Source organism: Nocardiopsis prasina DSM 43845 (assembly GCF_000341265.1).
Classification (GTDB): Bacteria; Actinomycetota; Actinomycetes; order Streptosporangiales; family Streptosporangiaceae; genus Nocardiopsis; species Nocardiopsis prasina.
In genome coordinates this window covers 1-50,192 of the sequence record NZ_ANAE01000163.1, presented here as the reverse complement: position 1 = coordinate 50,192, position 50,192 = coordinate 1, and the positions used below count along the sequence as shown (strand labels likewise).

The following is a 50,192-nucleotide window of genomic DNA, read 5'->3' as shown; positions in this document are numbered from 1 at the left end:
CGCTGCGCCCCCGCTGAGGAGGAAGCCCCCGCCGCTTCTCGCAGGCGGCACCCCTCCCCCCTGCGGACGGCCGGGTCGGGGTGCCGGAACGGGACCGGCACCTTCACGGCGGTGTCGGAGACGGGAGAGCCCCCGGTTCGCAGCGGCCCCCGGTCCGCGCCGACTCGGAGCCGCTCAGGTCTTGTCCAGGTACTCCGCGCGTTCCTCGGGGAGCAACGCCGCCAAGGCGTCGGCCAGCGGTTTGTGGGCGGTCAGCCCGGGGTCCTCGGCCACGAGGCGGCTGGCCTCCTCGCGGGCCTCCCCGATCAGCTCCTCGTCCTTGACCAGAGTGAGCATGCGAAGACTCGAACGCGCCCCGGACTGGGCGTCGCCGAGCACGTCGCCCTCACGGCGCATCTCCAGGTCGGCGCGGGACAGCTCGAACCCGTCCGTGGTGGCGGCGACGGCGGCCAGCCGTTCGCGGGCTGGGCTGCCCTCCTCCGCCTCGGTGACCAGCAGGCACAGCCCGGGCAGCTGGCCCCGGCCGACCCGGCCGCGCAGCTGGTGCAGTTGCGAGATCCCGAACCGGTCGGCGTCCATGATCGCCATGACCGTGGCGTTGGGCACGTCCACGCCGACCTCGATGACGGTGGTTGATACGACGACATCGGTCTGGCCCGAGGTCAGGCGGCGCATCACCGCGTCCTTGTCGTCCGGGGCCATCCGTCCGTGCAGGGCCTCCACCCGTACGTCCGCCAGCGGACCCTCCTTGAGGCGGGCGAGCACGTCCAGCACCGCGAGCGGGGGCCGGGCGCCCGGGGGTGCGTCCTCGGGCGGGGGCTCGACCTCGTCCCCGGATCCGTCCGTGCCGTCCCCGATCCGGGGGCAGACCACGAAGGCCTGGCGGCCCTGGCCGACCTCCTCGCGGACGCGTTCCCAGGCGCGGGTGAGGAAGTGCGGCTTCTCGTGGGCGGGGACGACGTGAGTGGAGATCGGCGCGCGCCCCTGGGGAAGCTGGGTGAGGGCCACCACGTCCAGGTCGCCGTAGACCGTCATCGCGACGGTCCTGGGGATCGGTGTGGCGGTCATCACCAGCACGTGCGGGCGGCCGTCCCTGGCCTTCTCCCGCAGGGCGTCGCGCTGCTCCACCCCGAACCGGTGCTGCTCGTCCACGACCACCAGGCCGAGGTCGGCGAAGGAGACGTGCTCCTGGAGGAGGGCGTGGGTGCCGATGACGATCCCCGCCTGCCCCGAGGCTGCCTCCAGCAGGGCCTCGCGGCGTGCGGCGGTATTCATGGAACCGGTGAGCAGGGCGACACGGGTGGCGGTGTCGGCGCCGTCGATCTGCCCGGCCCTGCCGAGCGCCCCGAGCATGGCGCCGATGGAGCGGTGGTGCTGTTGGGCCAGGACCTCGGTGGGGGCGAGCATGACGGCCTGGCCGCCGGAGTCCACCACCCGCAGCATCGCGCGCAGGGCCACCAGGGTCTTGCCCGCTCCGACGTCGCCCTGGAGGAGGCAGTGCATGGGGTGGGTGGCGTCGAGCCGTTCGGCCAGGCGTTCACCGACCTCCTTCTGGCCGTCGGTGAGAGTGAACGGGAGCTGGGCGTCGAAGGCGTCGAGGAGGCCGCCGTCCGCTCCGGGGCGGGGTGTGGCGGGCAGTTCCTCGGCCTGCCGGCGGCGCTGGGCCAGGGCCAGCTGGAGCACGAAGGCCTCGTCCCACTTCAGGCGGCGCCTGGCGGCCCCGACCTCGGACCACTCGGCGGGCCGGTGGATCCGCTCCAGCGCCTTGTGGACGCCCAGGAGCCCTTTGCCGGACCGCAGTTCGGGCGGGAGGGGGTCGGGGATGTCGGTGGCGTAGTCCAGGGCGACCCCGACGGACCGGGCGATGGTGGCGGAGTCCAACCCCTTGACCGCCGGGTAGACGGGGATCAGCTCGTTCGCGTAGGCGCGGGCGGCCTCGCCTTCGAGGCCTTCGTCGTCCAGGAGCACGTACTCGGGGTGGTCGAGCTGGCGGCGGCCCTTGAAGGTGGAGACCCGGCCGGAGAACATGGCCAACCGTCCGGGGACGAGGGTGTTCTGGTGGTGTGACCCGCGGTTGAAGAAGGTCAGGTGGAGGCGCCCGGTGCCGTCCGTGACGGTGGCCTCCATCATGTCCATGCGGCGGCGGCCCTGGCGGGCGGGGATGGTGCGCCGCCGGGCGTCCAGGACCTTGGCCTGCACGGTGACGTCCTCGCCCTCCCTCAGGAGCGCGAGGTCGGTGAGTTCGCCCCGCCGGTCATAGCGGCGCGGGTAGTAGCGCAGCAGGTCGCCGAGGGTGTGGAGGTCGAGTTTGTCGGCGAGTGCCTTCGCCGTCCTGCCGCCGAGCGGTCCTTTGCGCAGCGGCTCGTCCCAGGTGCTCACTGTGGTTCCCGTCCTGCCTCGTGGGGTCGCCCGTCAGTGTCACCGTAGACCTCCGGTGCGACGACCGTGGGCGACCGGTACGCTGACGGCCCGTGTCGGTGGCGATCGCGGCGCGGCGGCACTGGTAGTACCGGCGGCAGTGGTGCAGCCGCCCCCTCCAACCGGGGTATACTCGTCAGAGTTCATCGCGTTTTCGCCATGCCCGCGTGGCTGATCTCGATGCTCCGGTGGGTGTGTGAGGCCTCGGTCGCGCCGTTGCCCGCCGTAGCGCGTACGGACGCCCGCCAGTGGTCTGATTTCACCTTCGGGCATGTCCTTCGTGTACTCTTCCCCGGTTGGCGTCCTCGCCAGCCTGCCCACCCGGCCTCCTCTGGCCGGATGACCTCTCGCGTGCGGCGACGTGCGCGATCCCGAGCACTTGAATGGAGTTACCGTGGCTTCCGTCTGCGACGTCTGCGGCAAGGGACCAGGGTTCGGTAACAGTGTTTCCCACTCGCACCGTCGCACCCGCCGCCGCTGGAACCCCAACATCCAGACCGTTCGTACCCGCGTGGGCGGCACGCCCAAGCGCGTGAACGCGTGCACCTCGTGCATCAAGGCTGGCAAGGTGACCCGCTAGGGTCCCCTCCCACCCGTGGTTCTCGAAAGGCCCTCCGACTTCGGTCGGGGGGCCTTCGTGCTGTCCGCATCCTGTGCTGGAGTGACTCGTGTGACGACCGGACGACCCGGGTCCCGGCTCTAGAGGTCGCACACGTGGCCGTTGAGGGAGCACCGGACGGGGCTCTGGGAGACGCCGATCGCGTCGAAGGTCAGGGTCACCGACTCACCCGGCTCCAGGTGGCCGTCGGTCCCGGACTGGCGGGCGAGGATGCCGTCCTCCAGCGGTTCCCAGTCCGCGTCGTGCACCTCGGTGACGTCGGCGGTCTCGAAGGCCAGGGCCAGTTCCCACGCGTCGAGCCGGGTCCGCGAGGTGTTCGTGACGGTCACCCTGCCGGTGAAGCCGACCGATGTCGCCTCCAGCACCTGGTACGAGACGGCCGTGGGCTCCGACCCCGCCTGGGTCTGCGGCCCGGTGTTCCCCTCCCCGGAGGAGGCGCCGCCGCGGTCCGGACGCGGGGAGGCGTCGTGGGTGGGTTCGGTGCCGTCCTGGGGTCCGGGTGCCTCCGTGGCGCCGGGAGGGCCGCCGAACTGGAGGTAGATCTGTGTGGTGCTGTAGCCGAACAGGAGCAGTCCGAGTATCACCCCGGAGACCACGAGGACGTTGAGCAGCCTCGGCGGTTCGACCCGTTTGGGCACCGTGCTCTCGAGGAGTCCTCCGAACCGCCGCAGCGCCCCGGCGTTCTCCGGTTCGCTGCGGTGGGCTCCACGACGGTGGCCGTGCCGCCTAGCCATTCCGCCCCATGTGCCGCCCTCCGACGTTGTTCCGCTGGCCTTGCTCACCCTGGGCCGCCGGCCGTGCCGACCAGGGGTCTCACCTCGGGTGGATCGCCGCGGGTTCGGGCCCGGCGAGGCCGGAGCACTGTCCGTAGGCCAACGCTGACCGCGATGGCAAAGCCTAGCGCGATCACCAAACAGGACAAATCCAAACGGGCTCAGTCCCGCCGGAAATGATCCCACCCACCGCGTTCGACCACGTTCCCGTCCACCGTGACGGCGGCCCGGCCGCCCCCCTCAGGCGCCTCGCCCACGGTGCCCACGCGGTGCCAGTGCTCCGGGAGCACGACCTCGGGTGGGAAGACCGCGGCGAGAGCGTGGTCCTCACCGCCGGCCACCATCAGGCGACGGGCGGCGTCCACAGCCTTCCCCGTGGGAGCCCCGAGTACACGGACGGCTTCGAGGAGTGCGGGTTCGGGCCGCAACGCCTCCGAGTCAAGGAGGATTCCCACCCCGCTGCGACGGCACACGTGCCCAAGGTCCTGGACGAGCCCGTCGCTGACGTCGAGCATGGCGGTCGCGCCGAGCCGGGCCGCCTCCGGACCCGCGGCGTAGGGCGGGCTGGGTCTGCGGTGCTCGGACAGGCACTCCGCCGGTCCGTCGACGCCCCGTTCCAGGAGGGCGAGACCGGCGGCGGACAGGCCGAGGTGGCCGGTGTAGGCGACCACGTCCCCCGCCCGGGCGCCGTCGCGGCGGACCGGGGCCCGGCCCTCCAGGTCCCCGAGAGCGGTGACGGCGATGGTCAGGGTCGGCGAGCCCACCGTGTCACCGCCGACCACCGCTCCCCCGGCCCGGGCACACTCGTCCCGTACCCCGGCGGTGAACTCCTCGGCCCAGGCCAACGGGAGTTCGGCCGGTGCGGCGAAGCCGATGAGCAGCCCGGTGGGGCGCGCGCCCATGGCCGCGACGTCGGCGTAGTTCTGCGCCACGGCGCGGTGCCCGACGTCGCGGGCGGTGGACCAGTCCCTCCGGAAGTGGCGGCCCTCGACGAGGAGGTCCGTGGTCGCGACCGTGCGCCCGTCGGGCGCGGCCACGACCGCGGCGTCGTCGCCGGGTCCGAGGATTACGTCGTCCGTACTGGGGAATTGGCCCGTCACGCGCTCGATCAGAGCGAACTCGCCAAGACCCCCAATGGTGCTCAACACACAGATCAGGGTACGGTGACGCTCCGGCGCAGTGGTCTAGACCCCGTGGTCAGGCCCCACTTTCGTCACCCGTTCGTCATCGGCTGTGCCCCCTCCGGCCGGGGTCGCGTCCGCTCGGCACCCCACCCGGCCCGGCACGAAGGAGTAGTCAACATGGTGCAGGCATACATCCTGGTCCAAACCGAGGTCGGCCAGGCCGCCGAGGTCGCGGAGCGTGTGCGCGGGATCGCGGGGGTCGACCAGGCCAACGACGTCACCGGTCCCTACGATGTGATCGTGCAGGCGCGGGCGGAGGACATGGACGCCCTCGGTTCCCTCGTGGTCGCCCGGATTCAGCGTCTGGACGGCATCGCCCGTACCCTTACCTGTCCCATCGTCAACATCTGAGGTCGACTGAGTCGACGGAGCGAGGTTGCCCGTGCCCAAGCGCTACTTCGGAGCGGCCCTTGCCGTCGTCCTGGTGACGGCCGGTTGCGGAGGCCAGACCGTGCAGATGCAACCCCCCGAGACGGACGGTCAGACCGCGGAGGCCTGCGCGGCGCTGGTCGCGGACCTCCCGGACACCCTGCTCGGCGCCGACCGCGCGACGGTCCAGCCCGAGTCGGAGATCATGGCGGCCTGGGGCGACCCGCCCATCGGCCTGCGATGCGGAGTTCCCCAGCCCTCCTCCCTGGAACTGGACTCGATCCTGGAGGAGGTCAACGGTGTCGCGTGGCTCCCCCAGCCCGAGGACGCTCCCACCGTGTACACGGCGGTCGAGCGCGAGGCCTACGTCGAACTCTCCGTGCCGCCCTCCTACGGCCCGCCCGCCCCGGCCCTGAGCGAACTGAGTGACCTGATCGCCGAGCACCTGGAAGAGCGGGCCGACACCCGGCAGTGACCGCGCCCGAGCGGCGCCCGTCCCCCGAGACACGTGTGGGGCCGGAGGCGGGAGGATCGCCTTCGGCCCCGTTTTCGCGTCCTGGGGTGGTGTCGGGGTGGGCGGAGGGGCGCCTCGGCCCTACTCTCCGCCCTCGTCGGGTGCCTCGCTGGGCTCGTCGGTGCCCTCGGAGTCGGTGTCCTCGTTCTCCGCGTCCGAGCCGGACTCGTCGCTGTCCGCGCCCTCCAGGGACTCGGCGTCCGCGCCGTCCTCGGCGATCTCGGCCTCGATCTCGGCCGCGGTGAACGAGATGGAGCCGGAGCACGCGGCGCCGGGCTCGGGGACGTCCTGGCCGCGCTCGTAGAACTGGACGTAGCGGGCGAGGTCCTCGTCGTCCGCGCTCTCGGCGGTGATCTGGCGGCCCCAGCTGGAGGCGACGATCGGCGCGGGCATGTCACCCTCGTAGGGGCTGATGACGAGGTAGTCGCCGGGGTTGTAGAAGCCCTGGAGCGCCTCGATCTCCTCTTCGGCGATGTCCGGTTCGTAGGTGATCCAGACCGCGCCGTGCTCCAGGGAGTGGACCGCGAACTCCGGCATCAGCGGTTCGGTGTACACACCACAGTTCTGCCATCTGTTCCAGTGCTGGCCCCCGACCGGCGGGGACTGTTCGTAGTCGACGCGCTGGCCGTCCGGGACGTGGTTGTACTCGTCGACGGCGTACTCCTGCACACCGGCGATGTTGCGGGAGCGGAACTCCATGAAGACCGCGGTTCCCAGCAGACCCAGGACCGCCGCGGAGGCTACGCTGATCCCGGCGATCTTGAGGATCTTGGCGCGGCGTTCCTTCTTGCGCTGCTCTTCCCGCAGGGCGGCGGCGCGAGCTCGACGCTCCTCCGCCTTCGTCTTCTTGGCCACTGGGTCTCCTGGGCTGGATGTGGTCGAATGGGACTTTCCTATCCTCTACTTTGTCATCAGAGTGGTGCGATTTGACCAGGGTGGTTCCGATGGGGCATGTGACCGGGGCGGCGGCGAGCGACGCCGACCGTTCCGACGAGGAGTCGTACGAGGACGGGTCGGCCGAGCCCGACGAGTACTCGGAGGAGGGCGGCGACTCCGCGCCGCCGACCTCACCCGGACGCTCCGTCCCGCTCTGGATGGCAGTGACGTTGGTCGCCCTCGCGCTGATCGGGGGGTTCCTCATGGGCCGTCCGTCGTACCCGCTGGACACGAGCGCCGACGCCGGCTTCCTGCGTGACATGAGCACGCACCACGCCCAGGCCGTGGACATGTCGCTGGTCGTCATGGAACGCACCGACGACGTCGAGCTGCACACGATCGCCACGGACATGGCACGGACCCAGCAGGCGCAGATCGGGATCATGCAGGGCTGGCTGAGTTCGTGGGGGCTGAACGCCCGTGCTTCGGAGCCGCCGATGACCTGGATGGCAGACCACGACCACGGCGGTGGTGAGGGCGAGGTCCCCGAGACCATGCCGGGGTGGGCCACGGAGGAGCAGCTGGTGCGGCTCGCCGACGCCGAGGGCGAGGAGGCCGAGATCCTCTTCCTGGAGCTGATGATCGCCCACCACCTCGGCGGGATCGAGATGGCCGAGGCCGAGGTGGAGCTCGGCACCGAGGAGCTGGTCACCACCTTCGCGCAGGGGATGGTCGACGCCCAGCAGTCCGAGGTGGACAACATGGAGCGGCTGCTGGAGCTGCGGGGGTAGCCCCTCCTGCACACGACGGCCCTGACCCGGTTCCGCACCAGGGCCACGAAGACGCGATCACGACGGCGCGCCCCCGAACCGGGGGCGCGCCGTCGTGTTGCCCGGGGGCTGTCCCGGTGGGTCACCCCGCTCGCTGACCGGACGTGTCCTGTCTCTCAGGGGGGTCCACCCACGTACGACAGGCAGTAGCACTACAGTTTGTAGTACTACCGGCGGTCGGTACATGAGAGGCGGGCATGGAAGCTCTAGACCTTGCGAGGTGGCAGTTCGGCGTCACCACGATCTACCACTTCCTCTTCGTCCCCCTGACGATCGGGCTCTCGTTCATCGTGGCCGTGCTCCAGACCTTCTGGTACCGCACCGGAAGACACGAGTACCTCCAGGCCACCCAGTTCTTCGGGAAGCTGTTCCTGATCAACTTCGCCATGGGCGTGGTCACCGGGATCGTGCAGGAGTTCCAGTTCGGAATGAACTGGAGCGAGTACTCGCGCTTCGTCGGGGACGTCTTCGGTGCGCCCCTGGCGATGGAGGCCCTGCTGGCCTTCTTCCTGGAGTCCACCTTCATCGGACTGTGGATCTTCGGCTGGCACCGGCTCCCGCGCGGCATCCACCTGGCCTGCATCTGGGTGGTCGCCGTCGGGACCAACCTCTCCGCGTACTTCATCCTCGCCGCCAACGCCTGGATGCGCCGCCCCGTCGGTTACGAGGTCAACCCGGAGAACGGCCGCGCCGAACTGAACGACATCTGGGCCGTGCTCAGCAACGACCAGGCCTGGTCCACGTACCTGCACACCGTCTCGGCCGCCTTCGTCACCGCCGGGCTCTTCGTGGTGGCCGTCAGCGCCTTCAAGCTGTGGCGCCACACCCGGCACGACGACACCGGAGAGGTCGGCGTCACCCCGCCCAAGCGCGACCTCGCGCTCTTCCGCTCCACCCTGAAGGTCGGCCTGGTCTTCACCCTCATGGCCGGTGCGCTCACGTTCGTCTCCGGCGACCACCAGGCCAAGCTCGCCGCCGAGTACGAACCCATGAAGCTCGCCGCCGCCGAGGCCCTGTGGGAGACCGAGGAGGGTGCGCCCTTCTCCACGTTCGCGGTCGGCGACACCGAGGCGCGGTACAACCCGATCGACGTCGGCGTCCCCAACATCCTGAGCTTCCTGGCCACCGGGCACTTCGACGGCGAGGTGCACGGGATGAACAACCTCCAGGAGGCCTACGAGGAGTTCTACGGACCGGGGGACTACATCCCCAACGTGTTCGTCGTGTACTGGGCCTTCCGGCTGATGATGGGCTTCGGGATCTTCGGCGTGGCCGTGGCCGCCCTGGGGCTGTGGCTCACCCGGGGACGGGAGCGGCTGCCGAGGACCCGGTGGTTCTACTACGCAGCGATCGCGGCCCTGCCCGCCGCCCTGTTCGCCAACATCTTCGGGTGGGTGCTCACCGAGATGGGCCGCCAGCCGTGGACCGTCCACGGGGAACTCCTCACCGCGAACAGCGTCTCCCCCGGGGTCAGCCTCGGGACGGTGGCCATGAGCCTCGGGATCTTCACCGCCGTGTACGGGCTGCTGTTCGTCATCGAGGTCGGCCTGCTGTGGAAGTACGTCAAGAAGGGCCCCGCACACCTCGTCCCGGATCTGGAGAACGACGAGGACGAGTCCCAGATCCCCCACTTCAGCTACTAGGAGCCAACGACCATGGAACTGGCCGTCATCTGGTTCGTCGCCATCGCCGTCCTGTGGATCGGGTACTTCGTCCTGGAGGGATTCGACTTCGGGGTGGGCACCCTGCTGCCCTTCATGGGCAGGCGCAACTCCGTGGACCGCCGGGTCGCCATCAACTCGATCGGCCCGGTCTGGGACGCCAACGAGGTGTGGCTGCTCACGGCGGGCGGCGCCATGTTCGCCGCCTTCCCCGCCTGGTACGCGTCCCTGTTCAGCGGGTTCTACGTGCCGCTGTTCCTGATCCTCATCGCGCTCATCCTGCGCGGCGTGGCCTTCGAGTACCGGGGCAAGCGCGACGACCCGCGCTGGCAGGACTGGTGGGACCGGGCCATCTTCTTCGGCAGCTCCGTCCCCGCCTTCCTTTGGGGCGTGGCCTTCGCCAACATCGTCAGGGGCGTGGCGATGGACTCCGACCACATCGTCACCGCGTCCCTGCTGGACCTGCTCAACCCGTACGCCCTGCTCGGCGGGCTGACGACGCTCTCGCTGTTCACCCTGCACGGCGCCGTGTTCCTGACCCTCAAGACCGACGGGCCGGTCCGGGTCCGCGCCCGCCGCGCCACCCTGGTCACCGCCTGCGTGGCCGTGCCCGCGGGAGCCGCGTTCCTGCTGTGGACCCAGTTCGCCTACGGCAAGCCGTGGACGCTGCCGCTCGTGCTGATCGCCGCCCTGGCCCTGGTGGCCGGAGTGGTCGCGGCCTGGTACCGCCGTGAGGGCTGGTCGTTCCTGGCCACCGCGGTGACCATCCTGACCGCAGTGACCGCGCTGTTCGGGTCGCTGTTCCCGGACGTGCTCCCGTCCACCACCGACGCGGCCTTCAGCCTCACCGTCGAGAACGCCTCGTCCGCCGACTACACGCTCACCGTGATGTCGTGGGTGGCCCTGGTGTTCCTGCCGCTGGTGATCGGTTACCAGTCCTGGAGCTACTGGGTCTTCCGCAAGCGGGTCACCGGCGAGCAGATCGGCGGCCCCACCACCACACCGACCGGGAACGAGCCGGAACGGGCCGCCTGACCGGCAGCGTTCCCCCGCGCCGTACCCTCCGCCCTCCGCATCGCCCCGGAGGGCGGGGTACGGCGCGATCGGCGACCTCCCTGGATACTGGTCCGGACCACACAGTGATCCCGCGTCCCCGACTCATCCGCCCAGTCGGCCTCACCGCTCCGGCCGGGCCCCGACGCCACGAGGTTCCACGCACATGAAACCGCTCGACCCACGTCTGGTGCGCACCGCGGGCGCGGTCCGGACGCACCTGGCCGTCACCGTGGTCAGCGGCGTGCTGATCACCGGCCTCATCCTCGCCCAGGCCTGGCTGTTGGCCCGGGTCATCACCGGGGTGTGGGCCGGTGAGGGCATGGACGCGCTGGGCTGGATGATCGCCGCCGTGGCCGCAGTCGCGATCGTTCGCGCCCTGCTCTCCTACCTCGCCGAGGCGTCCGCCCTGCACAGCGCCGCCCGTACGAAGTCGCAGCTGCGGCGCCAACTGGTCTCCCACGTGACCGGTTCGGGCAGGGTGTGGCTGGCCGAGGGTGGTGACCGGGAGAACGACTCGCCCCGGGCGGGGGAACTCGTCACCCTCGCCACACGGGGCCTGGACGCCCTCGACGAGTACTTCTCCCGGTACCTGCCCCAACTCGTCCTGGCCTGCATCGTGCCGTTCGCGGTGCTGGCGGTCGTGTTCTGGGCGGACTGGATCTCCGGGATCGTCATCCTGGTGACCCTGCCGCTCATCCCGATCTTCATGGCGCTGATCGGTATGCACACCCAACAGCGCACCGAGCGCCAGTGGCGGCTGCTGAGCCGGTTGGGCGGGCACTTCCTCGACGTGGTGGAGGGACTGCCGACCCTGGCGGTCTTCCGCCGCGCAAAGGCCCAGGCCGCCATCATCCGGAGGGTCGGCGACGACCACCGGGCCGCGACCATGGGGACGCTGCGGATCGCGTTCCTGTCGGCCTTCGCCCTGGAGTTGCTGGCCACCCTGGCGGTCGCGCTGGTCGCGGTCGAGGTGGGACTGCGCCTGCTCGGCGGGCACATGGACTACCAGACCGCCCTCCTGGTCCTGATCCTCGCGCCCGAGGCCTACCTGCCGCTGCGCGAGGTGGGCGCCCGGTTCCACGCGAGCATGGAGGGCGTGGCCGCCGCCGACCAGGTCTTCACCGAACTCGACCGCGAGCGCGGGACGGGTGGTCGGGTCGGCGACGGCGAGGAGCGGCGGGCCCCGGCACCGACCGGGGTCCCCGCACCCGCCGCCTCGGGTGACATCCGCTTCGAGGGGGTGGGTCTGCTCTATCCGGGCCGCGAGGTGCCCGCCCTGGCCGGACTGGACCTGACCGTCCGCTCCGGTGAGCACCTGCTGCTCACCGGGCCCAGCGGCTCGGGCAAGACCACCCTGCTGTCCCTCCTGCTGCGGCTCCGAGAGCCCACGGAGGGGCGGATCAGCGTGCGGGCTCCCGGCGGGCGGTGGACCCCGATGGACGAAGTGCCCGCCGACGACTGGCGTCTGGGCGTCGCCTGGGTGCCCCAGCACCCCTACCTGTTCGACGTGTCCGTCGCCGACAACATCCGGCTGGGCGCGCCCGACGCCGACATGGACCGGGTGCGGGAGGCGGCGCGGATGGCCGAGGCCGACGCGTTCGTGTCCGCCCTCCCCGAGGGGTACGGGACCCGGCTGGGCGAACGGGGCGCGCGCCTGTCCGCCGGACAGCGGCAGCGGATCGCCCTGGCCCGGGCGATGTGCCGGGACGCGCCGCTGGTGCTGCTGGACGAGCCCACCGCGCACCTGGACCCCGAGAACGCCGGGGCCGTGCGCACCGCGGTGGCCCGCCTGTTGGAGGGGCGTACCGCCGTGATCGTCGCCCACGACACCGGGTGGGCCGAGTCCGCGCTCGGCGCGAACCTCAGGACCACCGCGCTTCCGCTGCTGACCCGGGAGGCCCGCCGATGAGCGCCGAGACGACCGCCGCCACCGACCCGTGGGAGGTCGGAGAACGGGAACGGCGCCGGGACCCCCTGCGCCGGATGATCGGACTGGCCCGGCCCCGGAGCGCGCGGTTCGCTCTGGGCGTGCTGCTCGGCGCCGCCGCCACCGGTTCGGGCGTGGCCCTGCTGGGCGTGGCCGCCTGGATGCTGGCCACCGCGGCCAACCACCCCTCCATCACCGCGCTGAGCGTCGCCGTGGTCGCCACCCGGGCGCTGGGCGTGAGCAAGGGCGTGACCCGCTACCTGGAGCGCCTGGTCACCCACGACGCGGCTTTCCGAACCCTGGCCGAGGTGCGGGTCCGGGTGTTCGAGCGACTGGCCCGGACCGAGCCGTTCGGGCGCTTCCGCTCCGGCGACCTGGTGTCACGCCTGGTCAACGACACCGAGGCCACCCTCGACCTGCTGGTGCGCGGACTGACGCCGCCCTTGGTGTCGGTGGTCACCGGTGGTGCCACGGTGCTGGTCCTGACCGTGGTGTACGTCCCCGGGGGCCTGCTGCTGGCGGCGGGGCTGCTGCTCGCCGGGCTCGCGGTTCCGCTGGCCGCCGCCGCGCTGGGCCGCGGGCCGGGACGGCGGGAGGCCCGGGCGCGCGGAGGCCTCTCCACGACCCTGGTGGACACCCTCCAGGGCGCCCCGGACCTGGTCGCCTACGGGGCGATGGAGCGTCAGGTGGCCCGGGTGAACGAGGCCGACGCCGAGCTCACACGGGTGGCCCGGCGCGACGCCGCGACCCTCGGCCTGAGCGCCGGGGCCAACGCCCTGATCACCGGGCTGACCGTGTGGGGCGCCCTGTTCCTGGGCGTGCTGGCCGTGGACGACGGGATGATCGGCCCGACGGCGCTGGCGGTGCTGGTGCTGACCACGCTGGCCGCCTTCGAGATCGTGGCCCCGCTACCCGCCGTCGCGGCGCGGCTGGGCTCGATCCGGGCCAGCGGCGAGCGGCTGTTCGGTGTCCTCGACACGCCGCCCGGAGTCGCGCCACCCACGCGGGAGGGGTGGGAGATCGACCCGGCGGCCGACGCCACCGTGCGGGTGCGCGGCCTGCGCGTGCGGTACGGCCCCGGGGAACCGTGGGCGCTGGACGGGGTGGATCTGGAGATCCCCGCCGGGGCGACGGTGGCGGTGGTGGGCCCGAGCGGCGCGGGCAAGAGCACGCTCGCCTCCGTGCTGCTGCGCTTCATGGACCCGGACGGCGGCCGCGTGGAGATCGGCGGCGTGGACATCACCGACTACCCGGCCGACGAGGTCCGCCGTGTGGTCTCCGGGGTTCCGCAGGACCCGCACGTGTTCGCCTCCACGCTCCGGGAGAACCTGCGGCTGGCCAGGCCGGAGGCCGGGGACGACGAGCTGTGGGCGGCGCTGCGCGGGGCGCGCCTGGCCGGTGAGGTCGAGGCGATGCCCAAGGGGCTGGACACCCAGGTGGGTTCGCACGGCACGGGGCTGAGCGGCGGGATGCGGCAGCGGCTGGCGCTGGCGCGGGCCGTGCTCGCCGCACCGCGCGTGCTCGTGCTGGACGAGCCGACCGCGCACCTGGACCCGGACACCCGCGACGCGGTGGTGGCCGACCTGCTCGACGCCGCCGAGGGGTTCTCCACCCTGCTCATCACCCATGACCTCACCGGCCTGGACCGGGTGGACCGCGTCTATGTGGTCCGCGACGGCCGGGTGCTCCAGTCGGGGACCCACGAGGAGCTGCTCGCACGGGCTGGGTGGTACCGGTCGGTCTGGGAGCGCTAGTGTTCGCCCGTGAATCCCGTACGTGAGGTCTTCGGTGGTTTCGGCGTTCTGCTGCGCGGTCTGGCGATCGTGCTCCGCAGACCACGCCTGTTCCTGTTGGGCGCGCTGCCCGCCCTGATCACGTCGCTGCTGTTCCTGGCGGCGCTGGTCACGTTGGCGGTGAACCTGACGGACCTGGTGGCGTGGGCGACGCCCTTCGCCCGGGAGTGGGACACCGTCTGGCAGGGCCTGCTGCGCGGCGCCCTGTCCGTGGGTCTGCTCGCCGGGGCGGTCCTGGTCATGGTGGTGGCGTTCACGACGGTCACCCTGGGCCTGGGCGCGCCGATCTACGACAAGATCGCCGAGCTGGTCGAACAGGAGCTGGGCGGGGCGCCGGAGGCCCCGGAGGAGTCCCTGGCCGCCGGGCTGGTCCGCTCGATCCGCCAGTCCGTGGGGATCGTGCTGGTCTCCCTCCTGGTGACCGCGGGCGCGTTCCTGCTGGGACTCATCCCGCTGGTGGGCTGGATGATCGGACCGGTGCTGACCGCCGTGATGGGCGGGTGGCTGCTGGGCGTGGAGCTCACCGCGAGCGCCTTCGACCGCCGCGGCCTGCTCCTGGTCCGCGACCGCCGCCGCTTCATGGGCACCCGGCGCTGGCGCGTGCTGGGCTTCGCGGTCCCCACGTACTTCCTGCTGGCGATCCCCTTCGTCGCCGTGGCGGTGTTCCCCGCGGCGACGGCTGGCGGCACCATCCTCGCGCGTGAGCTGCTGCCCGCCACACCCCAGGGCTCCCAGCCTCCCCAGGACCCGCGCACTCCTCCGCACCCCCACTCGCCCCCGCCCGAGCAGCCGCAGGGACCCCAGGGGGCGCCTCAGCCCCCGGGACACCCCTGACGGCCCCCGTGAACGCCGGAGGGGGCGGGCGACCCACCGGTCGCCCGCCCCCTCCTCCGTGTCTCCGTGCGGTCAGCGCAGACCGGGGCTGCGGCGCAGCGCCGTGGTGATCATGCGTTCCACGAGCGCGGCGTAGTCCAGGCCGGTGGCGCCCCACATCTGCGGGAAGGCCGACGACGGCGTGAAGCCGGGCATCGTGTTGAGCTCGTTGACGAGGATCCGCCCGTCCTCGGTGTAGAAGAAGTCCACCCGGGCCAGGCCCTCGCAGCCCATGGCCTCGAAGACGTCGGCGGCCATCGCGCGCAGACGGGCGGTGGCCTCCTCCGGGATCTCGGCGGGGATGGTCAGGCCGCTGGTGGACAGGTACTTGGCCTCGAAGTCGTAGAAGTCGAAGCCCTCCGCCACGTGCACCTCGGCGGGGAAGGAGACGTCGGGGGTGCCGCCGTCCTCGGACTCCAGCACGCCGCACTCGATCTCGCGGCCGATGACCTGCGCCTCCACCAGCACCTTCGGGTCGTGCTCACGGGCGGCCTCGACGGCGGCGATCACGGCGTCGGTGTCCGAGGCGTCGCTCACCTTGCTGATGCCGACGCTGCTCCCGGCACGGGCGGGCTTGACGAACACCGTCCGACCCAGCTCCGCGACGTCGTCCAGGACCTTCTTGCGCTCGGTCCGCCAGCTGCGCTCGGTGATGGCGACGTAGTCGCTGGTGGGGATGGAGTTGCCGACCAGCAGGGCCTTCATGAAGACCTTGTCCATGGCGGCGGCGCTGGAGAACACCCCGGCGCCCGCGTAGCGCACACCCATCATCTCGAAGAGGCCCTGGATGGTGCCGTCCTCGCCGAAGGGCCCGTGCAGCAGCGGCAGGACCACGTCGACCTCGGCCAGCCGCTGCGTGCCCTCGTTGGGGCTGACGGTCATGAGCTGACCCGCCGCGTCGAAGGGCAGCGCGATCTCGACGCCCTCCTCCGAGACGGTCGGCAGGGCCTTGGTCGCCGCGTCGATGCGCAGGCTCTCGGGGTCGCCGGAGGTCAGGACCCAGTTGCCGGTGGGCGTGATCCCTACCGGGACGACCTCGTAACGGTCCTGGTCGATGACGGACAGGACGCTGCCCGCCGTGACGCAGGAGATCTCGTGCTCGGAACTACGACCGCCGAAGACGACGGCGACCCGAATCTTGCGCTGCTCGGACGACATGCTGCCTGACCCTATCTCGCCTGCTGATGAATCCGGTACGGGCGAAAACCGCCCGTGTGTCACTTTCCCCCGTCGAGCGCCGCGAGGGCGTCCTCGATGAGGTCCTGGGGGTCCTCCAGGCCGATGGAGAACCGCACCGCGCCCGGCGAGACACCGGCTGCCGCCAGCTCGGCCCCGCTCATGTTCCGGTGCGAGGTCGAGGCCACGTGCCCGGCCAGCGTGTGCGTGCCGCCGAGGGAGGCGGCGATGGTGGCCACCCTCAGCCGATCGGCGAAGGCCATGCCCTCGTCCCGGCCGCCACGCGGGTGGACGGTGACCACGGCGCCGTGGCGGCCCTGGTCGAAGAGCTTCCCCGCGAGCGCGTGGCCGGGGTGCGAGGGCAGCGACGGGTGGTCGACCCGCTCCACGAGGGGGTGCCCCTCCAGGGCGGCGGCGAAGGCGGCCGCGGTCGCGCACTGGCGCTCGACCCGCAGCGGCAGGGTCTCCAGGCCACGGTGCAGCAGGTAGGCCTCGTCCGGGGCCAGGCACGGCCCGAGGTCGATCCGGGCCGAGCGGACGCGGTCGATGAGGTCGGGCGCGGCCACCGCCACGCCGCCGGTGGTGTCGCTGTGGCCGCCCAGGTACTTGGTGGCCGAGTGCACGACGACGTCCGCGCCGAACTCCAGCGGGCGGCAGACCGCCGGGGAGGCGAACGTGGAGTCCACCACCAGGGCGGCGCCCGCCTCGCGCGCGATCCGTGCCAGCCCGGGGAGGTCGGAGACGGTCATGGACGGGTTGGACAGGGTCTCGGTGAAGACCACCCGGGTCTCGGGGGTGACCGCCGCCTCGACGGCGTCCAGGTCGGTGATGTCCACGAAGTCCGTGCGGACGCCGAAGCGGCGCATCAGCCGGTCCAGCAGCGAGTACGTGTTGCCGTAGATCGAGCGGGAGGCCACCACGTGCGCGCCCGACTCGGTCAGGGCGAGCAGCACGGTGCTGATGGCCGCCATCCCGGAGGCGAAGGCCTGGCCGCGCACCCGGTCCGGGAGCCCCGCGCCCTCCAGCGCCGCGACCGCGTCCGCGAAGGCGTCCACGGTGGGGCTGTCGATGCGGGCGTAGGAGTAGCCGTCGCGCGTACCGGCCAGCACGTCGGCGAACCCCTGCGAGGTGTCGAACGCGTAGGTGGTGGCTCGGTGGACGGGCATCCGCATGGGGCGCTCGGTGGGGACCGGGGCCGCCGGGGCCCGGACCGCCCGCGTGTGCTCCCCCGCGCTCCCGGGACCGGGTGTGTGTGTCATCGTGCTCGCTCTCAGACCCCGTAGCGTTCCGGCTTGGTGCTGCGTGACATGAACGCCAGCAGCGCCTGGGCCGGACTCATGTCGTGGTGCATCATCTTGACGACGGACTCGGTGATCGGCATGTCGACCCCGTGGGTCCACCCGAGTTCGAGGATCGACTCGGAGGACTTGACCCCCTCGGCCGTCTGCCTGGTCTCGGCGATGACCTGTTCGAGGGTCTTGCCCGCGCCCAGTTTCTCACCGAAGGTCCGGTTCCGCGACAGCGGGGACGAGCATGTCGCCACGAGGTCACCCATCCCGGCCAGTCCGGACAGGGTGTGCTCGTCGGCGCCGAGGGTGACCGCCAGCCGGGTGGTCTCGGCCAGGCCCCGGGTGATCAGCGACGCCTTGGTGTTGTCACCGAACCCCATGCCCTCGGCCACGCCGACGGCCAGGCCGATCACGTTCTTCATCGCGCCGCCGATCTCCACGCCCACCAGGTCGGTGCTGGTGTACGGCCGGAAGTACGCGGACTTGCACAGCCCCTGGAGCAGGACGGCCGTCTCCTCGTGCGGGCACGCCACCACGGCGGTGGCGGGCTGGCGCTCGATGATCTCGCGGGCCAGGTTGGGCCCGGACACCACGGCGATCCGCTCCCGGGGCAGATCCAGGACCTCACCGACCACCTGGCTCATCCGCATGAGGGTGCCGAGCTCGACGCCCTTCATGAGGCTGACCACCACGGCGTCCTCGGCGATGTGCTCGCGCCAGGCGGCCAGGTTCTGCCGCAGGGTCTGCGAGGGGACGGCCAGCACCACGACCCGGGCGCCGGTCAGCGCCTCGGCCGGGTCCGTGGTGGCGCGCAGCCCCGCGTTGAGCGTGATCCCGGGGAAGTACTCCGGGTTCTCCGAGGACTCGTTGATCGCGTCGACGACCTCGGCCCGGCGCCCCCACAGGACCACCTCGGCCACGGGACCCTCGCCGTTCTTGCGCGCGAGGTCCGCGGCGTCGGCGACGATGTTGGCGAACGTGGTCCCCCAGGACCCGCTGCCCAGAACCGCGACCTTCACGTTGTCAGCGCTCATCTGGTCGGTCATGCCCCCGTGCTGTTCTTCCCGTTGTCAGTGTCGGCGTCGGCGCTCCGGGCGTCCTCCGGCTCCTCGGTCCCGCGCTCCGCGCGCCGGGCCTCGGCCTCCTGCTGGCGGGCCTTCCGGAAGTCGAAGGGCTCGGCGGGCGGCTGTTCGCCGCGGATCTCGGCCTGGAGCGCGGTGATGTCGGCCATGATCGCCCGGGTGGCGCCGTCCAGGACGGTCGCGGTGAGCGGCTTGTCCTGGAAGGCGGACAGGTCCACCGCCGGACCGGCGTGGAACTGGATGCGCTTGCGCGGGGGCAGCAGGCGCGGCTTCTTCTCACCGTAGGGAAGGATGTTCTGCTCGCCCCAGTGCGCGACGGGGATGACCGGGACCCCGGTGGTCAGGGCCAGCCGGGCCACGCCGTTCCTGGCGGTCATCGGCCAGAGTTCGGGGTCGCGGGTGCAGGTGCCCTCCGGGTAGAAGATCACCGACGAGCCGTCCTGGACCAGCGCCTTCTCGGCCTCGCCCAGCGCCTTGACCGCGTCGGCGCTGCCGCGCTTGATCGGGATCTGGCCGGTGCTCCTGGCCACCGAGCGGACCACGGGGATCTTCATGACCCCGTCCTTCATCGTGAAGGTCGGCCAGCGGCGGGCACCGATGTAGAGGAAGTGCGCGACCGTCAGGGGATCGGTCACCGACAGGTGGTTGGCGGCGATGATCACGCCGCCCTGCGCGGGCACGTGCTCGGTGCCCTTCCACTCGGGCTTGGTCACGAACCACAGGACGAACCGGACGATGCGGGACACGACCCACTTGACCCATCGCGATTCTCGTTGCTTGGCCACGGGGGACTCCTCACTTCTCGCTCCCGGCCCGGTCCGGACCACGGAAGCTCAACCGACTCAGTCTAGGACGTGTCCCGAAGTTCCGGGTTACGCCGTTTCCGGCCCGGACGGACACGCCCAGGGCGCCCGCGCCGCGCCGTACCCCGAAGGCCTACCCTCGTCACTGTCGTGGCCGTATCAACGTCCCGGGGGAACCGTGACCGGCTTTGGAGAGCGCGACGGGGCCCCGCGCGCCGGGGTGCGCTGGTCCCTGATCGTCCCAGTCAAGCACCTCGGCATGGCCAAGACACGACTGGCCCGGGCCGCCGGGGAGCGGCGGGAGGAGCTGGCGCTCGCGATCGCCTGCGACACGGTGGCCGCCGCGCGGACGTGCGCGGCGACGGCGGCGGTCTTCGCGGTGACCGAGGACCCCCGTGCGCGCGCCGAACTGTCGGAGCTGGGCGCGGTGGTGGTCGGCGGTGAGCCGGGCGGGGGGCTGAACCCCGCCTTGGAGCACGGAGCGCGGATCGCGGCCGGGAGACTGCCGGGATTCGGTGTGTGCGCGCTCTCCGCCGACCTGCCCGCGCTGCGGGCGGAGGAGCTGGAGCGGGTCCTGGCGGCCGCCTCCGGCCACGAACGGTCGTTCCTGGCTGACACACCCGGTGTGGGGACCACCCTGCTCGCCGCGGCGCCCGGCAGACTGCTGGCCCCGGCCTTCGAAGGGGCCTCACGCGCGCGCCACCTGGCCGGTGGGGCCCGGGAACTGTCCGTCCCGGGCGTGGAGTCGGTCCGGCGGGACGTGGACACCCCCGAGGACCTGGCGGCCGCCTCCGCGATGGGCGTGGGCCCCCGCACCCGCGCCCTGCTGGACCTCGCGCCGGTGGTCTCCCCCGACGCGGCCCGGCGTCGCCCCGGTCCCGAGGACGGTGGTCCGCACCCCGGACAGCACTCCGCCCGGGTCCCCTGACGGGAACCCGGGCGGGTACGCCTCTCCGCCTGACGGCGGCGAGACTACTTCTTGTCGCCGTTGACGAGCGCCTTGAAGTCAGCGCCAGCGCGGAACTTCGGAACGAAGCTCGCGGGGACGTTGATCGTGGCGCCAGTGGCGGGGTTGCGGGCGGTACGAGCCGCACGCTCGGACTTCTCGAAAACGCCGAAGCCCGTGATGGCGACCTTGTCGCCCGACGCCACGGTGGCCTGAATGGTCTCAAGCACAGCGTTGACCGCTTCGGTCGCGGTCTTCTTGTCTCCGAGACGGTCGGAGATCGCGTCGATCAGGTCACGCTTGTTCATAAGGTTCCTCCGGTTCCCCCTTGCTCGCACGAAATTAGGGGAAGCAGAGGCCCTTACACAAATACAAACGCCCACGGGCAAGGCGTGTCGGGGCCCTTCCGACCTGCGAGGTCACCCTCCGCGACGGATGTTGAGCAAGGGGAGGGGGTGGTGAACCAGCCCCTTTTGCCCCCTTCTGTGGGCCTCAAAAGCCTACGTATAACCGGATTCCGGGCTCCGGGCGCGCCGCGCTTAAGGACACAAAGACCGTAAGCGAACGCTCACGTCAAGTAAAGGTAAAATTATTCGGGACCGGGGGTGCGCTGAGTCACAGCGACCCCCGATCCCGTGTCGGAGAGGCGTTCCGGAACTAGAGCGTGACGGGCTTCCAGGGCTCCCGCGTGGTCTCGAACTCACCGATCTCGTCCGTGTGACGGAGGGTCAGGGCGATGTCGTCCAGACCCTCCAGCAGACGCCAGCGGGTGTAGTCGTCGAGCTCGAACGGCTCCCGCACGTCCGCCCCCGGGGCGCGCACCTCACGCGCCACCAGGTCCACCGTGACCTCGGTGGCGGGGTCGGCCTCGACGGCCGCCCACAGCCGGTCGATGACCTCCTGCGGCAGCAGGACGGTCAGCAGGCCGCCCTTGAGCGAGTTGCCCCGGAAGATGTCCGCGAAGCGCGAGGACAGCACGGTCTTGAAGCCGTAGTCCTGGAGCGCCCACACGGCGTGCTCACGGGAGGAGCCGGTACCGAAGTCCGGCCCGGTCACCAGGACGGACGCACCCTCGTACTCGGGGCGGTTGAGCACGAAGTCCGGGTCGGACTTGCGCCACTCGGCGAACAGGCCGTCCTCGAACCCCGTGCGGCTGACCCGCTTGAGGTAGACGGCGGGGATGATCTGGTCGGTGTCGACGTTGCTGGCGCGCAGCGGGACGGCCCGACCGGTGTGGACGTCGAACTTCTCCATGGGAGGACTCTCCTGACGGGGTCGGGGACTACTGCGGGTCCAGGTCGGCGGGCGAGGACAGGGTGCCGCGCACCGCGGTGGCCGCGGCGACCTGCGGCGACACGAGGTGGGTGCGGCCGCCCCGGCCCTGGCGCCCCTCGAAGTTGCGGTTGGAGGTGGAGGCGCTGCGCTCACCGGGCTTGAGCTGGTCCGGGTTCATGCCCAGGCACATCGAGCAGCCCGCCTCGCGCCACTCGGCGCCCGCGTCCAGGAAGACCTGCCCCAGGCCCTCCTCGTTGGCCTGCTCCTTGACCCGCATGGAACCGGGCACAACGAGCATCCGGACGCCGTCGGCGACCCTGCGTCCGCGCACGATCTCGGCGGCCGCGCGCAGGTCCTCGATCCGGCCGTTCGTGCACGAGCCGAGGAAGACCGTGTCCACGCTCACCTCACGCATCGGCGTCCCGGCCTTGAGGTCCATGTACTTCAGGGCCTTCTCGGCGGAAGCGCGCGCGGAGGGGTCCTCGTAGGACGCGGGGTCGGGCACCTCGGCGTCCAGCGGCACGCCCTGACCCGGGTTGGTGCCCCAGGTGACGAACGGGCTGAGCTCGTCGGCGTCCAGGACCACCTCGGCATCGAACTCCGCGCCCTCGTCGGTGCGCAGGCTCTTCCAGTGCTCGACGGCGGCGTCGAAGTCCGCGCCCTGGGGCGCGTGCGGGCGGCCCTGGACGTAGTCGAAGGTGGTCTGGTCCGGGGCGATCATCCCGGCACGGGCGCCCGCCTCGATGGACATGTTGCACACCGTCATGCGCGCTTCCATGGACAGGGCCTCGATGGCCTCGCCCCGGTACTCGATGACGTAGCCCTGACCGCCGCCGGTGCCGATCTTCGCGATCACGGCGAGGATGATGTCCTTGGCGGACACCCCGGGCCGGAGCGTGCCGTTGACGGTGACGGCCATCGTCCTGAACGGCTGCATCGGCAGGGTCTGGGTGGCCAGGACGTGCTCGACCTGGCTGGTGCCGATACCGAAGGCCAGGGCGCCGAACGCGCCGTGGGTACTGGTGTGGCTGTCGCCGCAGACCACGGTCATGCCCGGCTGGGTGAGACCGAGCTGGGGACCGACCACGTGCACGACGCCCTGGTCGATGTCGCCCATGGGGTGCAGGCGCACCCCGAAGTCGGAGCAGTTCTTGCGCAGGGTCTCGACCTGCTTGCGGGAGACCGGGTCGGCGATGGGGGCCAGGAGGTCCATCGTCGGGACGTTGTGGTCCTCGGTCGCGATGGTCAGGTCCGGGCGGCGCACGCCTCGACCCGCCAGTCGCAGACCCTCGAAGGCCTGCGGACTGGTCACCTCGTGGACGAGGTGGAGGTCGATGTAGAGCAGGTCCGGCTCGCCGTCGGCACGCCGGACGACGTGCTCCTCCCAGACCTTCTCGGCCATCGTGCGTGCCATGGGCGATCGCCCCTCTCGTGTGTCGCGTCTCGTGCTCGCCTCGTCACGGGGTGCTTCGCCAGGGCCGCTGGCCTCGCGCACGGATGTGCGGCCGACTTGCATTCCATATTTCGAGACGGCAATATCAAGCCATGGACAACTCTAGCTCATCCAGCGGTGTCGGTGTCCTGGACAAGACGATGTCCGTCCTCGACGCTTTGGAGTCGGGGCCCGCGTCGCTGGCCCAGCTGGTCCAGATCACCGGTCTGGCCCGCCCCACCGCCCACCGTCTCGCCGTCGCCCTGGAACGGCACCGCATGGTCACCAGGGACAGCCAGGGCAGGTTCGTGCTCGGGCCGCGCCTGGGAGAGCTGTCGATCGCCACCGGCGAGGACCGCCTGCTCGCCGTGGCCGCACCGGTCCTGGTCCAGCTGCGCGACCTGACCGGCGAGAGCGCCCAGCTCTACCGCCGCCAGGGCGACCTGCGCGTGTGCGTGGCCGCCTCCGAACGCAGCAGCGGCCTGCGCGACACCGTCCCCGTCGGCAGCGAACTGCCCATGAACGCCGGTTCGGCCGCCCAGGTCCTGCTGGCCTGGGAGGACTCCGACCGCATCCGCCGCTCGCTCGTGGGGGCCCGCTTCACCGCCGCCAGCCTCGCCCAGGTGCGGCGCCGCCGCTGGGCCCAGAGCGTCGCCGAGCGCGAGCAGGGCGTGGCCTCGGTCTCCGCCCCGGTGTCCGGACCCGGTGGTCGCGTGATCGCGGCGGTGTCGGTCTCCGGCCCCATAGAGCGCCTGACCCGGTCCCCCGGCCGCATCCACTCGCAGGCCGTGGTCTCCGCCGCCGAGAAGATCAGCGAGTCGCTGCACACCTACGAGGGCTCGCACTAACGGCCTTCCGGACACCTCGCCCCGCACCACGCCCTCCCGGACCGGAGACCCCGTCCGTCCCTCCCCCGCACCCCAGGAACGCACCCGTGNCCCCCCCGCCGTCGTTCCCGGACACCCCGCCCGCGCGACCGCGCCCGCGCCACGCCTCTCGCGCCCCCGTGAGGCCAGCGCCACGACACGGCGAAGCGCCGGCCCCGCCCCTGGACTCTTATTGACAGTCTGTCTAACATGACGGAATGTCTCACAAGAACGTGACCGGGGACACAGCCTCCCGGTCCGAGCTCGACGCCTTCCGTGAGCTGCAACAGCTCGCGTACCAGGCCGCCAGCGACGTGGCGGCCACCCTCGAACCCGGCGTGACCGAACGCGAGGCCGCCCGGCGGATCCGTGAACACCTGGAGGAACGCGGGGTCCAGGACTGGTTCCACACCCCCTTCGCCTGGTTCGGGGACCGCACCGCCTTCCGGAACTTCCACGTCCCGCTCCAGTTCTTCCCGACCGGACGCCGACTGGAGGAGGGCATGCCCTTCATCCTCGACTGCGCCCCCGTCCGGGACGGCTACGTCGCCGACATCGGCTACTCCGGTTACCTGGGCGAGAACCCCCTCCACGACCTCCTCATGGACGACCTGCGCGCGCACCGGGACCTGATCGTGGATCGGGTCCGCGCCGGCGACACCCTCCAGGACGTCTACCGCGCCGTGGACGCCCTCATCCGCGAACAGGGCTACGAGAACCGACACCGGATCTATCCGGGCCGGGTCATCGCCCACCAGGTCGGGAAGGTCGAGTCGCGGCTGCCCCGGGCGATCGTCGCGGGCTTCGGCGTCCGCTCCCTCCAGACCCTCTTCGGTGACCTCCTCGTCGAACGCGTGCACCACCGCTCCCCGCTGTGGGCCGACGGAGACGTCTCGGCGCACCCCGCCACCCCCGGCATGTGGGCGGTCGAACCCCACATCGGCTTCCGCGACATGGGGGTGAAGTTCGAGGAGATCCTCGTCGTCACCGAGGACGACGCCCACTGGCTGGACGACGACCTGCCGCACGTCCGCCGCTGGGCACGGACGTCCCCCGCCCCCACCGACACCAGCGAGGAGACCGCGACCGCATGAGCACCCGACCGCACCGCCACGTCACCGCCACCGACGGCCAGCGCCTGGCCGTCTACTCCGCCGGGGACCCGTCCGGGCCCACCCTCGTGCTGGTCCACGGCTACCCCGACAACGCCAGCGTCTGGGACGCCCTCGCGGCCGACCTGGCAGCCGACCACCACGTCGTCACCTACGACGTCCGGGGCGCCGGGCGTTCCACCGCCCCCGACGACCGCTCCGGCTACCTGCTGGGCCAGCTGGCCGACGACCTGCGCGCCGTGGTCGACTCCGTCAGCCCCGACCACCCCGTGCACCTGGTCGCCCACGACTGGGGCTCCATCCAGACCTGGCACGCCGTCACCGAGCCCGCCCACGCTCACCGCTTCGCGTCCTTCACCTCCCTCTCCGGCCCCGACCTCGACCACGCGGGCCACTGGCTCCGGGAGGCCCCGGACGGGGTCCGGAACGTGCTGCGCCAAGCCGTCCGCTCCAGTTACATCGGTTTCCTCAGCACCCCCGGACTGCCCGAGGCCGCCTGGCTCAGCGGGATCGGCGGCCTGGCCCTGGCCGCTCTGGAACACGTCGGCGGCGGCCCCCGCGTGCCCGCCAGGCGCACCACCCGCGACTACCTCAACGGGTTGGCCCTGTACCGCGCCAACATGCTCCGCCGCTTCACCCGGCCCACCGGGCGCCGCACCGGCGTGCCGGTGCAGGCTCTGGCCCCCACCCACGACGCGTTCATGGTCGACCAGGTCCAGTCCAACGCCGGGCGCTGGGCGGACGACTTCCGCTTCCACCGCTTCCACGGAGGACACTGGTCACTCCGTTCCCGTCCCGCTCCCGTGGCCCGCCGCGTCCGCGCGTTCGTGGCGGAGATCGAGTCCGGTGCGCCGCGCCCGGTCCGCAACCTCACCGCCCACCAGGCCCGCCGCCACGGCGGCGCGTTCGCCGGGCAGGTCGCCGTGATCACCGGGGCGGGTGGCGGCATCGGACGCTGTCTCGCCTTCGAGCTGGCCGAACGCGGCGCGCGGATCGTCGCCGTCGACGTCAACGGGCCCGCCGCCGAGCGCACCGCCGCGCTCTGCTCCCTGGTCACCCCCGGCTCCGCCGCCCGACGCGTGGACGTCACCGACGCCGCCGCCATGGACGAGCTCGCCTCGTGGGTGCGCGAGGAGTACGGGGTGCCCGACATGGTCGTGAACAACGCCGGGATCGGCGTGGCCGGACCCTTCCTGGAGGCGACCACTGAGGACCTCGAACGCGTCGTGGACGTCAACCTGTGGGGCGTGATCAACGGGGTCCGCGCGTTCGCCCCCATGATGGTGGAGAGCGGGGGCGGCGGCCGGATCGTCAACACGGCCTCCGCTGCCTCCTACCTGCCCTCACGCCTGTACGGCGCCTACTCGGCGACCAAGGCCGCGGTCCTGGCGCTCAGCCACTCCCTGCGCGGCGAACTCGCGGGCCGAGGGGTGTCCGTCACGGCGGTCTGCCCGGGCCTGATCGACACCGGGATCGTCTCCAGCGCCCGGGTGTCCGGCCTGGGCGAGGTCTCCCGCACCAAGGACCGGCTCAACCGGCTGTACCGGCTGCGCGGCTACACCCCGGAGAGGGCGGCCCGGCGGATCGCCGACGCCGTCGAGTCCGACCCGGAGATGGTCCCGGTCACCAGCGAGGCGCACATCGGACTGGCCCTGTCCCGGATCTCCCCGGCCGCCGTCCGCGGATACGCCCGTGTGGCCCCGCCGCTCTGAGCCGTCCCCCGCCCCTGCCCCTCTCCGACCCCCTCGACCCGTCACGGAGGCCGACCATGAGCGGTGACGACACCCTCGCACCCACCACACCCGTCGAGTCCGGCGCGGACGAGCCCGACCGGCTCGTGCTGCACGCCCGCGACGTCCGGTTCGACTGGAGTGAGCTGGACCTGCACTGGATCCCCGGCGAACCCTTCGCCACCCACGTGATCAACGTCCTCCACCTGCTGCTCCCGGAGGGGGAACGCTGGTTCGTGGAGGTCTTCAAGCAGGCCGTTCCGCACATCACCGACGACGAACTCCGCGGACAGGTGCTCGGCTTCATCGGCCAGGAGGCCGTGCACGCGGAGGCCCACGCGGGCGTCCTCGACCACATGGACGCGCACGGGCTGGACCCGCGCCCCTACGTGGAGCAGATCGCCTGGATGTTCCGGGTGGTGCTCGGCGACCGCGACCTGTCCGGCGACCGCGAGTTCGCCTGGCTGCGGACCCGGCTCGCGGTGATCGCCGGGATCGAGCACTACACGGCCGTCCTGGGCCAGTGGGTACTGGACGCCCGCAAGCTGGACGAGGTCGGCACCGACCCCACCATGCTGGACCTGCTGCGCTGGCACGGCGCGGAGGAGGTGGAGCACCGCGCGGTCGCCCACGACCTCTACGCACACCTGGACGGCGGTTACCCGCGCCGCGCCCTCGCCATGGGGGTGGCCGCCTTCGCGCTGGCCGCGCTCTGGGTGCGCGGGGTGCGGTTCCTGGTGGCCAACGACCCCTACCTCAGGGGCAGGATCGGGGGGCGCCGGCCGAGGGCCTCCTGGGCCGTACGGGACGGGAGGCGCGGCCTGATCCCGCGTCTGGGCCGACTGGCCCGGGCCATCCCCGAGTACCTGCGCCGCAGGTACCACCCCTCGCACTACGGTTCCACCAGCCAGGCCGTGGCCTACCTTGCGGTCTCCCCCGCCGCCCGGGCCGCCGACGCCGCGGGGCGGGAGGCCACTGAGCGGGAGGCCGCGGGCGGGGAGGGCGCACAGTGAAGAACACACCCCACTGGAACGCGGACGGTTGGGAACGGGGCGGCGGGAGGACCGCGCACAGCGCCGAGTCGTACGCGGCCCCGCGCCCTCCGGTGTCCCTGTTCGGCCGTGGCGGGCACCCCGACCGGTTCATGCTGGCCCTGGAGCGCGTGGCCGCGCGGATCGAGCCGCTCACCTCACGTTGGCGCCCCGGCCGACGGTCGCCCTCGCCCACCGGGGACCTGACGGTACGGGTCGCCCGCGTGGAACGACCCGCTCGGGACGTGGCGGCCCTCACCCTGGTCCCCGCGCGCCCCGGTGTCGCACTGCCGCGCTGGCAGCCCGGCCACCACGTGGACGTGGTGCTCGGCGACGGTGTGGTGCGCCAGTACTCCCTGTGCGGCGACCCGCGGGACCGTACCGCCTACCGGATCGCGGTGCGCCGTATCGACGGCGGCACGGGTTCGGGCCTGGCGCACGCACTCGCCGAGGGGGACGTTCTCACGCTGCGCGGGCCGCGCAACGCGTTCCCCTTCGCACGGGCCGACCGGTACCTCTTCGTGGCGGGCGGCATCGGCGTCACACCGGTTCTGCCGATGGTCCGCGCCGCGCACGCCGCCGACCGCCCGTTCCGGTTCGTCTACACCGGCCGGAGCCGGGAGAGCATGCCGTTCCTGGACGCGCTCCCCGCACCGTCCCGGGACGCGGACGTGACGGTGCGCCCCGACGACGAGTACGGGCCCCCGGACGCCGCCGAACTCCTCGCCGGGCTCAGCCCGGGCACGGCCGTGTACGTGTGCGGACCGGCCCCGCTGATCGACGCGCTGCGGCGACGGGTGCCCCCGGGCACCCCGTTCTTCTCCGAACGCTTCTCGCCGCCGCCCGTCGTCGACGGGCGCCGGTTCGAGGTGCGGTTGGGCCGCGCGGGGCCGGTGCTCCCCGTCCCGGAGGACGAGTCCGCCCTGGACGTGGTGCTCCGGGCCCGACCGGAGACCGCCTACTCCTGCCGCCAGGGCTTCTGCGGCACCTGCCGGGTGGGGTTGCTGTCCGGGGAGCCCCACAACCGTGACCGGCCCACCGGCGGGTCCCCGCGCGGCGCGGGGTTCGCCCTGTGCGTCTCCCGCGCCGACGAGGGCACACGGCTCGTGCTGGACCTGTGAGCGGTTCCCGGGGGCGGTAGTTTCGGAAGGGGTGCCCCGACGAGGAGGGGCCGGAGGGCTCGGGAGGTTACGACAGCGGTGGTGTCCCACAGGGCCGACCGTCACCAGGCGCGGGTGACGGGTTCAGCGGTCCCGGTCGACGGACCGGGTACCGGGCGGCGGCCACGCCGTATGGCGCCACACGAACGCCGGGCGGACCTGATCCGGACGGCGCTGCGCGTGTTCGCGCGGCGCCCGCCCGGCGACGTCACCCCCGAGGAGGTCGCCGAGGCGGCGGACGTCTCCCGGGCCCTGGTCTACCGCTACTTCCCCAACATGGCCGAGCTGCGCCGGGCCGCGCTCGAACAGGCCATGTCCGAGCTCATGTCGCGGCTGGCCCCGCCCGACGACCTTCCTCCGGCCGAGCAGCTGCGGGTGGCCCTGCGCACCTTCGTCGACTTCGCGGACTCCTACGCCCCGTCCTACGCGGCCCTGCTCAACGGGGGTTCGGTGATCTCCACGGAGGAGACCGAGGCCCAGATCGACCGGGTCCGAGACGGCGTACGGACCCTGATCCTGGACCGGGTCGGCGTCAGCGAGCCCTCGCCCCAGCTGCTGCTGGCCCTGCGCTGCTGGGTGTCCGCGGTGGAGACCGCGGTGATGTCCTGGCTGCGGGAGCGGCAGATGACCCGTGACGAACTCGCGGACTGGCTCCTCGACCAGCTGACGGCCATGCTGCTCACTGCGGGCGGCCCCCAGGAGGAACGGGATCTCCTCGCCGCCCACACCGGCTGAGCCGCCGCCCGGCGCCCGCGCCGTCCTCCGCCTCCGGATGCCCCCGCGATGGGGCGGTCGGACCGCCGTCGCCCCTCCGGGGACGGCCGTGGCTGAGGCGTCGCGCCACCGGGAACACACCGCCGACGAGCACGTGGCCACCGGGGCGCTACCCCCGGAAACGACGGAAGGCCCCATCCAGTGGATGGAGCCTTCTCCGTGGTACCCCCGAGCGGATTCGAACCGCCGTTACCGCCTTGAGAGGGCGGCGTCCTAGGCCACTAGACGACGGGGGCCTACGCGATCGCGAGGACCGCTGGTGCGCGTGAGCCGTAAGGATACGATACCCACGCGAACCGGACACCGGTGACAAGCACCGGCCCAACAGGAAGCGCTCCACCAAGTGGAGAGTTCCTGTCGTTGGTACCCCCGAGCGGATTCGAACCGCCGTTACCGCCTTGAGAGGGCGGCGTCCTAGGCCACTAGACGACGGGGGCGCACCTTGGGTCGCAAGACCCGTGCCGACCACGGACAACCGTGGTCATGCGCTGGCCTACCAGGACTCGAACCTAGACTAACTGAACCAGAATCAGTCGTGCTGCCGATTACACCATAGGCCAATGCTTTGGGAGGACCCGGTAGCTTTCGCTTCCCTGTCCCCCTCGGCGACGTGTTTAACTCTAGCGGACATTCGGAGTGCTCGCGAACCGAATACGGGGCGGCCGGCCGTGTCCCCGGCCACCCCGTGCCGATCAGTTGTCGACGGCGTCCTTCTCCTCGGCGCGCAGGCGCTCCAGCGCCGTCTCGAGGCGCGCCTGGACCCGCTCGCGGCCCAGCAGCTCAAGGGACTCGAACAGCGGCAGGCCCACCGTCCGTCCCGTGACGGCCACGCGCACCGGGGCCTGGGCCTTGCCCAGCTTCAGTCCGAGCGTCGCCCCGGTCTCCTCGGTGGCGGTCTTGAGGGCGTCGGCCGTCCACTCCAGCCCGGGGTCGGCGTAGCGCGCCAGGGCGGCCTCCACCATCTCCTTGCCGACGCCCGGCTTCATCGCCTTCTTCCAGCTCTTCTCGTCCTCGGCGGGCTCCTTCAGGAACAGGAAGTCCACGTTGGGGACGATCTCGCTGAGCACGGCCACGCGGCTCTGGGCCAGCGGAGCCACGGCGGCGAAGACCTCGGGGTCGTAGTCGGCCGCGTCCCAGGGGGTGCCCTCACCGGTGAGCCAGGGCTGGCAGCGCTCGGCGAACTCCTCGACGCTCAGCGCGCGGATGTACTCACCGTTGAACGCGCGCAGCTTCTTCTCGTCGAAGAACGCGCTGGAGCTGTTGACGTCCTGGACGCGGAAGAGCGGCATCATCTCCGACCACGGCATGATCTCGCGGTCCTCACCCGGAGCCCAGCCCAGCAGCATCAGGTAGTTGACCATCGCCTCCGCCAGGTAACCCTCCTCCTGGTAGGACTCCAGGGCGACCTTGTCGCGGCGCTTGGACAGCTTCTTGCGCTGCTCGTTGACGATGACGGGCAGGTGCGCCCACACGGGCGGGGTGAGGTCCAGGGCCTCCCACAGCAGCTGCTGCTTGGGGGTGTTGGACAGGTGCTCCTCACCGCGGATGACGTGCGTGATCCGCATCTCGACGTCGTCGAGCACGTTGGCGAGCACGAACAGCGGGGAGCCGTCGGCGCGGGCGATCACGAAGTCCTCGATGGCGGCGTGGTCGAACTCCACGTCGCCGCGGATCTGGTCGCGCACGACCGTGGGGCCGCCCTCGGGCACGCGGAAGCGCAGCGCCCGACCCGGTCCCGGCTCCAGGCCGCGGTCGCGGCAGAAGCCGTCGTAGCCCAGGTTCGGGTTGTCGCGGCGTTCCTGCACCTGTTCGCGGGTGCAGTCGCAGTAGTAGGCGCGGCCGGAGCGGTACAGCTCCTGCGCGGTCTCGCGGTGTTTCTCGACGTAGGCCGACTGGAAGTAGGGGCCCTCGAAGTGCGGGTCGCTCGCGTCGATGCCGATCCAGGACATCGCGCGGATGATGCCGTCGGTCCACTCGGGACGGTTGCGGGCGGCGTCGGTGTCCTCGATGCGCAGGACCATGCGGCCCTCCGGCTGCTGCTGGGCCAGCGCCCAGTTGAACAGGGCGGAGCGCGCGCCGCCGACGTGGAACATGCCCGTGGGGGACGGGGCGAAGCGGGTACGAATCGGAGTCTCAGTCACGGTTCCGAGGATATCCGTGGCCCGGGATGACCTGTGGGAAGTCTCGGAGAGGGGGACGGGCCCGGGAGGTGCCGGGCCCGGTGCGGGCTCAGGGGTGGATCGGCAGCGGACGGGCGTGGGCCGGGCCCAGGCCGAACTCGCGGGAGAGGGCGTCGGCGAAACCGGCGGCGATCTTCATCTCACCGCCGTCGTTGGGGTGGGTGCCGTCGTAGGTGTCGGTGTGGGGGTCCCAGGACTCGGCCCCCGCGAGGTCGAAGCTGGCCACCGGGGACTCCTCGGTGGCCGTGTCGGCGGCCACGGAGCGGACCAGTTCGTTGTAGACGTACACGCGCAGGGCGAAGCCCTGGTCCTTGTCGGCCAGCGTGATGGGCGGCGCCTCGGCGAACAGGACACGGATCCGGGGGTTGGACTCGCGGGCCGCCTGGACGTAGGCGCGCAGCCGCTGTTCCATCTCCTCGGCGGTGATCGGGTGGAGCAGGTCGTTGATGCCGATCAGGACGCACAGCACGTCCGGCTGGTGAGTGGCGACGTCGGCCCCGATGGTGGTGAGGGCGTCGGCCAGGGTGCGCCCCCAGCGGGCGTTGTGGTCCTGGTCGAAGTCGGGGTCGCGGTAGGTGCGGCCGTCCGGGGCGCCGGAGGGGTCCGGCAGGTCCGGGAACCCGGAGGGGTCGAGGCCCTCCGCGGGGGCCGGACCCGCGAACGGACGCTCCGCGCGCCGTTCCTCGGGGCTTCCGAGGTGGCCCCCCTGCCCGACGCCGGGTTCGCCCTCCCCCTCGGCGTCGCGCTCGGCGTCCTCGTCACCGCCGAAGAGCTCCGGCGGGATGATCTGCTCCGGTGTGGCGGGGTCCGAGTACGGACCGACGAAGTCCAGGTTCTCCACGTGCGGGTCGAGATGGTTCCACAGGTGGAAGCGCCAGGTCCGGTCCCCGCCTGCGCCGTGGGTCATGGAGTCCCCGGCGAGCATCACGCGCACCCGCGACCGCTCCTCCATCCAGGCCCCCGGGGCGCGGTCGTCGGTGGGGTCGGGGTCCCCCGGACCGACCCGGGTGACCAGCCACAGGCCGGAGCCCACCAGTGCCAGGAGCAGGGTGAGGACCCCCGCGAGCCTCGCGGGACGGCCGAGACCGGGTCGTGGTGCCTGTCGGGGTGCCAAGGGGTTCGGTCCTTCCGCTCGGTGGGTCGGCGTGCGCCGCCGGGGACCGTGCGCGGGGGCGGACCCCGCGCACGGTGGGTCGGGACGGGGCCAGCCCCCCCGGGGATCAGTCCCGGGTGACCACCCTGTTGGTGATGGTGCCCAGGCGCTCCACGGTGACGGAGACCTCCTGGCCGACCTCGACCGGGCCCACTCCCGCCGGTGTTCCGGTCAGGACAACGTCGCCCGGGAGCAGCGTCATGAAGGAGGAGACGTAGGAGATGATGCCCGGAATGTCGTGGATGAACTGTGACGTTCGTCCATCCTGGCGGACCTCTCCGTCCAGGGTCGTGGTGACCGCGAGGTCCTCGGCCTCCTCGATGCTCAGGCCGGTGGTGATCCACGGCCCGATCGGACAGAAGGAGTCGAAGCCCTTGGCCCGCGTCCACTGCTTGTCGGTCTTCTGGAGGTCGCGGGCGGTGACGTCGTTGGCCACCGTGTACCCGAAGATGACGTCCTTGACGCGCTCACGCGGCACCTCGCGGCAGGGCCGGGAGATGACGATGGCCAGCTCACCCTCGTAGCTGACCCATTCCGAGACCGAGGGGTAGAACACGGGGTCGTACGGCCCCGTGACGGCGGTGGACGGCTTCAGGAAGACCACCGGTTCGTCGGTGGACTCCCCCGTGACATCCTTCATCTCCGCGACGTGGTCGGCGTAGTTCTTGCCGATGCAGACCACCTTGGTGGGCAGGACCGGCGACAGCAGGCGCACGTCGGAGAGCCTCGCCCGCTCACCCGTCAGCTTGATGTCCCCCAGCAGCGGATGCCCCGTCAGCCGGGCGACGAACTCCTCTCCGCTGTCCGTGTCCGTCTCGACCAGGCCGAACCCGACCTCGTCACCGGCCGCGAACCGTGCGATACGCACCTGATGCCTCCCAGCAGCCCTGTTGCTCGTTCTTGCCGCTTGAAGCGTAGCGGCGCCCGGCGCGACCGTGCCCGGTACGTCCGGGTGTGCGGGCCCGATGCCGCCCACACAAGGGGACCCAGAGTGACGAGTTGTTCACAATAAGGCGCCGACCGGGGTCCGAAGGCGTGACACACCCACCCTTCCCGGCACGGCGCCTGGCCCTCTACGGGGGCGAACTCTGGCATGCTGGATGCGTTGTCCGCACCCCGGGAACCGTCGCCCCGGAGGTCGGCGATACCACCAGTGTGCGTGGCGGTCCGCACCTCGCCCCGCCGGAGTCCCGGCGGTACCACCGTCCACTGTCGAGAGGTTGAGCCTCGTGCCCGCTCCCGCTCCCCGAGCCAAGCACCGCCGACGCCGCCGATACCCCATGGGACTGGCCCTGGGCCTGTGCCTGGTCTCGGGCGCGTCCGCCGTGCTGATGGTCAGCGTGCCCGAGCCCGGCTCGGACCTCGGCTCCCCCGAGGAGACCTCCGCGACCGGCCCCGTGGGCGACGGGGTGCCCGACGACAGCACCCGCGACCACCCCGGCTCCGAGGACTCCGCGGCCGGGACCACCTCCGGTGGGACGGCCCCCTCCCCCAGCGCGTCACCGACCGACGAGGACGACCTCCCGATCCTGCTGCGCTCGGTGGTGGAGGAGGTCGACACCGCGGACGGGGACGTCAAGGTGATGAAGGGCGAGGGCGACGTCATGGGCGACGGCCCGCTCACCACCTTCGCCGTGGAGGTGGAGAAGGGCCTGCCCGGCCGGAACGCGGACTTCGTGGAGGCCGTCGAGGAGATCCTCGGCGACCCCCGCAGTTGGGGCAACGACGGTGACCGGTCCCTCCAGCGGGTGGACGGCGACGACGCCGACATCCGGGTGCTGCTGGCCGCACCGGACACGGTCGACCGCATGTGCGCGCCGCTGAACACCAACGGGTACGTGTCCTGCGCCAACGGCAACCGCGCCATTATCAACCAGAACCGCTGGGTGTCCGGCGTCGACGACTTCGACGACGACCTGGAGACCTACCGGATCTACCTGATCAACCACGAGGTGGGCCACACTCTGGGCCACGGACACGTGAACTGCCCGGGAGACGGGGAGCCCGCCCCGGTCATGCAGCAGCAGACCCTGGGCCTCCAGGGCTGCGAGGCCAACGGGTGGGTCCACCCCTAGCCAGGGGCCCGGCCGGACACCGTCGTCGAACGAGCGCCGACCGGGACCACTGACCTCACGGCGTCCTACTGGGGCAGGCGGTCCAGGATCCACGAACCCAGGGCCTCACTCATGTGCGAGTGGGGTTCGTTGGTCTGCGCCAGCTTGAACTCGTCGAGTTCGCTCGTGTAGGGGTCGAGCGCGTCGACCTCCGCGTACGGATCGTCCAGGTCACCGATGGCGACCGCGCTGACCGAGGGGACGAAGCAGATCGAACGGACTGCGATCTCCGTGCTCCCCGTGAGTTCGAGGCGGTCACCGGCGATCCCGAAGGTCTCCAGGGTGCCGCCCGGCGCCCCGTCGAGCGCGGGGATCCCCGTGGTGCGTACCTCCGCTTCGGACAGCAGGCCCCTGAGCCGAGCGACGAGTCGCTTGTCCCCCGCGGCCTGGGTGCGAAGGGCCGTCCCCGAGAACCAGCCTCCGCTGACCGTGACGGCGTCCTCGTCGGGCGGCACACCGGGACCGACGCCGTTCCCGGTGCCGTTGGCCACTCCGATCCTGCGCGGGCGCTGGGGCCAGGAACCGACCCTCGCCAGCTCCGCCAGGAACTCGGTGCGCAGGGCGTCCTCGACCGGTTCGGCGTCGACGCTCTCGACGTGGCGCCACAGCAGCTGCCGGGCGGCGGCGCTGTTGATCTGCCGGGACAGCGCGGGGGTGGCCTTGAGGAAGTGCGCGAACGCCTGGAGCCCGACCGGCACCCACGCCCCCCGGTGCGGGCTGTCATACGAGAGGTAGAGCGCGGTCTGGTGGTCGACGCCGTCAGCCTCCAACTTGGCCAGCGCGTACCGTGTCACCAGCCCGCCCATGCTGAAGCCGCCGACGGTGAGCGGGGCGTCGCCCAGCCGCTCGCCGATGGCGCGGAAGACGACCTGGGTGACGGTCTCCGCGTTGCGCAGGATCGACGCGCTGCGGTCGTCGTAGCCGACCAGGACCAGGTCGTGGCCGCGTCGGCGCAGTTCGGTGAAGAAGGCGTAGTCCCCGCGCTCCAGCCCCGCCCAGAGGCGGTCGAGGTCACTGGGGCCGCTCTCGAAGCCGTCGGAGAGGATCACCGGCCTCCGCAGGCCGGCGTCGGGGTCGCTCAGGTACACCCAGGCCGTGCCGCCCGGGACCTCCCAGGTGTCGTCCGGGGCGGGCGCCGGCTCCAGGGCGGGCGGGGTCGGAGCGAGGAAGCCGAAGGGCTCCACGACGGGCTGTTGTTGGTCGGTCATCACGGCCGCTTTCGGTGAGGAGGCGCGAACGCCTGAGAGGCGCCCGCACACCGGCCCTCCGGGGGTCCGGGAGGGCCTTCCGCCGTACCTGCGGGGAGCGGATGGTCGGTGACGCGGGCAACCGCATCCTGTCCATCCGGTCGCCCTCCGGAACCGGGTGGGCACCGAACGACCCCGATGTGGTCCGCTTCACCCCCGATTCAGCCGGTCTGCGGAGGCGGTAGCGGCCCGGTCGGAACCGGGGTTGCGGTGGCGCCGCCGGTGTGACCGACGACCGGTCCGCCACCGGGACACGCGTCGATCGGCGCGGGGACACTCGGCTGGTTTCCCGGACACGGAGGGCCCGCACCGTGTTCCATGGGGGTGGCCCCACCGACCGGGGCCGTTCGTCGCCCGCGAGGGGGCCCGCGCCCCGTGCGGAGGTCCGCCCGCACCGTGTCGGGCGAGAGAGTGAGGCCGTATGTGTGACTGCCGCGCAGCCCGTCCCGTGACCGTCCAGCCCGAGGTGACCAGGCGCTCCGTGTTCGGAGTCGCCAGCGGTGGCGCCGTGGTCGGGGTGGTGACCGCGTGTGGCGGGACCGAGGGCGGCGGGGGTGGCGGCGGCTACGACGAGCAGGGGCAGGACACGGACCAGGACGGCCTCGACGCCCCGATCGCCACCACCGACGAGATCCCCGTGGGCGAGGGCGCCATCCTCAGCGAGCACGAGGTGGTCGTCACCCAGCCCGAGGAGGGCACCTTCCGCGCCTTCTCCACCGCCTGCACGCACGAGGGGTGCCCGGTCGACCAGGTCGTCGACGGACAGATCCAGTGCCCCTGCCACGGCAGCCGCTTCTCCATCGAGGACGGCTCCCCGACGGAGGGTCCGGCCCGGACCCCGTTGGAGGAGGTCCGGATCCGGGTCGACGGGGACTCCATCCTGCTGGCCTGAGCCGGGAACGGCGGGGGCCGCGGTGGTGGCACCACCGCGGCCCCCGGTCACCGGTTCACGTCAGTCCTCGACCGAGGCGTTGTACTCCTCGATGGTCCGGGACACGCTCGCGGCGGCGTTGGCCATGGCCTCCTCTGCGGAGGTCTCACTGGTCAGGGCGGTCTCCCAGCCCTCCTCGGCGGCGACGCGGGCCTCGGACATCACGCCCATCATGCAGCCCGCGGTGTTCTCGTTGATCACCGAGTCCGCCAGCTGGTCGGCGGCCACGGAGAACTGCGGGAACTCCTCGGCGCGCTCGGAGGCCTCGGGCCCGTTGTAGCCCTCGGTGTTGACCGCCAGGTATCCGGTTCCCGCGTGCCAGACCGACTGCGACTCCGGGGTGAGCAGGAACTGGACGAACTCCCAGGACCCGCGGATCTCCTCGGGGGTGTGCCCCTCACCGTTGATCCACAGCGAGGCACCGCCGATGACCGAGCCGCCCGGGTCGTCCGCGCCGATCAGCGGGAAGTACCCGGCGCCGACCTCGAAGTCGGACTGCTCGATGAAACCGCCCAGGGAACCGGTGGACTCCAGCGTCATCGCGGCCCGGCCCGAGGTGAACGCGGCCTGTCCGTCGTCGGTGTTGCGACCGATCTGGACCGCCAGTTCGTCCTCGATCATCTGGTCCCACCACTCGACGAGCTCCACGATCTTCGGGTCGTCGAAGAGCACCTCGCTGGCGCGGCCGTCTCGGCCGTTGGAGGCGTCGCAGTAGGGGGTGGCGGCGCGCGCCATGAACTGCTCGATGAACCACCCGTACACGGAGGCGCCGAAGCCGTACTGGACCACGGTGCCGTCGTCGTCCCGGACGGTGAGCTCCTCGGCGGCCTCACGGATGCCGGCGAGGTCGGTGGGCGGCGAGTCCGGGTCGAGTCCGGCCTCCTCGAACGCGTCCCGGTTGACGTACATCAGCGGGGTCGAGTTGTTGAAGGGGAACGACCTCAGCTCACCGCCGACGGTGAAGTAGTTGAGGAGCGCGTCCTCGATCGAGGAGGTGTCGTAGTCGTCCACGTCGAGGAAGGACTGCGCGGGGACGGTCTGCGCGGAGTCGATCATGAACTGTGTACCGAGGTCGAAGATCATGATCATCTCGGCGGTGTCGCCCTGCTGGATCGCCGCGCGGTGGCTGGCCAGGGCCTCGTCGTACTGGCCCTGGAAGGAGCCGGTGACCTGCACCCGGCCCTCGTTCTGGGCGTTGAACTCGTCGATGAGCCCGTCCAGCACCTGGCCGTTGGTGGCGTCCATGCTGTGCCAGAACTCGACCTGGACCGCCTCGTCGAGGTCGTCCAGGACCTCCGGCCCGGGCGCGGTGAGGTCGCTGCCGCCACCGCCCCTTCCGTCTCCGGAACACGCGCTGAGGGCCAGGCCGAGGCTGGCGAGCAGGGCCGCGGCCTTCACGCCGCGACGTCGGGGGATACGTGTCATGGGTTTCTTCTTCTCCACTGGGTTCTCGGGGCCTACTTGACCGCGCCCGCGGTGAGGCCCCGGACGATGAAGCGCTGTCCGAAGATCACGAGGGCGAGGGTGGGGATGACGGACAGGGCCGCACCCGCCAGGACGAGGCCAGGGTTGGCCGCCTCGCCCGCCTTGAGGCTGTTCAGGCCGATCTGGAGGGTCTGCATCTCGGTGCTGCGCGTGATGATCAGCGGCCAGAAGTACATGTTCCAGCTGGTGATGAACACGTACATGCCGACGGCGGTCAGGGCCGGCTTGCTGAGCGGCATGAGGATCGTCCACAGGAACCTGAGGTGCCCCATGCCGTCGATGCGCGCGGCGTCGTACAGCTCCCGTGGGAACTGCCTGAAGCTCTGGCGCAGCAGGAAGGTGCCGAAGGCGTAGGCCAGGAAGGGCAGGACCAGACCGGCGTAGGTGTTGCCCAGGCCCCACCCGGTCAGGGTGAGGTAGTTCGGGATGAAGGTGGCCTCGGCCGGGACCATCAGCGTGGACAGGAACAGGGCGAAGACGACGGCGCTGCCCCGGAACCGCAGGAACACGAACGCGTACGCGGCCAGGGCCGACGTCACGAGCTGGCAGACCGTGATGATCCCGGCCATGACCAGCGAGTTCGTGTACATGCGCAGGAGCGGGACGGCGGCGAGCGCCCCCTGGATGTTCTCGAAGTTCACACCGGTGGGCAGCAGTCGCGGCGGGAACGTGGACAGTTCCCGCGACTCCATGAGGGTTCCCACGAACACGTAGTACACGGGGAACAGCACCGGGATGAGCAGCGCCGCCAGCATGAGGTACAGCAGGACGCGGCCGACGACGTGCCCGACCCCGTGCCGGTGGCGCCTGCGGACGCGGACCGGCTCGCTCCGGGAGAGCTGGTCGGCGGTGGCCGTCGCGGAGGGGGCGGTCATGAGTAGTGCACCTTCCGCTCGATGACACCGAACTGGACGACGGTGCACACCAGGACCACCACGAGCAGGACGAGTGCCTGGGCGCTGGCCCGGCCGAAGTCGCTGGTCCCGTAGGCGAAGGCGTCCTGGTAGATGGAGTAGACGAGGGTGGTCGTGGAGCCGACCGGTCCGCCCGCGGTGAGGATGTGGATCTGCCCGAAGCTCTGGAGCGCGTTGATCGTGGAGATGACGATCAGGAAGAAGAGCTGCGGGCCGAGCATCGGGATGGTGACGTCCCAGGCCAGGCGCGGCCCGGTGGCGCCGTCGATGCGGGCGGCCTCGTTGACCTCCTTGGGGATGGAGCCGACCCCGGCCGCGAGCACGAGGACTCCGTATCCGAGGTTCATCCACACCGTGGTGAGGGCGACCGACCACAGGGCCATCTCCTGGGAGGTCAGCCACGGGACCTGGTCGAGGCCCATCCGGTAGAGGACGCCGTTGAGGACGCTGTTTCCGGGGCTGTAGAAGACCGCGAAGATCACCGAGGCGCTGGCCACGGAGAAGGCGAAGGGCAGCGCGAAGGCGCCGCGCAGGAACCGCTGGGCTCGCAGCACCCCCTCCAGGAGGAGGACGACCACGAGGGCGCCCACGACACCGGGGACGACGACTCCGAGGGTGAACACCAGGGTGGTGAGGAGGATCCGGCCGAACTCGGGAGAGGCCATCTCGGCGAAGTGGCTCAGACCGACGAAGCGGTTGGGCTGGCCGATGATGTCGTTGCCGTGCATCGACAGGTAGACGGTGCGGCCCAGTGGATAGACCAGGAAGAGCGCGAAGACCGCCACGGAGGGGCCGAGGAAGCCCCAGGCGAGTATCGCGTCCCGCCCCGGTCGGGCGCGCTTGTTCGAGGGCTTGGGGGAGGGTGGCGACGCGGCGCGGCGTTCTGTCACCGAACCGTGGGTCACCCCGTTCCCCCCGTCCCGTCGGATGGTGGGTGAGGACACGGCTCGAAGTCTTCAGGGCGCAGGTGACCTGCGGTTCGCTGGACGGCGAACTGCGCGCCAACGAAAGCGCGCACATTGGTTATGACGGGCATCTATCACCACTCGTACATCTCGGACATCTTCAAAGTCCGCAGTATCGAGTGGTCGAAGACACACTGGCTATGACCTCAAGGACAGGTCTGTCTTACCTTCAGGTAAGACGCGACCGCCTGACCTCGACTTTCGGGTCAGGCGGTCGCGTGACGTCGGGGTTTCGATCGTGACGTTCGCGTCACCGGCCCGACACCGGACCGGTGCACGGAGTACACCGGGGGCGGGCGGTGACGGAAGCCCCTCGTCCCGGTGGCCCGGCCGTCAGCTCCGGGGGTAGCCCTGGTGCAACAGCCCGTAGGTGATGGCCTGCTCCAGCGCCACCCACGAGGCGTCGACGACGTTCGGACCCACGCCGACGGTCGTCCACTCCTCGGTCCCGTCGCTGAAGGTGACGAGGATGCGGGTGATCGCGTTGGTGCCCGAGGTCCCCTCCAGGATGCGGACCTTGTAGTCGGTCAGCTCCAGCCCGGCGAGGGCCGTGTAGACGTTCTCCATCGAACTGCGCAGCGCCCGGTCCAGGGCGTTGACCGGGCCGTTGCCCTCGGCCGTGGCGATGATGCGCTCACCCTTGACCCGGAGCTTGACGGTGGCCTCGCTGAGGCTCTCGTACTCGTTGGAGAGCGGGCTGACCCCCGCGGCCGGACGGCGCTCGGTGAGCACCCGCCAGGACTCGGTCTCGAAGTACCGGACGGGGGAACCCAGCTCCTCGCGCAGCAGCAGCTCCAGGGAGGCGTCGGCCGCCTCGAAGCTGTACCCGGACAGTTCGAGGCTCTTGACGCGGTCCACGACCCGGCCGGACAGTTCGCGGTCCCCGGACAGGTCCAGGCCCAGCTCCCGCGCCTTGAGCTCGATGGAGGCGCGCCCGGCCATGTCGGAGACGAGCATGCGCATGCGGTTGCCGACCAGCTCGGGGTCGGTGTGCTGGTAGAGGTCGGGGTCGACCTTGATCGCCGAGGCGTGCAGACCGGCCTTGTGCGCGAAGGCCGACACCCCCACATAGGGCTGGTGAGTGTCGGGCGCCAGGTTCACGATCTCCGCGATGGCGGTGGACACGCGGGTCATCTCGGCCAGGCAGCCCTCGGGCAGGACGTCCATGCCGCGTTTGAGGCCGAGCGCCCCGACCACGGAGAAGAGGTTGGCGTTTCCCACCCGCTCGCCATAGCCGTTGGCGGTGCACTGGACGTGCGTGGCGCCCGCGTCCACGGCGGCGACGGTGTTGGCGACCGCGCAGCCGGTGTCGTCCTGGGCGTGGATGCCCAGACGGGCGCCGGTGGCCTCCAGCACCTCCGTGACCACGCGGGTGACGTCGCTGGGGAGCATGCCGCCGTTGGTGTCGCACAGGACGACGACGTCGGCTCCGGCGTCGGAGGCGGCGCGGACCACCGAGAGGGCGTACTCGGGGTCGTGGTGGTAGCCGTCGAAGAAGTGCTCGCAGTCCACGAACACGCGCTGTCCGTGTTCGCGCAGGTACGAGACGGTGTCGGCGACCATGGCGAGGTTCTCGTCGAGGGTCGTGCGCAGGGCCCGTTCGACGTGCCGGTCGTCACTCTTGGCGACAAGGGTGACGACCGACGCGCCGCTGTCGCGCAGCGCGGCCACCTGTGGGTCGTCGGCGGCCCTCACACCGGCCCGGCGGGTCGCGCCGAACGCGGTGAGTCGCGCGTGTTCCAGCGTCAGCTCTTGTGAAGCCCGCTGGAAGAACTCGGTGTCCTTGGGGTTGGACCCGGGCCAGCCGCCCTCGATGAACGCGACCCCGAAGTCGTCCAGCAGCTTCGCGATGGCCAGCTTGTCGGAGACCCGCAGGTTGATCCCCTCGCGCTGGGCTCCGTCGCGCAGCGTGGTGTCGAAGACGTGGAAACTGTCGTTCCTCATGGGTGGAACTCCCGGTCGATGCTGTGTGTGGCGGCCCCGGCCAACAAAAAAGACCCCTCGTGGACACGAGAGGTCAGCGCGCTGGCAGGGTCCGGTTTCTTCCCTGCGTCTACGCGGGAAGTCGTCAGCCAGCGCGCCCCAAAATAATGACTACCTGGGACAGCATGTCGCCAGTGTGCCACACGAACCCGACGGAGTCGCAGCTCGGGGCCAATATGTCTCACCAGGCGAGACGAATAATCCTCATACCGGACACACCGGACGCTTTCCGTGACTCCGGAGCCCCGTGGGACGTGTCGGGGGCCGCCACCGGTGTCCGGTGACGGCCCCCGCCGGGGTCTAGGCCCCCTGGAAGCGGGTGATCCAGCCGTGCCTGTCCTCGCGCAGGCCGGTCTGGAGGCCCACCAGCTCCTCACGCAGGCGCATGGTGATCGGACCGGGCTGGCCGTCGCCGATGGTGAACTCACCGTCGTCGCTCTTGACGTGGCCGACCGGGGTGACCACGGCGGCGGTGCCACAGGCGAACACCTCGGTCATCTCACCGGACTCGGCCGCCGCCCTCCACTCCTCGATGGACAGCGGCTCCTCCTCGGCGGGGATGCCCAGGTCGGGGGCGAGGCTGAGCAGCGACTCACGGGTGATGCCGGGCAGCAGGGTGCCGGTCAGCGGAGGCGTGCGCAGGCGGGCGTTCTCGCCCTCGCCGAACACGAACCACAGGTTCATGCCGCCCATCTCCTCGACCCAGCGGTGCTCGCGGGCGTCGAGCCACACGACCTGGTCGCAGCCCTTCTCCACGGCCTGGGCCTGGGCCAGGAAGCTCGCGGCGTAGTTGCCCGCGAACTTCGCCGCGCCCGTCCCGCCGGGGGCGGCGCGGGTGAAGTCCTTGGACAGCCAGACCGTCACCGGCTTGACGCCACCGGAGAAGTAGGAACCCACCGGCGACGCGATGAGCAGGTAGACGTAGCTGCGCGACGGGTTGTTGACGCCCAGGCCCACGTCAGTGGCGACCATGAAGGGGCGCAGGTAGAGGCTGAAGTACTCCTTGGACGGGACCCAGTCGCCGTCGTGTTCGAGCAGCAGCTCGATGGACTTGAGGAACATCTCCTCGGGCAGCGCCGGCATGGCCATCCGCGCCGCGCTCCTGTTGAAGCGCGCGGCGTTGGCCTCGGGGCGGAACGAGGCCAGCGAGCCGTCCGGGTGGCGGTAGGCCTTGAGCCCCTCGAAGATCTCCTGCGCGTAGTGCAGTGCCGCCGTGGCGGGGTCCAGGCTCAGCGGGCCGTAGGGCTCCAGCTTGGCGTCGTGCCAGCCCTTGCCCTCCGTGTACCGGATGCTCACCATGTGGTCGGTGAACACCTGACCGAACCCGGGGTTCTCCAGCAGTGCCTCACGTTCCTGCGGGGTCTTCCGCTGGTCGGAGAGCTGGATGTCGAACGTCAACCCAGTGGTGGTGGTGTTGTTGTTCATGTCGTCGGTGGTCCTCTCGGATGCAACCGGTCGGCAGCGCCGCCGACCTGGGATCTAGTGTGTCGGAAGAGCGCACCCGGTGCCAGGTCGGGTCACACGGACAGCGGGCGCGCGGATGGGTCTCCGGCGCGCCCGCTGACGATCACGGTTGGCTCGTACGTCGTCGGCCGCGCCTCAGAAGTGGCAGGGCCGACATCGATGGTGTCAGCCCTGCTCGGCTACTCGCGCGGCGAGGTCGTCACCGATGCGGGAGGTGGTGCGGACCGCACCGTCCTGGGCGCGGGTCTTGAGGTCGGCGGAGACCGCGGCCTCGATCCGGCCGGCGGCCTCGGGCAGGCCCAGGTGGTCCAGCATGGTCGCGGCGGAGAGCACGGTGGCGGTGGGGTCGGCCTTGCCCTGGCCGGCGATGTCCGGCGCGGAGCCGTGGACCGGCTCGAACATGCTGGGGAAGGTGTTGTCCGGGTTGATGTTGCCGCTGGCGGCCAGGCCGATGCCGCCGGTGATGGCGGCGCCGATGTCGGTGATGATGTCGCCGAAGAGGTTGTCGGTGACGACCACGTCGAAGCGGCCCGGCTGGTTGACGAAGAACATCGCGGCGGCGTCGACGTGGCAGTAGTCCACGGACACCTGCGGGTACTCGGCCCCGACCTCCCTGACGGTGCGCTGCCACAGCTCGCCCGCGAAGGTCAGCACGTTGTCCTTGTGCACCAGGGTCAGCTTCCGGCGGGGGCGGGCCGCGGCCTTCTCGAAGGCGAAGCGGACCAGGCGCTCGACGCCGAAGCGGGTGTTGACGCTGTCCTGGGTGGCGATCTCGTACGGGGTGCCCTTGCGCAGCACGCCCCCGGCGCCCGCGTAGGGGCCCTCAGTGCCCTCACGCACGACCAGCATGTCGATGTCCTCGGGGGCCACCCCGGCCAGGGGGCTGTCCACCCCGGGGTAGAGGCGCACGGGGCGCAGGTTGACGTAGTGGTCGAACTCGAAGCGCAGGCGCAGCAGCAGGCCGCGCTCCAGGACGCCGCTGGGGACGGACGGGTCGCCGACGGCCCCCAGGAAGATCGCCTCGTGGTCGCGCAGCTCGGCGGCGACCGAGTCGGGCAGCGTCTCGCCGGTGCGGTGCCAGAGCCTCGCGCCGAGCTCGTACTCGGTGGTGTCGATGGCCAGGTCGTACTGGGAGGCCGCGACCTCCAGCACCTTGAGACCCTCGGCGACCACCTCGGAGCCGATCCCGTCACCGGGGATGACGGCCAGTTTCAGGGTGCGAGCTGCCATTGGACTGCCTCTAACTCGGACGTGACCCCACCACGGCTGTCTCACCTGGCGAGATCAAGGGAACAGTAGGTGAGACAACTGTACCGGTCCAGGTGACCGGTACAGCCGCCCGACCTCGGGTCCGCTCAGTCGCGACGGTTGATCGCGTCCTGGAGGGCGCGGTGGATCTCGTCGTCGGAGTCGGGCGTGGACGGGTACTCGATCATGTCGTACATGTGATCCTCCGAAGGCTCTGCGTGACGGCGGGAGCGCACGGCTCGGCCGCTGGCGTTCGACGGTGTGCACCCCTGGCCCGATGACGGCGGAGGCCGGATCGGCCCGGAGGGGCGCGGTGTGGGCGACGTTGTCCACGACAGAAGGACAGGAGCTCGCCCCGGCGGGATCGTCTGCCGGAGGCACCGACACGACCCGGCGCGGAGGACCGCGTCGGGACGCCCGGACAAGGGTGGCGCCGGGCGGAGTAGGGCGCTGGACCGTGGTGTGCGGCGGTGGAGCCGACACCACTGACTCCTAGGACGTCAGAATATCGGATGTCCAACTATATGACCAGGAAATCTCATACTGTGAGACACTCCGGCGTTTCTCCTGGCCAAAGCAACGCAAAGAAACCCGTTCTCAGTGCGGCGATTGCCCCCTGGTCACCTCCGGAGACCCATGAGCAGGAGCCACGCACCCCGCCCCTGGGTGAGCGCGCGAACGCGGCGCTCCCACCGTTCGGCCTCCGTCCGCCAGCGGACCTGCGCCTTCTCCGCCTTGCGCATCTTCCGGTGCCAGTCCTTCGGCGGCCCGTCACCCTCCTCCTCGTCCACCGCCAGGAGCCCGGCCTGGTCCAGCTCGTGGACCCCCCACAACTCGGCGACGGCGGCGTCCCGGTCCGCCTCGTCCACACCCAGATGCCGCGCGCGGGCGAAGGCCGCGGTGCGCTCCAGGCGCAGGGACCACGTCCGTCCACCGGAGCCCCGCACGAGGACGAGCCCGGCGCCCTCACGGTCGGCGGCCCCCGTCAGCGCCCGCACCATTCGCCTCCTCGGACGGACGCCCGGCGACAGCAGCAGCCGGAAGGGGACGTCGGGGTCGGTCACCGGCTCCGACTCGGCCAGGCGCACCCTCGGCTCGCACCGGTAGTGCTCGTGGACGAGGCGCACGTCCAGCGCCGGGTCGTCCACCGTGGCGTGCCGCCCCGGGGTCACCCGGGACCACTGCCCCACCAACGTGACCCGGATGTCGGCCGCGTCACCGGCCAGCAGGGCGTCCACCGTCGCGGTGACGTCCTCGAACCCCCGCCCCACGGTGTCGATCTCCACGTCGACGAACGGCACCTGCCAGGTCCGCTTGGGTGCCACACGACGCGAGTTCAGCCGGGGTACCCGGTTCTCCATGAACGGCCGCCGGAAGCGTGCCGCCTCCGCCCCGCGCTCCTCCGTCGTCGGCCTCCCCAGGTGCAGACCGGTGGCCAGGGGCTCGGGGACGAACACCGCGCCCCGCTGGGAGAGCCGGTAGCCGAGTTCGCTGTCCTCGCCCATCACCAGGTCGGCCGCCGATCCTCCGGCGGTCGAGTACAGCGCGCGCGGCAGGGAGGCGGTGGCCCCGGTGAAGATCTGCCAGGCCCGGTGCCCCGCGTCACGCAGCCCGTCGGTGCGTTCCAGGACCTCGGTGATCCACTCCATGCTGTCCGTGCCCGCGCCCGTGAGGTCCGCGTGCCTCCCCGCGCGCACGTGTTCGTACACCTCGGCGGGGGTGAGCCCGGAGTCGGGGTGGTCACCGAACTCGACCCCGCCCATGACGACGAGGTAGTCGGCCAGGTGGTGCCAGCGCATCTGCGCCTCGACGTGCTCGCGGCCGACCACCACGTCCGCGTCCAGCCGCATCACGACGGACGCCCGTGTGGCCTCCACCCCCGCGCCGACCGCGTGCCCGGGGCCCCACCCGCGCTCGGGCGCGGCGATGAGGCGGGTGTGCTCGGGACGCACGGGCGGCAGCCGCAGCGCGGGTTCGCTGCCGTCGTCCACCACCACGACCTCCGTCAGGGCGGACGGGTAGCTCTGCGCGCTCAGGGCGGCCAGCGTCAGGTCCAGCTTCTCCTGCCCTCCGTACGCCGGGACGACCACGCACACCGACAGGTCCGGCTCCCACTCCCCCAGGGGCGGCGGTTCCAGCACCGAGTAGTCGTTGCGGACCACCCTGGGCCGTCCCCGCGGGTCCCCGCCTCGCACGGGTCCGGAACCGGTCCCCGCGCCGCGCACGCCCTCGTTCACCATGTGCCGTCCCACGTCCTCAACCGATGATCCGGTACAGGAGCCGACCGGTTCGACTCCTGGTCAACCAGCGGAACCGACGCTCCAACCGCTCGGCTCGGACCCGCTCCGACTCCGCCCGCGCCTGGGCCTCCTCCAGCCGTTGCCGCCAGTCCCCCGGCGGCTCCGCCACCGCCTTCACGGGGCGCGCCCCCTCCGGTTCCTGCTGCGTGGACAACACCGAGTCGCCGTCGATCCAGTGCACTCCGGCCACCCGGTCCAGCAGGTCGTCCAGGTCCTCCTCCGCCACCCGCAGCCGCCGCGCGCGGGCCAGGGCCGCCACGCGTTCCAGCCGGGGTCCGCCCAGGTCGTCACCGGGCCCCGTGGCGCGCACCAGCCCCGAGTGGGTCTCGTCGGCCAGGCCGATCATGTGGTTCAGGGCGTTGGGGGTCATGGGTTGCCCCGGAACGGCCCGCAGCACGAAGGGGACGTCGGGGTCGGTCACCGGCTCCGACTCGGCCAGGCGCACCCTCGGCTCGCACCGGTAGTGCTCGTGGAGCAGGCGCACGTCCAGGTCCGGATCGTCCAGGACCCGGTGCCGCCCCGGGGTCACCCGCCCCCACGCGCCCACCAACGTGATCCGGACGTCGGCCACGTCACCGGCCAGCAGCGCGTCCACGGTCTCCGCGACCTCGTCGAACCCCGCCCCTTCGGTGTCGACCACCGCGTCGACCAGCGGCACCTCCCACTGGCGTCCCTTCAGGGCCCGCCGCTCTTCGGCGAGCGGGAGCCGGGAGCCGACGAAGGGGCGGCGGAACCGGCCCCCCTCCTCCCTGCGCGTCTCCATCTGCGGGAGTCCCAGGTGCCAGCTCCCGGCCTCCTGCTCGGGCACGAAGACCGCCCCGTTCTGGGCGAACCGGTATCCGAGGTGGGTGTCCTCTCCCAGGACGAGCGCGGACGCGGCCCCGCCCGACTCCTCGAAGAAGGCGCGCCGCACGGACCCGGTCCCGCCGATGAAGTAGTGGAACCCCTGGTGGCCGACCTCGCGCAGGAGGTTCGTGCGCTTGTAGGCACGCCGCAGCCAGAGCAGTTCCTCACCCGGACCGGCCACCAGCGCCTCGGGGTCGCCCCGGCGCACCGCGTCGAGGACGGCCGCCGGGAACAGGGTCCCGGGCGTGTGGTCGACACAGCGCAGATGACCGGTGACCGCGACGTAGTCGGCCAGGTGGTGCCAGCGCATCTGCGCCTCGAGGTGCTCGCGGAAGGCGATCATGTCCGCGTCGAAGAACAGCAGCACGTCCGCGTCGGTGGCGGCCGCGCCGGTGTTCAACGCGTGCCCGCGCGCCCAGCCGCCGGGCTCGTTGGGCACGANGGACCGGCGCCAGCCGCAGCGCGGGCTCGCTGCCGTCGTCCACCACCACGACCTCCGTCAGGGCGGACGGATAACTCTGCGCGGCCATCGACGCCAGGGTCAGGTCGAGCTTCTCCTGCCCGCCGTACGCCGGGACGACCACGCACACCGACAGGTCCGGCTCCCACTCCCCCAGCGGCGGCGGTTCCAGCACCGAGTAGTCGTTGCGGCGGATGAACGGACGGGGCGTCGACGGCGCCTCCGCCGGACCGCCCTGGACAAGTGTCATCGGTCGCTCCCAGCTGTCGGAGAGTCGGGTGTCGTCGTCTCGGTCGTCGGTGCCGGGGCGTCCTCCGGGCTGGACTCCAGCAGTGCGCTGGGACGCCAACCGCGCCACTGGCGCAGGGGTTCGCGCAGGAAGTAGCCGGAGGTCTCACGCCAGGTGTGACCGGTTCCCCGGCGCCGGATGACGCATCCCAGGCCGTGGGTCCGGTAGGTGGAACCGCCCGCGTCCCGCACGTCGTCGAGGAGTCCGGCGTCCTCGTTGACCCGTAGGGGTCGGAAGCCGCCCACCTCCTCCAGGGTGGTGCGGTCGGTGAGGATCGAAGCGCCGGTGACGTGCTGGCCGAAGACCTTCGGACGGGACCAGACGCCGCACGGTCAGGCCGAGGTGCTCCAGGTGGTGGTACTCGGCCGCGCATCCCACCAGTTCGGCACCGGAGTAGCGGCGGGCCAGCACGAGGTCGGAGAGGTGCTCCGGCCCGTACCAGTCGTCGTCGTCCATCTTCGCCACCAGGGTTCCGCTGGCCCGCGCGATCGCACCGTTGAGCACCGAACCGAAGACCAGGTCGCCCGGGGGTTCCCAGACCAGGAGGGATCGGCCGCCCCTCCGGTACTCCGCGATCGCGGCCGCGACGCCCGGAGCGTCCACCGCGAACCCGTGCAGCGCGAGCACGACCTCCACGCCCACGCCCCGCTGACGGGCCACCTGCCGCAGCGCGAACCGCACCATCTGGGGCCGCCGCGTGCACAGCACCACCGACACCGAGGGCTCCGCCGGCACCGCAGGACCGCCCGACTCAGCGAGAAGGCGGGCCCGACCATACGACCCGTGCGCCCGCAGCGCCGCCCGCCGCAACCGGACACTGTGCTCCTCACGGAAGAGCTCGTCGGCGAGCCGCTCCTCGGACGAGTGCGCGAGCAGGTCGTGCAGCTCCTCCCCCAGGGGGCGCGCCCAGAGTGGCGGGCGGGAACCCACGAGGGGAATGCCCGCGGCGGCCAGTCCGGCCACCGCCCGCACCGCCGCCAACGGGCCGCTGTGCCGCCCCCACTCCACCCGCACCGCGCGCAGGTCACGCAGACCCGCCACGTC

42 protein-coding genes, 3 tRNA genes and 1 pseudogene are annotated in these 50,192 nt (G+C 71.5%); 18 read left to right on the top strand and 28 right to left on the bottom strand.

The features are described 5' to 3' along the window. Positions 1-174: 174 nt before the first annotated feature. Positions 175-2,379 carry an ATP-dependent DNA helicase RecG gene (recG, locus tag D452_RS0120105; protein WP_017545940.1) on the bottom strand — a complete coding sequence of 735 codons (2,205 nt, stop codon included), beginning with the start codon at positions 2,377-2,379 and terminating at the stop codon, positions 175-177. A 433-nt stretch (positions 2,380-2,812) separates the two neighbouring features. Between recG and rpmB the strand changes: the two genes are divergently transcribed. Further along, positions 2,813-2,998: a 50S ribosomal protein L28 gene (gene rpmB / locus D452_RS29810; RefSeq protein ID WP_013151263.1), complete on the top strand. Its 186-nt coding sequence runs from the start codon at positions 2,813-2,815 to the stop codon at positions 2,996-2,998. A gap of 119 nt (positions 2,999-3,117) precedes the next feature. On the opposite strand, the gene D452_RS0120100 is transcribed toward rpmB, so the two are convergent. After that, positions 3,118-3,771 (bottom strand): cellulose binding domain-containing protein, encoded by a 654-nt coding sequence (locus tag D452_RS0120100; RefSeq protein ID WP_017545939.1) that lies wholly within the window; start codon positions 3,769-3,771, stop codon positions 3,118-3,120. A 200-nt stretch (positions 3,772-3,971) separates the two neighbouring features. Further along, positions 3,972-4,958, bottom strand: coding sequence for a thiamine-phosphate kinase (locus D452_RS0120095; protein ID WP_026129494.1), 987 nt, complete (start codon positions 4,956-4,958; stop codon positions 3,972-3,974). A 153-nt stretch (positions 4,959-5,111) separates the two neighbouring features. Between D452_RS0120095 and D452_RS0120090 the strand changes: the two genes are divergently transcribed. Both D452_RS0120090 and D452_RS0120085 read left to right on the top strand, forming a co-directional pair. After that, positions 5,112-5,345 (top strand): Lrp/AsnC family transcriptional regulator, encoded by a 234-nt coding sequence (locus tag D452_RS0120090; protein WP_017545937.1) that lies wholly within the window; start codon positions 5,112-5,114, stop codon positions 5,343-5,345. A gap of 31 nt (positions 5,346-5,376) precedes the next feature. Continuing rightward, entirely contained in the window at positions 5,377-5,838 is a 462-nt protein-coding gene (locus D452_RS0120085; RefSeq protein WP_017545936.1) for a DUF3515 domain-containing protein, read from the top strand. 120 nt (positions 5,839-5,958) lie between these two features. Here D452_RS0120085 and D452_RS0120080 read toward each other — a convergent pair whose 3' ends face one another. After that, a complete protein-coding gene (locus D452_RS0120080) occupies positions 5,959-6,732 on the bottom strand; it encodes a DUF3105 domain-containing protein (RefSeq protein WP_017545935.1) in 774 nt (257 codons plus the stop codon). Positions 6,733-6,821: 89 nt separating this feature from the next. On the opposite strand from D452_RS0120080, the gene D452_RS0120075 reads away from it, so the two are divergent. The 6 genes from D452_RS0120075 to D452_RS0120050 all read left to right on the top strand — a co-directional run bounded on the left by D452_RS0120075 (position 6,822) and on the right by D452_RS0120050 (position 14,854). Continuing rightward, positions 6,822-7,544, top strand: coding sequence for a DUF305 domain-containing protein (locus D452_RS0120075; RefSeq protein WP_026129493.1), 723 nt, complete (start codon positions 6,822-6,824; stop codon positions 7,542-7,544). A gap of 236 nt (positions 7,545-7,780) precedes the next feature. Next, on the top strand, positions 7,781-9,226 hold the full coding sequence (locus tag D452_RS0120070) for a cytochrome ubiquinol oxidase subunit I (protein ID WP_017545933.1): 1,446 nt from the start codon (positions 7,781-7,783) through the stop codon (positions 9,224-9,226). 12 nt (positions 9,227-9,238) lie between these two features. Then, a complete protein-coding gene (gene cydB / locus D452_RS0120065; RefSeq protein WP_017545932.1) occupies positions 9,239-10,279 on the top strand; it encodes a cytochrome d ubiquinol oxidase subunit II in 1,041 nt (346 codons plus the stop codon). A gap of 184 nt (positions 10,280-10,463) precedes the next feature. Beyond that, positions 10,464-12,209: a thiol reductant ABC exporter subunit CydD gene (gene cydD, locus D452_RS0120060; RefSeq protein ID WP_017545931.1), complete on the top strand. Its 1,746-nt coding sequence runs from the start codon at positions 10,464-10,466 to the stop codon at positions 12,207-12,209. Next, positions 12,206-13,981 (top strand): thiol reductant ABC exporter subunit CydC, encoded by a 1,776-nt coding sequence (gene cydC, locus D452_RS0120055; RefSeq protein WP_017545930.1) that lies wholly within the window; start codon positions 12,206-12,208, stop codon positions 13,979-13,981. Before cydD ends, cydC begins: the two co-directional genes overlap by 4 nt. A gap of 9 nt (positions 13,982-13,990) precedes the next feature. Further along, positions 13,991-14,854, top strand: coding sequence for an EI24 domain-containing protein (locus D452_RS0120050; protein WP_017545929.1), 864 nt, complete (start codon positions 13,991-13,993; stop codon positions 14,852-14,854). 72 nt (positions 14,855-14,926) lie between these two features. On the opposite strand, the gene D452_RS0120045 is transcribed toward D452_RS0120050, so the two are convergent. From D452_RS0120045 to D452_RS0120030, 4 genes are read right to left on the bottom strand one after another with little or no spacing between them, the layout of a single operon-like run. Next, on the bottom strand, positions 14,927-16,051 hold the full coding sequence (locus tag D452_RS0120045; protein WP_017545928.1) for a D-alanine--D-alanine ligase family protein: 1,125 nt from the start codon (positions 16,049-16,051) through the stop codon (positions 14,927-14,929). 59 nt (positions 16,052-16,110) lie between these two features. Next, complete coding sequence (locus D452_RS0120040; RefSeq protein ID WP_026129492.1) at positions 16,111-17,328, bottom strand: trans-sulfuration enzyme family protein; 1,218 nt, start codon at positions 17,326-17,328, stop codon at positions 16,111-16,113. Between the two features lie 11 nt (positions 17,329-17,339). Continuing rightward, on the bottom strand, positions 17,340-18,404 hold the full coding sequence (locus D452_RS0120035) for an NAD(P)H-dependent glycerol-3-phosphate dehydrogenase (protein ID WP_017545926.1): 1,065 nt from the start codon (positions 18,402-18,404) through the stop codon (positions 17,340-17,342). Further along, positions 18,401-19,225, bottom strand: coding sequence for a lysophospholipid acyltransferase family protein (locus D452_RS0120030; protein WP_017545925.1), 825 nt, complete (start codon positions 19,223-19,225; stop codon positions 18,401-18,403). The genes D452_RS0120035 and D452_RS0120030 overlap by 4 nt, the downstream gene beginning before the upstream one ends. Before the next feature lie 238 nt (positions 19,226-19,463). Here D452_RS0120030 and cofC point away from each other — a divergent pair, with 238 nt between their 5' ends. Then, positions 19,464-20,171: a 2-phospho-L-lactate guanylyltransferase gene (gene cofC / locus D452_RS0120025; RefSeq protein ID WP_017545924.1), complete on the top strand. Its 708-nt coding sequence runs from the start codon at positions 19,464-19,466 to the stop codon at positions 20,169-20,171. A gap of 44 nt (positions 20,172-20,215) precedes the next feature. On the opposite strand, the gene D452_RS0120020 is transcribed toward cofC, so the two are convergent. From D452_RS0120020 to leuC, 3 genes are all read right to left on the bottom strand, one after another. Continuing rightward, positions 20,216-20,497, bottom strand: a complete 282-nt coding sequence (locus tag D452_RS0120020) for an HU family DNA-binding protein (RefSeq protein WP_014910144.1) — start codon at positions 20,495-20,497, stop codon at positions 20,216-20,218. A gap of 349 nt (positions 20,498-20,846) precedes the next feature. Then, positions 20,847-21,443 carry a 3-isopropylmalate dehydratase small subunit gene (leuD, locus tag D452_RS0120015; protein ID WP_017545923.1) on the bottom strand — a complete coding sequence of 199 codons (597 nt, stop codon included), beginning with the start codon at positions 21,441-21,443 and terminating at the stop codon, positions 20,847-20,849. A gap of 28 nt (positions 21,444-21,471) precedes the next feature. Then, positions 21,472-22,878 (bottom strand): 3-isopropylmalate dehydratase large subunit, encoded by a 1,407-nt coding sequence (gene leuC / locus D452_RS0120010; protein WP_017545922.1) that lies wholly within the window; start codon positions 22,876-22,878, stop codon positions 21,472-21,474. Between the two features lie 179 nt (positions 22,879-23,057). Between leuC and D452_RS0120005 the strand changes: the two genes are divergently transcribed. From D452_RS0120005 to D452_RS0119980, 6 genes are all read left to right on the top strand, one after another. Then, positions 23,058-23,744 carry an IclR family transcriptional regulator gene (locus D452_RS0120005; RefSeq protein ID WP_017545921.1) on the top strand — a complete coding sequence of 229 codons (687 nt, stop codon included), beginning with the start codon at positions 23,058-23,060 and terminating at the stop codon, positions 23,742-23,744. Between the two features lie 236 nt (positions 23,745-23,980). Then, the gene (locus tag D452_RS0120000; RefSeq protein WP_026129491.1) at positions 23,981-24,856 is read left to right on the top strand and encodes a M24 family metallopeptidase; all 876 of its coding nucleotides are present in this window, start codon (positions 23,981-23,983) and stop codon (positions 24,854-24,856) included. After that, on the top strand, positions 24,853-26,586 hold the full coding sequence (locus tag D452_RS0119995; RefSeq protein ID WP_017545919.1) for an SDR family oxidoreductase: 1,734 nt from the start codon (positions 24,853-24,855) through the stop codon (positions 26,584-26,586). Before D452_RS0120000 ends, D452_RS0119995 begins: the two co-directional genes overlap by 4 nt. A 56-nt stretch (positions 26,587-26,642) precedes the next feature. Continuing rightward, positions 26,643-27,617 (top strand): metal-dependent hydrolase, encoded by a 975-nt coding sequence (locus D452_RS0119990; protein ID WP_017545918.1) that lies wholly within the window; start codon positions 26,643-26,645, stop codon positions 27,615-27,617. Next, the gene (locus D452_RS0119985; RefSeq protein ID WP_017545917.1) at positions 27,614-28,756 is read left to right on the top strand and encodes a PDR/VanB family oxidoreductase; all 1,143 of its coding nucleotides are present in this window, start codon (positions 27,614-27,616) and stop codon (positions 28,754-28,756) included. Before D452_RS0119990 ends, D452_RS0119985 begins: the two co-directional genes overlap by 4 nt. A gap of 171 nt (positions 28,757-28,927) precedes the next feature. Continuing rightward, the gene (locus D452_RS0119980; RefSeq protein WP_017545916.1) at positions 28,928-29,530 is read left to right on the top strand and encodes a TetR/AcrR family transcriptional regulator; all 603 of its coding nucleotides are present in this window, start codon (positions 28,928-28,930) and stop codon (positions 29,528-29,530) included. Between the two features lie 199 nt (positions 29,531-29,729). Here D452_RS0119980 and D452_RS0119975 read toward each other — a convergent pair. From D452_RS0119975 to D452_RS0119950, 6 genes are all read right to left on the bottom strand, one after another. Beyond that, positions 29,730-29,805 (bottom strand) — tRNA-Glu (locus tag D452_RS0119975). 125 nt (positions 29,806-29,930) lie between these two features. After that, positions 29,931-30,006: transfer RNA gene (locus tag D452_RS0119970), tRNA-Glu, on the bottom strand. Between the two features lie 51 nt (positions 30,007-30,057). Continuing rightward, positions 30,058-30,129: transfer RNA gene (locus D452_RS0119965), tRNA-Gln, on the bottom strand. A gap of 132 nt (positions 30,130-30,261) precedes the next feature. Further along, the gene (gene gltX, locus D452_RS0119960; protein WP_083927574.1) at positions 30,262-31,710 is read right to left on the bottom strand and encodes a glutamate--tRNA ligase; all 1,449 of its coding nucleotides are present in this window, start codon (positions 31,708-31,710) and stop codon (positions 30,262-30,264) included. Between the two features lie 88 nt (positions 31,711-31,798). After that, positions 31,799-32,863: a GDSL-type esterase/lipase family protein gene (locus D452_RS0119955; protein WP_017545914.1), complete on the bottom strand. Its 1,065-nt coding sequence runs from the start codon at positions 32,861-32,863 to the stop codon at positions 31,799-31,801. 106 nt (positions 32,864-32,969) lie between these two features. Next, on the bottom strand, positions 32,970-33,770 hold the full coding sequence (locus tag D452_RS0119950; RefSeq protein WP_017545913.1) for a fumarylacetoacetate hydrolase family protein: 801 nt from the start codon (positions 33,768-33,770) through the stop codon (positions 32,970-32,972). Between the two features lie 412 nt (positions 33,771-34,182). Here D452_RS0119950 and D452_RS0119945 point away from each other — a divergent pair, with 412 nt between their 5' ends. Beyond that, positions 34,183-34,977, top strand: a complete 795-nt coding sequence (locus tag D452_RS0119945) for a DUF3152 domain-containing protein (RefSeq protein WP_017545912.1) — start codon at positions 34,183-34,185, stop codon at positions 34,975-34,977. A gap of 65 nt (positions 34,978-35,042) precedes the next feature. On the opposite strand, the gene D452_RS0119940 is transcribed toward D452_RS0119945, so the two are convergent. Next, positions 35,043-36,224, bottom strand: a complete 1,182-nt coding sequence (locus D452_RS0119940) for an esterase/lipase family protein (protein ID WP_017545911.1) — start codon at positions 36,222-36,224, stop codon at positions 35,043-35,045. A gap of 487 nt (positions 36,225-36,711) precedes the next feature. Here D452_RS0119940 and D452_RS0119930 point away from each other — a divergent pair, with 487 nt between their 5' ends. Continuing rightward, a complete protein-coding gene (locus tag D452_RS0119930; protein WP_017545909.1) occupies positions 36,712-37,155 on the top strand; it encodes a Rieske (2Fe-2S) protein in 444 nt (147 codons plus the stop codon). A gap of 60 nt (positions 37,156-37,215) precedes the next feature. On the opposite strand, the gene D452_RS0119925 is transcribed toward D452_RS0119930, so the two are convergent. From D452_RS0119925 to D452_RS28680, 10 genes and pseudogenes are all read right to left on the bottom strand, one after another. Then, positions 37,216-38,619 carry an ABC transporter substrate-binding protein gene (locus D452_RS0119925; RefSeq protein ID WP_026129489.1) on the bottom strand — a complete coding sequence of 468 codons (1,404 nt, stop codon included), beginning with the start codon at positions 38,617-38,619 and terminating at the stop codon, positions 37,216-37,218. A 32-nt stretch (positions 38,620-38,651) separates the two neighbouring features. Further along, complete coding sequence (locus D452_RS0119920) at positions 38,652-39,554, bottom strand: carbohydrate ABC transporter permease (RefSeq protein WP_017545907.1); 903 nt, start codon at positions 39,552-39,554, stop codon at positions 38,652-38,654. Next, positions 39,551-40,498, bottom strand: a complete 948-nt coding sequence (locus tag D452_RS0119915; RefSeq protein WP_017545906.1) for a carbohydrate ABC transporter permease — start codon at positions 40,496-40,498, stop codon at positions 39,551-39,553. Before D452_RS0119915 ends, D452_RS0119920 begins: the two co-directional genes overlap by 4 nt. Positions 40,499-40,891: 393 nt before the next feature. Next, complete coding sequence (gene cimA / locus D452_RS0119910) at positions 40,892-42,502, bottom strand: citramalate synthase (protein ID WP_017545905.1); 1,611 nt, start codon at positions 42,500-42,502, stop codon at positions 40,892-40,894. Between the two features lie 339 nt (positions 42,503-42,841). Then, positions 42,842-43,966 (bottom strand): branched-chain amino acid aminotransferase, encoded by a 1,125-nt coding sequence (locus D452_RS0119905; protein WP_017545904.1) that lies wholly within the window; start codon positions 43,964-43,966, stop codon positions 42,842-42,844. 204 nt (positions 43,967-44,170) lie between these two features. After that, positions 44,171-45,235 carry a 3-isopropylmalate dehydrogenase gene (locus tag D452_RS0119900; RefSeq protein WP_017545903.1) on the bottom strand — a complete coding sequence of 355 codons (1,065 nt, stop codon included), beginning with the start codon at positions 45,233-45,235 and terminating at the stop codon, positions 44,171-44,173. Positions 45,236-45,873: 638 nt separating this feature from the next. Further along, positions 45,874-47,493, bottom strand: coding sequence for a glycosyltransferase family 2 protein (locus D452_RS0119890; RefSeq protein WP_017545901.1), 1,620 nt, complete (start codon positions 47,491-47,493; stop codon positions 45,874-45,876). Positions 47,494-47,509: 16 nt separating this feature from the next. After that, positions 47,510-48,838: a glycosyltransferase family A protein gene (locus D452_RS31470; RefSeq protein ID WP_017545900.1), complete on the bottom strand. Its 1,329-nt coding sequence runs from the start codon at positions 48,836-48,838 to the stop codon at positions 47,510-47,512. Then, positions 48,816-48,929: pseudogene (locus tag D452_RS31980) on the bottom strand (hypothetical protein); the annotation flags it as partial. The pseudogene D452_RS31980 and the gene D452_RS31470, both read right to left, overlap by 23 nt. Before the next feature lie 324 nt (positions 48,930-49,253). Next, positions 49,254-50,192: glycosyltransferase (locus D452_RS28680; protein ID WP_017545899.1), on the bottom strand; the 939-nt coding region annotated here is incomplete at its 5' end.

What these genes read in the sequence shown, in the direction of transcription:
- D452_RS0120000 (WP_026129491.1), top strand. Translation starts at nt 23,981, where the DNA reads ATGTCTCACAAGAACGTGACCGGGGACACAGCCTCCCGGTCCGAGCTC.
- cydC (WP_017545930.1), top strand. Translation starts at nt 12,206, where the DNA reads ATGAGCGCCGAGACGACCGCCGCCACCGACCCGTGGGAGGTCGGAGAA.
- D452_RS0119995 (WP_017545919.1), top strand. Translation starts at nt 24,853, where the DNA reads ATGAGCACCCGACCGCACCGCCACGTCACCGCCACCGACGGCCAGCGC.
- D452_RS0120090 (WP_017545937.1), top strand. Translation starts at nt 5,112, where the DNA reads ATGGTGCAGGCATACATCCTGGTCCAAACCGAGGTCGGCCAGGCCGCC.
- D452_RS0119940 (WP_017545911.1), bottom strand. Translation starts at nt 36,224, where the DNA reads ATGACCGACCAACAACAGCCCGTCGTGGAGCCCTTCGGCTTCCTCGCT.
- leuD (WP_017545923.1), bottom strand. Translation starts at nt 21,443, where the DNA reads ATGGAGAAGTTCGACGTCCACACCGGTCGGGCCGTCCCGCTGCGCGCC.
- D452_RS0120005 (WP_017545921.1), top strand. Translation starts at nt 23,058, where the DNA reads ATGTCCGTCCTCGACGCTTTGGAGTCGGGGCCCGCGTCGCTGGCCCAG.
- D452_RS0120070 (WP_017545933.1), top strand. Translation starts at nt 7,781, where the DNA reads ATGGAAGCTCTAGACCTTGCGAGGTGGCAGTTCGGCGTCACCACGATC.
- D452_RS0119920 (WP_017545907.1), bottom strand. Translation starts at nt 39,554, where the DNA reads ATGACCGCCCCCTCCGCGACGGCCACCGCCGACCAGCTCTCCCGGAGC.
- cydD (WP_017545931.1), top strand. Translation starts at nt 10,464, where the DNA reads ATGAAACCGCTCGACCCACGTCTGGTGCGCACCGCGGGCGCGGTCCGG.
- D452_RS0120040 (WP_026129492.1), bottom strand. Translation starts at nt 17,328, where the DNA reads ATGACACACACACCCGGTCCCGGGAGCGCGGGGGAGCACACGCGGGCG.
- leuC (WP_017545922.1), bottom strand. Translation starts at nt 22,878, where the DNA reads ATGGCACGCACGATGGCCGAGAAGGTCTGGGAGGAGCACGTCGTCCGG.
- D452_RS0119980 (WP_017545916.1), top strand. Translation starts at nt 28,928, where the DNA reads ATGGCGCCACACGAACGCCGGGCGGACCTGATCCGGACGGCGCTGCGC.
- D452_RS0120100 (WP_017545939.1), bottom strand. Translation starts at nt 3,771, where the DNA reads ATGGCTAGGCGGCACGGCCACCGTCGTGGAGCCCACCGCAGCGAACCG.
- D452_RS0119890 (WP_017545901.1), bottom strand. Translation starts at nt 47,493, where the DNA reads ATGGTGAACGAGGGCGTGCGCGGCGCGGGGACCGGTTCCGGACCCGTG.
- D452_RS0120075 (WP_026129493.1), top strand. Translation starts at nt 6,822, where the DNA reads ATGGGGCATGTGACCGGGGCGGCGGCGAGCGACGCCGACCGTTCCGAC.
- D452_RS0120020 (WP_014910144.1), bottom strand. Translation starts at nt 20,497, where the DNA reads ATGAACAAGCGTGACCTGATCGACGCGATCTCCGACCGTCTCGGAGAC.
- cimA (WP_017545905.1), bottom strand. Translation starts at nt 42,502, where the DNA reads ATGAGGAACGACAGTTTCCACGTCTTCGACACCACGCTGCGCGACGGA.
- D452_RS0119900 (WP_017545903.1), bottom strand. Translation starts at nt 45,235, where the DNA reads ATGGCAGCTCGCACCCTGAAACTGGCCGTCATCCCCGGTGACGGGATC.
- D452_RS0119905 (WP_017545904.1), bottom strand. Translation starts at nt 43,966, where the DNA reads ATGAACAACAACACCACCACCACTGGGTTGACGTTCGACATCCAGCTC.
- cydB (WP_017545932.1), top strand. Translation starts at nt 9,239, where the DNA reads ATGGAACTGGCCGTCATCTGGTTCGTCGCCATCGCCGTCCTGTGGATC.
- D452_RS0120045 (WP_017545928.1), bottom strand. Translation starts at nt 16,051, where the DNA reads ATGTCGTCCGAGCAGCGCAAGATTCGGGTCGCCGTCGTCTTCGGCGGT.
- D452_RS0119945 (WP_017545912.1), top strand. Translation starts at nt 34,183, where the DNA reads ATGGGACTGGCCCTGGGCCTGTGCCTGGTCTCGGGCGCGTCCGCCGTG.
- D452_RS0119925 (WP_026129489.1), bottom strand. Translation starts at nt 38,619, where the DNA reads ATGACACGTATCCCCCGACGTCGCGGCGTGAAGGCCGCGGCCCTGCTC.
- D452_RS0120035 (WP_017545926.1), bottom strand. Translation starts at nt 18,404, where the DNA reads ATGACCGACCAGATGAGCGCTGACAACGTGAAGGTCGCGGTTCTGGGC.
- D452_RS0119990 (WP_017545918.1), top strand. Translation starts at nt 26,643, where the DNA reads ATGAGCGGTGACGACACCCTCGCACCCACCACACCCGTCGAGTCCGGC.